Genomic DNA, 57,671 nt, shown 5'->3' with positions numbered 1-57,671 from the left:
GAACCAACCATACCGCGCCAACCGACCAGACCTACACGTTTCATCGCAACTACACCTTAACTAAAAGTGGGGCCCCCTTCGGAGCGAATCGAGTGTGCTTGTTTGCCGCTGCCTCGACTCGAACTCGTGGTAGTGGGCCCGAGATATTACAGATTGCGCAGCGCGGCGACTACGGCGTCGCCCATTTCCTGCGTACCGACCTTCGCATTGCCCGCCGACCAGATGTCGCCGGTGCGCAAACCCTGGTCCAGCACCAGGCTGACGGCTTTCTCGATGGCGTCGGCTGCAGTGTGCTGATTGAAGCTGTAGCGCAGCATCATCGACACCGACAGAATCGTCGCCAACGGGTTAGCCACGCCTTTGCCAGCAATGTCCGGCGCCGAGCCGTGACAGGGCTCATACATGCCCTTGTTGTTCGAATCCAGAGACGCCGACGGCAGCATGCCAATGGAGCCCGTCAGCATTGATGCTTCGTCCGACAGAATGTCCCCGAACATGTTATCGGTCACCATTACATCGAACTGCTTGGGTGCGCGTACCAGTTGCATGGCGGCGTTGTCGACATACATGTGGCTGAGTTCGACGTCCGGGTAATCCTTGGCCACTTGCTCGACCACTTCACGCCACAGTTGGCTGGAAGCCAGCACGTTGGCTTTGTCGACCGAGCACAGCTTCTTGCCACGAACCATCGCCATGTCGAAGCCGACGCGGGCGATGCGGCGGATTTCGCTTTCACTGTACGGCAGCGTGTCATAGGCCTGACGCTCACCGTTTTCCAGCTCACGGGTGCCGCGCGGTGCGCCGAAATAGATGCCGCCGGTCAGCTCACGGACGATGAGGATGTCCAGCCCGGCAACGATCTCAGGCTTGAGGCTCGAAGCATCGGCCAACTGCGGATAGAGGATCGCCGGACGCAGATTGGCGAACAGACCCAGTTGCGAGCGAATCTTCAGCAGGCCGCGCTCGGGACGGATGTCGCGCTCGATGGCGTCCCACTTGGGGCCACCGACTGCGCCCAGCAGTACAGCGTCCGATTGACGGGCGCGATCCAGCGTCTCATCGGCCAACGGTACCCCGTGCTTGTCGATGGCTGCGCCACCGATCACATCGTGGGTCAGCTCGAAATCAAGGTGATACTTGTCATTGGCCAGTTCCAGCACCTTGACCGCTTCGGCCATGATTTCCGGGCCAATACCGTCGCCGGGGAGAATCAGAATCTGCTTGCTCATAATGTCCTCGTTTCAAAATATGCGTCGAGCCGGGGAATGGCGCCAACTCGGAAGCGACAAGCCCCAAGCTATAAGCTGCAAGAAAAAGCAGTCACAGCTCGGTTAGCTTGTAGCTTGTAGCTTGTAGCTGCTTTCAGCGGAACAACCAAGGCTGGCTTGCGCGATGCCTGGCTTCGAACGTCGCGATGGAGTCGCCGTCCATCAGCGTCAGGCCGATGTCATCCAGACCGTTCAAAAGGCAGTGCTTGCGAAACGCGTCGATCTCAAAGCTCAGCACCTTGCCGTCGGGACGGGTCACCGTTTGCGAGGCCAGGTCGACATTCAGTTGGTAGCCTGGGTTCGCTTCCACCTGCTTGAACAGCTCGTCAACGTCAGCTTCGTCGAGAATGATCGGCAGCAAGCCGTTTTTGAAGCTGTTGTTGAAAAATATGTCGGCATAGCTCGGCGCGATGATCGCCCGAAAACCATACTCCTCCAGCGCCCAAGGGGCGTGTTCGCGGCTCGAACCACAGCCGAAGTTCTCACGGGCCAGCAATACGCTGGCGCCTTGATAGCGGGCGTTGTTGAGAACGAAGTCAGGATTCAGCGGACGCTTGGAGTTGTCCTGGTAGGGTTGGCCCACGTCCAGATAACGCCACTCATCGAACAGGTTCGGGCCGAAACCCGTGCGCTTGATCGACTTGAGAAACTGCTTGGGAATGATCTGGTCGGTGTCGACGTTGGCACGATCCAGGGGAGCAACCATGCCGGTGTGTTCAGTAAAGGCTTTCATGCAGGGCTCCTTATTGCTGGGTCATGGTGCGAACATCGACGAAACGACCGTTGATCGCAGCAGCCGCTGCCATCGCCGGGCTCACCAGGTGCGTACGGCCTCCCGCGCCCTGACGGCCTTCGAAGTTCCGATTGGAGGTCGACGCGCAGTGCTCGCCGCTCTCAAGGCGGTCAGGGTTCATCGCCAGGCACATCGAGCAACCCGGCTCACGCCATTCAAAACCCGCCTCGATGAAAATCTTGTCCAGCCCTTCACGCTCGGCCTGCTCTTTGACCAGACCCGAGCCCGGCACCACGATGGCCTGCTTGATGGTCGAGGCCACCTTGTTGCCTTTGGCGATGTCGGCCGCGGCGCGCAGGTCTTCGATGCGCGAGTTGGTGCAAGAACCGATAAAAACACGATCAAGCTGGATATCGGTGATCGCCTGATTGGCCTTGAGGCCCATGTATTTCAGCGCGCGCTCAATCGAGCCACGCTTGACCAGATCCGTCTCCTGCGCAGGATCAGGCACATTCTGATCGACGGCCAGGACCATTTCCGGGGAAGTACCCCAGCTGACTTGCGGCTTGATCTGGGTAGCGTCGAGTTCAACCACCGTATCGAACACAGCATCGTCATCGGAGACCAGGTCTTTCCAGTTCTCTACCGCCATGTCCCACTGCTCGCCTTTTGGCGCGAACGGACGGCCTTTGACGTAGGCGATGGTCTTTTCGTCGGTCGCAACCAGCCCGACACGGGCGCCGCCTTCGATGGACATGTTGCAGATGGTCATGCGGCCCTCAACCGACAAGTCACGAATCGCGCTGCCCGCGAACTCGATGGCGTGGCCATTGCCGCCCGCCGTGCCGATCTTGCCGATGATCGCCAGCACGATGTCTTTGGCAGTGACGCCAAACGGCAATTTGCCTTCAACGCGCACCAGCATGTTTTTCATCTTTTTAGCCACCAGGCATTGCGTGGCGAGCACATGCTCGACTTCGGACGTGCCGATGCCATGCGCCAGTGCGCCAAATGCGCCGTGGGTCGAGGTGTGGGAGTCGCCGCAGACCACCGTCATGCCCGGCAACGTGGCGCCCTGCTCAGGGCCGATGACGTGAACGATGCCCTGACGCACGTCGTTCATCTTGAATTCGGTGATGCCATATTCGTCGCAGTTGTCATCCAGGGTTTTGACTTGCAGGCGTGACACGAGGTCGACAATCGCTTCTACGCCGCCTTTGCGCTCAGGCGTGGTCGGCACGTTATGGTCCGCAGTAGCGATGTTGGCATCGATGCGCCAAGGCTTGCGACCTGCCAGGCGCAGGCCCTCGAAGGCTTGCGGCGACGTCACTTCATGGATGATGTGACGATCGATATAAAGAAGCGCGGACCCATCGTCGCGCTGCTTGACCAGATGCGAATCCCAGAGCTTGTCGTAGAGCGTTTTGCCGGCCATCAGACGTTTTCCTCATTAGCTGTTTCTATGCCCTGGTCGTTGCTAAACGTGTCGCTGAACAATAACCCTCGGCTTGTGAGGGAGATGCTAAGGAATATGCTTAAATAACTCAAATTCATATTTTTTATGCTTTGCATAACCAACTGGAATTCGAAGATGGACCTGGCCAATCTCAACGCTTTTATCGCCATTGCCGAGACCGGCAGCTTTTCAGCCGCGGGCGAACGTTTGCACGTCACACAGCCCGCCGTCAGCAAACGGATTGCAGGACTCGAACAGCAATTGAATGTCAGGTTGTTCGACCGCCTGGGCCGCGAAGTCGGCTTGACCGAGGCAGGACGGGCCCTGTTGCCGCGCGCTTACCAGATTCTCAACGTGCTGGACGACACGCGCCGGGCACTGACCAACCTGACGGGCGAAGTCAGCGGACGCCTGACGCTGGCGACCAGTCATCACATTGGCCTGCACCGGCTTCCACCGGTTTTACGGACGTTTACCCGACGTTTCCCCAATGTGGCGCTGGACATTCAGTTCCTTGATTCGGAAGTGGCCTACGAAGAAATCCTCCACGGCCGTGCGGAACTGGCGGTGATCACGCTCGCCCCAGAGCCCCACGCCTTGATCAAGGCAGTGCCGGTGTGGGACGACCCGCTGGATTTTGTCGCGGCCCCCGAACACCCGCTGGCCAACAGCGGTGAGGTCACGCTGGCCGATGTGGCCGCCTGGCCTGCGGTCTTTCCGGGCGCCAACACCTTCACTCACCATATCGTCAGTGGGCTGTGCGAGACGCAAGGGATCAAACCCAATATCGCGATGAGCACCAACTATATGGAGACGATAAAAATGATGGTGTCGATCGGCCTTGCGTGGAGCGTGCTGCCCAGAACCATGCTCGATGAGCAGGTGGCGCGCATCCCGTTACCGGGCATACAGCTCAATCGCCAGCTAGGCTACATTCTCCACACCGAACGTACGCTGTCGAATGCGGCGCGAGCGTTCATGGCATTGCTCGATGGACAGGTAAACGGCACACCACCGTACACCGACGCTGACTGACTGGCGTTACTCTGACAAGGCTCGTTATCGCATGACAGTGACCGCAGACAGTCCGTTCGACAACCTCCCCGAGCAACTGCGCGCCGAGCTTGCGCTCAAGGAAAGCCAGGAACGGCTGGATCTTGCGCTGGATTCCGCGCAGATGGGCACATGGGACTGGCACATTCCCAGCGGACTGCTCTACGGCTCCGCCCGCGCCTCCCAACTGCACGGGCTGCAACCGACTCCATTTCACGGGCCGTCAGAACTGTTCTTCAGCAACGTCTCGCCGGAAGAGCGCGACCTCATGCGACAGACTTTTCAGGAGCTCTGCGAAGGCACCGACAGCCGCTACCATCTGACGTACTGCATTCAACTGCCCAACAAAGCGTCGCGCTTCCTCGAAAGCCGTGCCCGCCTTTACCGCGACCTGCACAACCAGCCGTTGCGCATGGCGGGTACATTGCTGGACATCACTGAACGGGTCGAACGTGAGAATCGCCTGATCAGCTCAGAGCAGAAATTCGTCGGACTCTTCCACGCCAGCCCCAATCCGGTATGCGTCACGCTACTGGAGACCAGCGATTTCATCGAGATCAACCCCGCGTTCACGCAGGTATTCGGCTGGCGCGCCGAGGAGATCATCGGTCTCAACGTCGGGCAGATAGGCTTTTGGGTCAATCCTCAGGAGCGCCACCGACGCAACAAGGAATTGCTTGAGCGCAACGGCGTCGACAACTTCGAAATCCTGCTGCGCAGCAAAGCGGGCAATACGTTGACGTGCCTGATTTCCAGCCGCCCGATCATGCTCGACGGCAAGACCTGCGTCGTCACCACACTGCGCGACATCACCCAGGAGCGCCGCGCCGAAGCCGCCCTCAAAGCCAGCGAGGAGAAGTTTGCCAAGGCGTTCCATCACAGCCCGGACGCCATCATCATTACCGAGAAGGCTTCGGGGCGTTATGTCGAAGTCAACGACGGCTTTTGCCGATTGACCGGCTACACCAGCGAAGAAGTGATCGGCCGTACGATTCACGAGTTCAGCATCCTGGCCGATGCCACTCAGCGCATCCGCCTGATTCAAGAGCTGGAGGAGCAGGGCCGCGTGCGGCACCGCGAGCTGCTTGGGCGAAGTAAAAAAGGCGACATTCTTACGGTCGAGGTGTCCATCGATCCAATTGTGATCAACGAAACCGCCTGCCTGCTGATGACAGCCCGCGATATTGGCGAATTGAAAAGCGCCCAAGCGCAGATCCAGCACCTGGCTTACCACGATCCCCTGACTAACCTGCCTAATCGGGCACTGCTGATGGACCGTCTCAGCCAGCAAATCGCGCTGCTGACGCGTCACGAACTGCGCGGAGCCCTGCTGTTTCTCGACCTCGATCATTTCAAACATATCAACGACTCTCTCGGGCACCCGGTTGGGGACAACGTGCTGAAAATCGTCACTGCGCGGCTCGAAGCAAGTGTGCGGCTGGAGGACACCGTGGCGCGCCTCGGTGGCGATGAGTTTGTGGTGTTGATCAGCGGGCTTGAAGGTTCACGCAGCGAGGTCACCGCTCAAGTCCACGTGCTGGCTGAGACGCTGCGTGAGTTGCTCGCCGAGCCTATGTTCCTCGACGGACAGCGTTTGCAGGTGACGCCCAGCATTGGCGTGGCGTTGATCCCCGATGACGGCTTGACGCCTGCTGATCTGCTCAAGCGAGCGGACATTGCCCTGTACCGCGCCAAGGATTCGGGGCGCAACGTGACGCAGATGTTTCACGCCACCATGCAGACGGCCGCCAGTGACCGGTTGCAGATGGAGAGCGACTTGAGGATGGCGCTGTCCCGGGGTGAATTCAGCCTCAATTACCAGCCCCAGGTCGACGCCCGCGGTAACAGAATCGTCGGTGCTGAGGCGCTGTTGCGCTGGCAGCATCCCTCGATCGGCACTGTGCCGCCGGGCCAGTTCATTCAGGTCATGGAAGAAAGCGGCATGATCATTGAAGTCGGCAACTGGATTCTGGAAGAGGCCTGCCGGGTGGCGGGCGACTTCCTGCGTCGGGGCCTCATCGACAGCGCCAGTTTCAGCCTGTGCGTCAATATCAGTCCGAGGCAGTTTCGCCAGGCCGATTTTTTCGAGCGCGTCGAACGCTACCTGCACGCCCACGGGGTTCCCTTCGCCGTCCTCAAACTTGAGGTCACCGAAGGCATCGTGATTCAAAACCTCGATGACACCATCGACAAAATGCGGCGCCTCAAGCAGCTAGGCGTCAGCTTTGCGATGGACGACTTCGGCACCGGCTATTCGTCATTGACTTACCTCAAGCGCCTGCCGGTGGACGCCTTGAAAATAGACCAGTCATTTATCCGCGATGCCACGACCGACCCCAATGACGCAGAAATCATCCGGGCAATCGTGGCAATGGCGCGCAGCCTGAACTTAAAGGTCATCGCTGAAGGGGTCGAGAAGCCGGAACAACTGGCATTTCTGACCGCGCTCGATTGTCATGTGTACCAGGGCTATCTGTTCAGCGAGCCGCTGACACTGGAAGGTTTCGAAGCATTGTTGCAGCGACAGGTGTAACGGCGCAGGCCTTCAAGCGACTGCTCGCCGCTCTGCACCCAGCATCTGACTGATGCGTTCGCAATCGTTTTCGCGGCGCAGTGCATCGAACAGCACGACCGCCTCCGGGTAGCTCTTGGTCAACAGCACCACCCACTGTTTGAGACGCCCGGGCGCCTGCACGCGGGTCATTTTGTCCAGCGCTTGCAGCCAGAATTCGCGCACCAGCGGTTGCAGCTCGGCCCAGGTCATTTCGACCACGTCTCTGCCGGCCTCGGCGGCTGCGATCTGTCGCGCCAGATCCGGGCGCGCGACCAGTCCGCGCCCGATCATGATGTCGCGTGCGCCGCAGATCTCACGGCATCGGCGCCAGTCGTCGACGGTCCAGATCTCGCCATTGGCGATGATCGGAATCTTCACCACGTCCTGAATCTTGCCGATCCATTCCCAGTGCGCCGGTGGCTTGTAGCCGTCGACCTTGGTCCGGGCATGCACCACAATATGCTCAGCGCCGCCCGCCTCCAGCGCACGAGCGCAGTCGAGAGCGGGATCGGTGTTTTCGAAACCCAGACGCATCTTGGCGGTAACCGGAATGTGCGCAGGCACGGCACGGCGCACCTGACTGATGATGTCATGCAGCAGGTCAGGCTCCTTGAGAAGCACGGCACCGCCCCGCGAGCGGTTGACGGTTTTGGCAGGGCAGCCGAAGTTAAGGTCGATCACCGGCGCACCCAACTCCGCTGCGAACGCTGCGTTTTCTGCCAGACACCCCGGATCGGACCCCAGCAGTTGCACACGCAACGGCACACCGGCGCGGGTTTTCGCGTCAGTCAGCAATTCGGAGGCAAACTTGTGGAAATAGTGAGCCGGCAGCAAGCGCTCGGTCACCCGGATGAATTCGGTCACGCACCAGTCGATGCCGCCAACCTGGGTCAGCACATCACGCAGGATATCGTCGACCAAGCCTTCCATGGGCGCCAGGGCAATTTGCATGGGTCACTCTCGAAAAAAAGTCCGGCAGTTTAAGGGGCCACCGCGCGATTGGAAACGGCAATGGCGAGCCGGGTATCAGGATTTGCTCATCTGCAGCGCGGGTGCGTAGCCCTCGATGAACTCGGTCGGCATACGCTTTGGCTTGCCGCTCGACAACTCGATGCAAACGAACGTGGTGGACGCTCTCAACAGGGTTAGGCTGTCTCGCGGACGCTTGAGTTGAAACCGACGCGTCATTTTCAACCGCTGATCCCAGTCGACAATCCACGTCGCCATCTGCAGCTCGTCATCCTGATAGGCGCTGGCAAGGTAATCAATCTCGTGCCTGAGGACGGCCATGGCCCTGTCAAGCCTACGATACTCGGTGAGGTCCAGCCCCAACTGCTGTGAGTGGCGCCACGCACAGCGTTCCAGCCATGTGACGTACACCGCGTTGTTGGCGTGGCCCAACCCATCGATATCGTCTTCGGTCACGCTCAAATCAATGACGAATGGCGTTGCCAGATCCCAGACCATGCTATCCCTGCCCTCACGCGTTCATTTGCGGTGCAGTGTAACCAAAAGCGAAGACGGAAGATCAGCGGGCGGACGGCAACGACGAGAGGACAAGCGACAGGGTTTTCAAAACCCGAAAAAACAAAAGGGCCATTCAATAACCGAATGACCCTTGGTCTCGCAGAGCGAGAAATCGTGGCGTCCCCTAGGGGACTCGAACCCCTGTTACCGCCGTGAAAGGGCGGTGTCCTAGGCCACTAGACGAAGGGGACGCAAAACCTTCGAGCAAGTTCGTCGATGTAGCTGACGAACCCTGGCAAAATTTGGTGGAGCTTAGCGGGATCGAACCGCTGACCTCCTGCATGCCATGCAGGCGCTCTCCCAGCTGAGCTAAAGCCCCGACTTTACGCCTCTCGGCGGAGCGCAACCTCTCGGCATTGCCCGGTAAAACTGGCGTCCCCTAGGGGACTCGAACCCCTGTTACCGCCGTGAAAGGGCGGTGTCCTAGGCCACTAGACGAAGGGGACATAACCCTTGCGTATCAAATCGGTGCTGGTTCCGATCTTGCGATACAAACTTCGAGACAGCAAAAAACGTCTTGAAGCTTCTAATTTGGTGGAGCTTAGCGGGATCGAACCGCTGACCTCCTGCATGCCATGCAGGCGCTCTCCCAGCTGAGCTAAAGCCCCACATTACACTTACACATCACACTGCGTTACCGTCGTGTTTCTGTGTTGCCGTGTGGACGGGGCGCATATTAAGTGCGACCCAGATAAGTGTCAAATTCTTTTTAAACTAACTCCAAAAGAATTTTCCGGGATAACAATCACTTACCGCCCTCCCCGGAATATCGAGGGACCAGCCGTCACCGCGCATTCCGATGCCTGAATGCGCGGTGACCGCCGCCGACTCAGGCAATGGCGCCCAGCAGCTTTTCCCATTCTTTGTTTTCTTTCTTCGACACGCCACCCAGCAAATCAAGTGCCTGGCGCAGACGGAAGCGGGTCAGGTCCGGACCGAGGATTTCCATTGCGTCGGTCACGGAGACCGAATTGGCCTGCCCTGTGATCGCCGCGAACATCAACGGCATCGCGTCCCGCAGTTTGAGCTCCAGATGCTCGACCACGGCCTGGATACAACCGGTAATTCTGTCCTTTTCCCACTGACGCAAGGATTCGAGTTTCCACAGGATCAGTTGCATTACCTGACGCACCTGGTCCGAAGACAGCTTCTTGTGTTCGAACAGCTTGATGTCCGGCGTCACGCCGCCTGCGAAGAAGAAGCCGCCCAGCGGCACGACCTGGCTGAAGGTCTCGACCCGGCCCTGCACATGCGGGGCAATCTTCATCATGTAGTCGCTGTTGAAGGCCCACTTCTGCAGGCGGCTTGCAAACTCTTCCACCGGCAGCTCACGCAGCCACTGGCCGTTCAGCCATGACAACTTCTCGATGTCGAAGATCGGTCCGCCCAGGGACACACGGCTCAGGTCGAAATGCTCGACCATCTCATCCAGGGAAAACTTCTCGCGCTCGTCAGGCATCGACCAGCCCATGCGACCCAGGTAGTTGAGCATGGCTTCCGGCATGAACCCCATGCGCTCGTAGAAGGTCACCGAGGTCGGATTCTTGCGTTTGGAGAGCTTGCTCTTGTCCGGATTACGCAGCAGCGGCATGTAGCACAGGGTTGGTTTTTCCCAGCCGAAGTACTCATAAAGCAGGATCAGCTTAGGCGCCGACGGCAGCCATTCTTCACCGCGCAGCACGTGGGTGATGCCCATCAGGTGATCGTCGACGACGTTGGCCAAAAAGTATGTCGGCAAGCCGTCGGTCTTCATCAAGACCTGCATGTCCATGCGGTCCCACGGGATTTCGACTTCGCCGCGCAGCATGTCCGGCACTACGCAAACACCTTCGCTTGGCACCTTCATGCGGATCACATGAGGTTCGCCAGCAGCCAGACGCTGGGCCACTTCTTCTTTGGAAAGCAGCAACGCACGACCATCGTAACGCGGCGTTTCACCGCGAGCTGTCTGCTCGGCGCGCATCTGGTCAAGCTCTTCGCTGGTGCAGAAGCACGCAAACGCATGCCCCGCGTCTACCAGCTGCTGGGTGTACTGTTTGTAGATATCGCCCCGCTCGCTCTGGCGATACGGACCATGCGGGCCTCCGACATCCGGGCCTTCGCTCCATTCGATCCCCAACCAGCGCAGCGCGTCGAAGATCTGCTGTTCGGATTCGCGGGTAGAACGCAGTTGATCGGTGTCTTCAATGCGCAGGATGAACTCACCGCCGTGTTGCTTGGCAAAGCAATAGTTGAAGAGTGCTATGTAAGCCGTGCCAACGTGAGGGTCGCCGGTGGGCGATGGCGCGATGCGGGTGCGAACGGTGGTCATGGAGAATTCCGAATAGGTCGAACAAGCCGCGAATCTTAACAGGCGCAACACTCGACGCTCCAGCGCCGGGCATCATGCACCGCTGCAAATCCGGTCCGGCCCGCGTCGGGCCTCGCCATCGACAATGAATACCCGCGCATCACGTGCACCCATTATTCGTGAGATGGCTAGGTGCCAGACACGAAACGCGATAAATTTGCTTACATTCTCAGCTCCCAGAACGCTCATGCCTGCCCAACTCAAGCGCCGCCTGCTCATCTTTGTCGCGGTGGTCCTGCTGATCGCCCTCGCCTTCTTCGCCCAGTGGTACTTCAAGGGGCGCTTTTACGAGATCACCGACAACGCCTACGTACAGGGCGAAATCACCCGACTCTCCAGCCAGTTGGGCGCCCGGGTGGATGAAGTACTGGTGCAGGACAACCAGCACGTCGAGAAAGGTCAGTTACTGGTGCGCCTTGAGCCGGACGACTTCCGCCTGGCGGTGGAGCGTGCGCAGGCCACGCTGGCAACGCGCGAGGCAGAGCGCTTGCAGGCCCAGAGCAAGCTGACGCAGCAATCGAGCCTGATCGCCTCCAGCGACGCGCAGGTACAAGCCAATCAGGCGACCCTGGGCCGCACGCAACTGGACCTTTCGCGCTTGCAGGCGTTGCGCAAGCCCGGATTCGTGTCCGAAGCGCAAGTCATCACCATGACCGCTGACAATCACATCGCCCGCTCGCAGGTAACCAAGGCGCAGGCGGATGCCCAGGGCCAGCGCCAGCAGGTCAACGCGTTGTCGGCCGAACTCAAGCGCCTGGATGCGCAGATTGCCACGGCGCGGGCCGATCTGGCGCAGGCGCAAATCAACGAGCAGCGCACGCAAATCCGCTCGCCCATCAGCGGATTGATCGGCCAGCGTGCCGCACGCAATGGGCAATACGTTCAGGCCGGGGCATATTTACTGTCGATAGTCCCCGACGAAGACATTTGGGTGCAGGCCAATTTCAAGGAAACCCAGATCGGCCGCATGCACATCGGCCAGCCCGCCGAACTGAAGTTCGACAGCTTCCCGGATACGCCGATCCAGGGCCGCATCGACAGCCTGTTCGCTGCCTCTGGCGCTCAGTTCAGCTTGTTGCCACCGGACAATGCCACCGGCAACTTCACCAAAGTCGTACAGCGGATTCCGGTGAAACTGACGATTCCGGCGGACAATCCCCTAAGAGGGAAAATACGTCCGGGCATGTCGGTCACGGTCTCGGTGAACATCAAGTCCGAACGTGACGACCGTGGCCAGTGACGCGCTGATCCGCCCCGTCGGCGAACCTAGCCGGCGTGACTGGATTGCAGTGATGAGCGTGATGCTGGGCGCGTTCATGGCGGTGCTGGACATCCAGATCACCAACTCTTCGCTCAAGGACATCCAGGGCGCGTTGTCGGCCACTCTTGAAGAAGGGTCGTGGATCTCTACCTCGTATCTGGTCGCGGAAATCATCATGATCCCGCTCACCGCCTGGCTTGTGCAGTTGTTGTCGGCACGCAGACTGGCGGTCTGGGTGTCGCTGGGCTTTCTTGCTTCGTCGCTGCTGTGCTCGATGGCCTGGAGCCTGGAGAGCATGATTGTCTTTCGCGCGATGCAGGGTTTTACCGGCGGCGCGTTGATCCCGCTGGCATTCACCCTGACGCTGATCAAGCTGCCCGAGCACCATCGTGCCAAAGGCATGGCGCTGTTTGCCCTGACCGCCACCTTCGCGCCCTCCATCGGCCCTACGCTGGGCGGCTGGCTGACTGAAAATTTCGGCTGGGAGTACATCTTTTATATAAACGTGCCGCCCGGTTTGCTGATGATCGCAGGGCTTTTGTACGGCCTCGAAAAAAAGGCGCCCCACTGGGAGCTGCTCAAGCGTACCGATTACGCCGGCATCGTAACCTTAGGCACTGGTCTTGGCTGTTTGCAGGTGTTTCTCGAAGAAGGCCATCGCAAGGACTGGCTGGAGTCGAATCTGATCGTCAGCCTGGGTAGCATTGCGCTGGTGAGCCTGATTTCGTTCGTGATCATTCAGGTGTCTAAACCGGAACCGCTGATCAACCTCGGCATACTGCGTAACCGCAATTTTGGTTTGTCGAGCATCTCAAGTGTTGGCATGGGCGTCGGGCTGTACGGGTCGATTTATCTGCTGCCGCTGTATCTGGCGCAGATTCAGGGCTACAACGCGCAGCAGATCGGCGAGGTGATCATGTGGATGGGCGTGCCGCAGCTGTTTTTGATCCCGTTGGTGCCGCAGTTGATGAAGATCATCTCGCCCAAACTGCTGTGCACGCTGGGCTTCGGGCTGTTCGGGCTTTCCAGCTTTGCCTCGGGCGTGCTCAATCCCGATTTTGCCGGGCCGCAGTTCAATCAGATTCAGATTGTCCGGGCGTTGGGCCAGCCGCTGATCATGGTCACCATTTCATTGATCGCCACCGCGTTCATTCAGCCACAGGACGCAGGCTCCGCATCGAGCCTGTTCAACATCCTGCGCAACCTCGGCGGCGCCATCGGCATTGCCTTGCTGGCGACGCTGCTGGATGCGCGAACCAAGACCTATTTTGATTACCTGCGTGAATCCATCGTGCCCGGCAATCCACAGGTGGCCGAACGCATGGCATTGCTGACGGACCGCCTGGGCAATGAAACCGCAGCGCTGGGCAAGCTCAGTGAAATTGCCCATCAGCAAGCCGCGATCATGGCCTACAACGATGCGTTTCACTTTGTCGGGATAGCCTTGGGCGTGAGCATGCTGGCGGTGATGCTGACGCGCACGCTGCCGTCAGGGATCAAAGGGGGTGCAGCGCACTGATGGGAATTGGTAGGACGTTTCCCGCACTGAGATCAGGCATTTGCGCGCTGCTTTGTAGGCCTTGTCCGAAACTTCCGTAGCCCCGAACTATTGTGTTTCAGGGTTCGGACGGCAGCGATCGAGCGTCTTACATTGCGCCGCTTTCCCAGCGCGAATCTCCCGACATGCCTGATGCTCCTTCGTATCGAATCAACGAGTGCCGATTCAACCTGCCCCACGCCGACGTGCAAGACGCGTCGATCAACATCCTCAAATTCGCCGAACTGGGCACATCACTGATCGTCAGCCGCAGCGTGCTGGGCGAAAGCGAGACCTTACGCAGCAACTTCGACGCGCAACTCGAACGCCTTCAGCAGCAGGTTCAAGCGCTACGGTTTGAGCCTGTGCAGACTTTGTCCGTTGGCACCCAAAACAACATCGAAGCGCTGGAGCTGCGCAGCGAGTTCAACAAGGGCGATGCCAGGGTTTTCCAGTATCAACTGACCTTTCTAGTACCGGGTACTCGCCAGATGCAGGCCTTGAGTTACGTCAAGGCCGAGCCGTTGGGCGACGAAGAATCGATGCACTGGGAGACGATCAAGGCATCACTGCAATTTGAGGCCACGCGGTGAAACCATCGCAGAGGGTTGCGAGTGCTGCAGATATCTGATGCTCGCTGGGCCGCCCGCGAGGGTGATGCGCTTTCCCACACTTCAGTCATGGCCGACGTCCTCGGCGCCGTACTGGAAGTGGCGGCCTTCGCGGCAATTGGTGCGCTTGCGACGGCTGCCGTCGTCGCTGCCACTGGTCTGACCGTCGTCACCGGCGGACTGGGCGCTTGCGTGCTCGGCGCCGTGGTAGGAGTGGCAGTGGGCGTCGCGATGCGCGCAACCGGCCTGGACACAGGCCTGAGCAACCTGTGCGAAGGCATCGGCAATGCGCTGTTTCCGCCGACGCCTGCGGCCACGATTCTCACCGGCTCGTCAGACACCTTCTTCAACGGCTTGCCAGCCTCGCGGGCAGCGGGCGCGCCGCCCGACACCTCACCTACCGAATACGACAACGACGAGGCTGAACCCAGCTATCTCGACATGGCGGCCGGGTTCTTTTCCGAACTGTGGCGCCCGACCCTGGCCACGCCTGGGTCCGGCGTGGTGCCCAAACCGCTCGACCAGATCGCCTGCACGCGGCATCCGGGCATGCCCATGCCGTTACTGGCCGAGGGCTCGGCCACTTTCTACATCAACGGCCAACCCGCCGTGCGCAGCGGCGACCGCAGCAGTTGTGGCGCCACGGTGGTGTCGTCCGGGCTGATCTCGCCCAACGTAGTCATCGGCGGCCCCAAGGTGGTGGTGCGCAAGGTTCGTAGCGGCAAGACGCCCGGCGTCGGCATGGCGGTGTCGGCACTGATGCTGCTGCGCGGTCGCCACGGTACATTCACCAGCAACCTGCCGTGCATGGCGCTCAGTGGCGCGAGCGGGTTTGCCACCAGTCAGACCATCGGTGCGCTGACCCGCGCTGTGACTGGCTCGCCCAACCCGGTGCATGCCGCTACCGGCGCCAAGGTGCTGGGCGATGTCGAGGACCTGGATTTCTCCATCGCCGGCATTCTTCCGGTGGATTGGCAGCGCTTCTACAACAGCCGCGACACCCGTGACGACAGCCTGTTTGGCGCAGGCTGGAGCGTGGCTTTTGAAGTCAGCGTGCGCATCGAGCTGCATCCCGAAGGCGGCGAACGACTGATCTACACCGATGAACAGGCCCGCGTCATCGACATGGGCAGCATCCCTTTTGGCGGCGCGGTGTACAGCTCTGGTGAAGGGCTGACAGTGCGTCGGCATGGCAACGGCCAGGTGCTGATAGAGAGCGAGGACGGGCGTTATCGCTTGTTCGAGTCGGCGCCGACGGACCTTAACGCCCTGCGCCTGACCGAGCTAGGTGATCGTAACGATAACCGGATCTTCCTCGATTACGACGAGATTGGGCGTCTGATCCATGTGCGCGACACCTACAACATCGTGCGCCTGTTGCTGAGGTATTCGCTGCGCTGGCCGCGGAGGATCGACCAGGTAAAACGGGTTTACGTCGATGAAACCCGTGAGGTGCTGGCCAGTTACGCGTATGACGCGCAGGGTGATCTGGCCCAGGTGCAGGATGCGCTGGGCCAGACGCAGCGGCGGTTTGTTTACCACGAGCAGCGCATGGTCGAGCACCGGTTGCCAAGCGGTCTGCGTTGCTTTTACCAGTGGGCGCTGATCGACGAGCGTGAGTGGCGCGTGGTTCAGCACTGGACCGATGACGGCGATACCTACCACTTCGACTACGACCTGAACGCCGGGACCACCGTCGTCACCGACGGGCTGGGCCGCGTCAGCACCCGGCACTGGAACGCGCAACACCAGATCATCCAGTACAGCGACAACCTTGACCACACTTGGCGGTTCACCTGGAACGACGAGCGCCAGTTGCTGGGCGCGGTCGATCCCCAAGGCGGGCAATGGCAGTACGTCTACGACGACGCCGGCAACCTGTGCTCGACCCAGGATCCGCTCGGGCGCCGCGATGCCACGGTGTTTCTCGAACACTGGGCGCTGCCGCTGGCGCAGACCGACACTGCCGGCCAGAGCTGGCATTACCGCTACGACAAACGCGGCAACTGTACCCACGTCACCGATCCGCTTGGGCACGTCACCCGCTATTGCCATGACGCGTACGGTCAACTGATCGAGATCATCGACGCCACCGGCAAAAGCAAAAAGCTGCGCTGGAACGAGCTGGGTTATCTGGTTGAACAAACCGATTGCTCGGGTTATGCCACGTCGTTCAAGTACGACCATCGCGGCTATCTGAGCACCGTGACCGATGCCATGAGCGCGAGCACGCTGTATGAACACGATGCCTGCGGCAACCTGTTGAAACGTGAGCTGGCCGATGGGCGTATCGAGCACTTTCAGCATGATCGCCGTGGTGTGCTCACCCGCTACATCGACGCGACCGGCAGCCCGACCGTCTACCGCTACGACCGGCGCGGCCAGCTGCAGCAGCGTATCGATGCCCATGAACGACAGGTGCGATTGAGCTACGACGCCTATGGCCGGCTGCAGGCCCTGACCAATGAAAATGGCGAGCGCTATGCGTTTGGCTGGGATACCGGGGATCAACTGCTCACCCAGCGCGATCTGGACGGCAGCGGTCGCGGTTACCGCTATGACGCACTGGGCAACGTGAGCCAAGTGCTGCATGTACCGGCCCCGCGCGATCCGGCAGATGACTCGCCGGTGACGCGTCGTCTTGCGCATGAATTCGAACGTGATGCGCTGGGACGATTGACAGCCAAAGTCACCGACGACGGTCGCACCGAATACCAGTACGACAACGCCGACCGCCTCACCGGCGTCTTTTTTACCGACAGCGCTGGCGCCGAACAGACGCTGGGCTTTGCCTATGACGCTGCTGGGCAACTGCTTGAAGAAACATCCTCGGCGTGCGTGCTTCAGCATCGGTATGACGAACTCGGCAACCGCCACCAGACCCGACTCCCGGACGGGCGTTGGCTCAATCGCCTGCATTACGGCAGCGGGCACCTGCACCAGATCAACCTCGACGGGCGGGTCATCTGCGATTTCGAGCGCGACCGCCTGCACCGCGAAGTGCTGCGCAGCCAGGGCCAGCTTACGACCGCCAGCCAGTACGACCGCAGCGGACGCCTGCAAAGCCGCCAGCATCAGATGAGCGATCCGCTGCGACAACAACCGGCGCTCGCAACCATCGAGTACGAATACGACCCGACGGACAATCTGATCGAGCGCCGGGATCGCCAGTCCGGCCTGCGCCAGTTGCTCAGCTACGACTCCAGCCAGCGGATTCTCGGCGCTCAGAACTCGCGCATCGGGGTCCTCGAAACCCTCGCCTACGATCCCGCCGCCAACCTGCTCGACGGCCCGAAAAGCAGCACCCCTGCGGTGGTCCACAACCAGTTGCTGAGGTATCAGGACAGGTCGTACCGCTACGACGGCTTCGGGCGAATGATCGAAAAGCACAGCCGCCAACGCGGGCGGCAAACCTTCGCCTACGACGCCGAACACCGGCTGATCGAAGTGAAGGCCCAGAACGGCAACGTCGTGCGCATGACTTACGACCCGCTCGGCCGGCGCATCGGCAAAACCGAGTACGCCCCGGAAGGCTACGAACTCGAAAATACCGTCTTCACATGGGATGGCCTGCGCCTGCTGCAAGACCACCGCTACGGCCGCACTACGCTTTACGTGTACGCCGACGACGGCTACGAGCCACTGGCGCGGGTCGAAAGCCAAGGCCCCCACTCGATCACGCACTACTACCATAACGACCTCAACGGCCTGCCCGAACGACTGACTGACAGCGACGGCGAAACCGTCTGGAGCGCGACCTTTCAGATCTGGGGCAATACCCCCCAGGAAACCAGTGACCTGGGCTACGGCGTGCATCAGAACCTACGCTTCCAGGGCCAATACCTGGACCGCGAAACCGGGCTGCACTACAACACCTTCCGTTACTACGACCCCGACATCGGCCGCTTCACCACCCCCGATCCGATCGGGTTGGCGGGCGGGATCAATCTGTACCAATATGCGCCTAACCCGCTGGGATGGATTGATCCTTGGGGGTGGAGTTGTACTGCTATTACAGCGAGGAGTCGTTCACATGCCTATTTGTTGGCCAAAAAGCATGCGCAGGTCCCGAGGGTTTCCAGAGGAGGTATTGAAATAAGCATCGATTCAGTGAAAGAAACAAGCAGAGGTAGGAACTGGAGTGAGATGAAGTCCCGAGGAGCAAAAGTAACAGGGCGGAAATATCTTCCGGACGGACGCTCGTATTCTGAGCATCCAGACGCTCATCCCGATGCGGGTCAACCTGGCATACCGAAGCATCATGACTCGGGGCACATTCACGCGATCAACTCTAAAGGCGAAGAATTAGCATTTACTTGGTAGGAGAAAAACATGGAACGGTTGATAGAATTCCCGCTAGCGTCAGAGTACATAACCAGTACGCAGTTGACATCGCCAGTTTTAGCTCAAGGGTACTGTGTGTGCTACCAGCATGACGTAAATGAGTATGGATATGGCCCATATGGCTTTCGTTCTGAGGCAGCGAAAAATTTAATCAGTAACGTCTTCGAGCAAATGGAGTTTTGGTGCGAACACCGTGGGAAGATGTTTAACTCAAGAATACCGAATGGAGCAGGGGTTTATTTTTACCAAGATCAATTATATGTAACGAAGCTAGAAAACGACTTAGCCAAGCATCAAAGAAAAGTGGCGCTCCATGCGTTGCGAGATCGTTACGGGAGATCCTCTCCGAACGAGTCCGCCTGCGAAAAACCACTTCTTCTGAGCGTTTATGAAAATGGAAAAATTCGAGTTGATGCGATCTCAGTACTGATCAAAGAAGATTGTGCCTTTTTCCTTATTTATCACGATCTAAATTTAGGAGGGGACGTATTTATTTTTTTTGATCCTTCCATAAGAGATAAAATCAAAAATTATTCAAAGCATAACCATATCAACTACGCCGTAGTTGACTCTATCGATATGCTGAACGATTGGTAGTAACCGTCCATACCCTATCAGTGATTGTAAATGAGAAGCCTCACATCACTTTAACTCTCACTCGACACTGGAAGTGTCTTAGCCGCTTCGCTCGCCAAACCAAGCGGCAGAATCCTTATCCGGGTTGAAAAAATGGGACGGACACATTCCATCACAAACGGCCATCCTGATGCAGGCAAACCTAATGTGCCGAAACACCATGACTCTGCCCACATCCACGCCACAAACCCGAAAGGTGAAGCAGTTGTATTTGTTTGGTAGGAAAACATGGAAAGAATCATAGAATATCCGTTCGAGCAAAATTATGGAGTCGAGGTCTCTTCGACGGAGCCAGCATTACCGGAGGGATATTGCGTTTGTTACCAGTACGATGTGAATTCAGACGGGTATGGGCCTTATGGGTTTGAAACGGACACAGCTAAAACCTTACTAAGCAAGATTTTTGAACCACTTGTTTATTGGAATAACATCCGTGAAAAGCTCATTGACGCAACAATACCGCAAGGGAGCGGTCTTTTTTTTAACAAAGACCAACTATATGTAAAAGAACTAGAGCATGAGCTGTCTAGCTACCAGCAAGCTGAAGCGATCAGAAACCTTAGACAAAAATACGGGAAAGATGCTGACGAAAAACGGACACACGCAATGCCACTGTTACAATCTATATCTAAAGACGGAAAAGCACCAAGATCGTTAATATCCAACTTAATTGCAAACAAGTGTGCCTTTTTTTTAGGAGATTTAGAAATCAATACTGGAGGGCTCCAGCTGACGTTTTTTGACATAGCAGCCAAGGAGAGGATCAAACATCATGCAAAGTCCATGAGAATTGATTACTGCGTACTCAAATCCAAACAGGAACTAAAAGTCTGGTGAGTGATGTGGAATTTATAATAAACAGAGCATCACCCCGCCGATAAATAAAATAGGAAACAAGGGGATGAACACCTTTAGTACCAAGAGCGCTGCACGTACCTCCCCGGCGCTTGATGCAACGCCAGAAAACAGCTCCCGCGCAGCGCTAGCCACGCAGGATCACCCGCCGACTCAAACCGCCAATAACCGCTCCCTCAACTTCCCGATTTCATCGCGCATCTGCGCCGCCGCCTCAAACTCAAGATCCCTAGCCAGTTGATACATCTTCTCTTCCAACTGGCGAATACGTTTGGTGATCTCGCTCGGCGAGCGCAATTCGGCTTCGTACTTGGCGCTTTCTTCGGCGGCTTTGGCCATGCCTTTGCGCTTCTTGCTGCGCGACCCCGGGACGGTGGCCCCTTCCATGATGTCCGCGACGTCTTTGAACACGCCTTTGGGCGTGATGCCGTGTTCGAGGTTGTAGGCGATCTGCTTGTCACGACGGCGGTCCGTTTCGCCAATGGCCCTCTCCATGGACCCCGTGATCCGGTCGGCATACAGAATGGCGCGGCCATTGAGGTTACGCGCCGCACGACCGATGGTCTGGATCAGCGAGCGCTCGGAGCGCAGGAAGCCTTCTTTGTCGGCGTCGAGAATCGCCACAAGTGACACTTCGGGCATGTCCAGGCCTTCACGCAGCAGGTTGATGCCTACCAGTACGTCGAAGGTGCCCAGGCGCAGGTCACGGATTATTTCAACCCGCTCGACGGTGTCGATGTCCGAATGCAGATACCGCACGCGCACCCCGTGGTCGGCCAGGTAATCGGTCAAATCCTCGGACATGCGCTTGGTCAACGTGGTCACCAGAACCCGCTCTTCCAGCGCCACCCGCTTGGCGATTTCCGACAGCAGATCGTCGACCTGCGTCAGAGCCGGGCGCACCTCGATCTGCGGATCGACCAGTCCGGTCGGCCGCACTACCTGCTCAATGATCCGTCCCGCATGCTCGGCCTCGTAGTTGCCCGGCGTCGCCGACACGAAAATAGTCTGTGGGCTGATGCTCTCCCACTCGTCAAAACGCATCGGCCGGTTATCCAGCGCCGAGGGCAGACGGAAACCGTATTCCACCAGGGTTTCCTTGCGTGAACGGTCGCCCTTATACATCGCGCCCACTTGCGGCACGCTGACGTGGGACTCGTCGATGATCAGCAGCGCATCGGCTGGCAGATAGTCATACAACGTTGGCGGCGGCGCGCCGGAAGGACGCCCGGACAGGTAGCGCGAATAGTTTTCGATACCGTTGCAGTAACCCAGCTCCAGAATCATTTCCAGGTCAAAACGCGTGCGCTGTTCGAGCCGTTGCGCTTCGACCAGTTTGTTGGCGCCGCGCAGGTATTCCAGCCGTTCTTGCAGCTCGACCTTGATGCCCTCCATCGCGTCCAGCAGTGTCTCGCGCGGCGTCACGTAGTGGCTCTTGGGGTAGAAGGTGAAACGCGGCAGTTTGCGGATGACTTCGCCGGTCAACGGATCGAATGCCGAGATGTTCTCCACTTCGTCGTCGAACAGCTCGATACGGATCGCTTCGAGGTCCGATTCTGCTGGGAAGATATCGATTACGTCGCCTCGCACGCGAAATGTCGCGCGGGCAAAATCCATGTCGTTGCGGGTGTATTGCAGATCCGCAAGGCGCCGCAGCAAAGCGCGCTGGTCAAGCTTGTCGCCGCGATCAACGTGCAACACCATGCGCAGGTATGTTTCCGGGCTGCCCAGACCATAAATACACGAGACCGTGGTGACGATGATGGCGTCCTTGCGCTCCAGCAACGCCTTGGTCGCCGACAGTCGCATTTGCTCGATGTGGTCGTTGATCGATGCGTCCTTCTCGATGAAGGTGTCGGACGACGGCACGTACGCTTCAGGCTGGTAGTAGTCGTAGTAGGAAACGAAATACTCAACCGCGTTGTTGGGGAAAAACGCCTTGAACTCGCCATACAGCTGAGCGGCGAGGGTTTTGTTAGGCGCCAGCACCAACGTCGGGCGCTGCACCTGGGCGATGACGTTGGCGATGCTGAATGTCTTGCCCGAACCGGTCACCCCCAGCAACGTCTGGTGTGAAAGACCGGCCTCAATGCCTTCGACCATCTGCCGGATAGCCTCCGGCTGATCACCGGCCGGCTCAAAACGGGTTACGAGCTGAAACTCGGACATAGATAACCTCTTGGTTCGCGGTGGACGCCGCAAGGCGGCCGCTGCGATATGAGCGCGGACGACTGATCCCGCCGAGGGAAAAGACGCACATGAAAGTAGTTGATGGGACTACAGATGGAGTCGCCTACCTGAGCTTTCAAGCCGTCACCGACAGTTTGCAGATCGCCACATGACTAATGGTCGAAAATAACCCGAAATATCTTGAAAAAAACGGCCCACGGCTGTCGCCCCCAGATGCGATGCTCTTTATACTGACTCCCCGTTTGCGCACCGCTCTAGTGCATACGGCCGGAGCGATGTCCCCCTCCAACTTCCATTCAGAGCTGCCGCAAAAATGAGCCTGTTCTCCGCTGTCGAAATGGCACCACGCGATCCAATCCTGGGCCTCAACGAAGCATTCAACGCCGATACCCGTACGACCAAGGTCAATCTGGGCGTAGGCGTCTACAGCAACGAAGAAGGGAAAATTCCTCTTCTGCGTGCCGTTGCCGAAGCCGAGGCCATCCGCGTTGCTCAACACGTCCCACGTGGCTACTTGCCAATCGACGGTATCGCCGTTTACGACAAAGCCGTGCAAACCCTGCTTTTCGGCGCTGAATCGCCGTTGCTGGCGTCGGGCCGCGTGCTCACTGTGCAGGCCGTCGGCGGAACGGGCGCCCTGAAAGTCGGCGCCGACTTCCTCAAGCAGCTGTCGCCGGACGCCGTGGTTGCCATCAGCGACCCAAGCTGGGAAAACCACCGCGCCCTGTTTGAGACGGCCGGTTTCCCGGTGCAGAACTACCGCTACTACGACGCTGCTACCCATGACGTAAACCGTACCGGCATGCTCGAAGACCTGCAAAACCTGCCAGCGGGCTCCATCGTCGTGCTGCACGCGTGCTGCCATAACCCGACAGGTGTCGATCTGACCCTCGAAGACTGGAAGAAAGTCCTCGAAGTATTGAAAGCCAAAGGTCACGTGCCGTTCCTCGACATGGCCTATCAGGGTTTTGGCGACGGCATCGATGAAGACGCCGCTGCGGTGCGCTTGTTCGCAGATTCGGGTTTGACCTTCTTCGCTTCCAGCTCGTTCTCTAAATCGTTCTCGCTGTATGGCGAACGTGTTGGCGCGCTGTCCATCGTCACCGACTCGAAGGAAGAAACCGCGCGCGTCCTGTCCCAGGTCAAGCGCGTGATTCGCACCAACTACTCCAACCCACCGACCCATGGTGCGACGATTGTCGCCGCAGTGCTGACCAATCCTGAACTGCGTCAGCAGTGGGAACAAGAACTGGCCGAAATGCGCCTGCGCATTCGCGGCATGCGTGAAGAGATGACCCAGCGTCTGGCTGGGAATGCAAAGGGGCAGGATTTCAGCTTCGTCGCACGTCAGCGCGGTATGTTTTCGTACTCGGGTCTCACCGTTGAACAGTGCCAGCGTTTGCGCAACGAGTTCGGTATTTACGCGCTCGACACCGGCCGGATCTGCGTGGCTGCGTTGAACAAAGGCAACATCGACGCAGTGACCAAGGCGATTCTGGCGGTCATCTAACGCATCGTTGTATGTCCCAGCTTGTCGGCGAGCCAATCTGACGGTGTGAACCCGTTCCAACGCCTCGCGAATGAATTCGCTCCTACAGATTGAAGCCATACGCAGCTTCCTGTAGGAGCGAATTTGTTGGAGAGACGGCCTGGCGGGTTGAACCAATTTCTACGCCGCGCGAATGAATTCGCGCCTACAGAGTGCGCAGCGCCTACTGCGCGTTCTTTCTGTACGCCATCGAATCATCCATGCGCTTGAGGATGTAATCTCCCGCCGCCACTGCCGGATACAAACTTGCTCCCGCATCAATGCCCAGGTCGCACGGGTCGACCATGGCGCTGTAGGTCGGGCCGTAAGACGTTGCGATGGAGTAACGCTCGTGCCCGGATTTGTTGATCACTCGATGCAACGTCGAGCGGAAACGGTCATTGGACCAGCGCGCCAGTAAATCCCCGACATTCACCACCAGGATGCCTTCGATGGGCGTCGCGTCGATCCAGCTATTGGTCGCCAGTTCGCGCACCTGCAAGCCACCGCTGTTGTCCTGATACAGCAACGTGATGCAGCCGTAATCGGTATGCGGCGCCACCCCGAACTGGTCGGTCTCGGCCATGGGAGGATGCGGCGGGTACTACACCATCTGCGTGCGTTGCAGCGGCTTCCCGTATTTAGGGGTGAAAAAACCCTGATCGAGCCCAAACCGACCGCAACCGCTTTCAATAAATCTGCCCCGGCAAGGCCAATCGCTGCGTAGTAGTTATCCAGTGCGACACGTAACTCAGGCATGAACGCCGGCCATTGATTGGGGCCACGCAACGCTTCACCCGCCAACACGCAAGGGTCGTCTTCGGGCAACCCCAGGCCCATGCTGAAAAACTCTTTGAAGTCCGGCTTGGTCGCCTCGTACATCAACGCCCCGCCCAAGGCGTGCCAGCCACGGTGACGCTTGTTGACCGCGACCTGGCGCTTGACCTCGGCAGGATGCGCGAAGAACGTCTTTGCGGCCGCCACGGCAGCATCGATCACCGGCTGCGGCACGCCGTGATTGATGATGTAGAAAACCCGGTTTCGCCGCACGCCTGGCGAATTGCATCGCCGACACGCCGGATGCTCACGGGGTCGCCCTCGCGCACACCGGCCATGTCGATCAGGAGAAGGTTGGCATCGACGCTCATCGTGGTCTGCTGTCGGGTGAATCAATCGGGTGAATCAAAATGAGTGATCCGCAACGCTGTATAGACAGGTGAAGCATTTACTGTGCCGTGGTGATAGAGCGTGCAGGCGGACGCACGCTTGGCAACCCCACACGTGCGCCGCGTGAGTTGCGCCACGTGAAAGTCTTCTCGCTGATAAGCGCCCTCCCAAAGATGTTCTCGCTGCCGGGTATCGGCATGGTGCACCCCTCCCCGCGTTATCGGCTTGGGAGTCGGATGCCGTTGAACGGTGCGCACAGGTCGGGCTGAGCCAGGCGGTTGGGTGAGGTGACGCGTAACCGGTCAGCGGATTTATCGAACGCGTGTCGTGCATTGCCCTCGATATCTGTAAGTCCTGTGAATGGCACATGACAGAAGAGGTGCTTATGGATACCCCAGACAACCAGCAAACCACCGAACGTAACGACCCGGCGATTGACCCTGATACTCCGGACAACAACATGGGCCAGGATAAACAGCCTTCGCAGGATCAGTCTCAGGGCGGCAGTGCTCAGAGTCAGACGCCTAAGGAGGACAACCCTGCGCAGGGGAATCAGTCCCAGGACAATAAAGGGGCGACGTCCACTGACAACAGCTTCACCCCGGACTTCGAACCTGAAGAGGCTGAACCCGTGGACGAAACCAGCGAGCAGAAGCAAACCGGCGAGATCGACGCCGACATCGACACCCAAGGCGGTTGATCCATCCAGCGCAACCCATCTGTAGGAGCAAACTTGTTGGCGAGGCGTCGTCTTGGTCATACGCATACCTACGCCACGCGAATGAATTCGCCCCTACAGGCCGTCTTATTAACGATTGCATAGCACCCTAATTAACCGGCACGATCAGGCCTGCCTCTGCGCTTGCAGACCTTGAATAGCTCAGTCCTCCCGGAGCGTCGTCGGTAATGGTTCAAACCACTCCTCAGCAGGCCCCTCGCGTCAGCACCAAGCTCACCCCCCTGGAATTTCGCGGGATGGTCGCAATTCTGCTGTCTATCGCGCTCGCCACGCTCGACACCGCCATCGCCAACACCGCGTTGCCCGCCATCGCCGCTGACCTGAATGCCTCCCCCGCTGCCTCGGTATGGATCATCAACGCCTATCAACTGGCGGCCGTCGCGACGCTGCTGCCCCTCGCGGCGCTGGGTGGCGTCATTGGTCATCGCAAGGTCTACCTCGGCGGTCTGATCCTGTTCGTCGTCGCCTCGGCGCTGTGTACGTTTTCCTGGTCACTGCCGACGTTGACCATCGCCCGCGTTCTTCAGGGCCTGGGCGCCGCCGCCATCATGAGCGTCAACGCCGCGCTGATCAGCTCTATCTTTTCCTACGAACGCCTGGGCCGAGGGCTGGGGATGAACGCCCTGGTGGTGGGCACCTCGTTCGCTGCCGGGCCGACCATCGCCTCGCTGGTGCTGTCGGTCGCCAACTGGCCGTGGCTGTTCGCGATCAACATTCCCATCGGGATTTTCGCCTTGGTGTTCGCCTGGAACTCGCTGCCGGCGAGCAAAGCCGGGACGCTGACCTTCGACCGGATCACCGCACTGCTGAACGTCATCACCTTTGGCGCGTTGATCTTTGCCCTCAGCGAGGCGACGCAACTGGGCTCCATGACCACAGTGATGATTGCGCTGGGCTTTTTTGTGGTCGGCGGCGCGCTGATGCTCAAACGCGAGGCCGGACATCCGGCGCCCATGTTTCCGCTGGATCTGCTCAAGCGGCCGATGTTCGCGTTGTCGGCACTGACCGCGTTTTGCTCGTTCGCCACCCAAGGCTTGGCGTTTGTTTCATTGCCGTTTTTCTTCGAAACCACCTTGGGCCGCGATCCGGTGCAGACCGGTTTTCTGATGACGCCGTGGTCGGTGATTGTCGCGATGATCGCGCCTTTCGCCGGACGCCTGTCTGATCGCTACGCGCCAGGGCTGCTGGGCGGTATCGGTCTGGCGATTCTGTGTGCGGGTATGATCTCGCTGGCGTTGATGCCGGCCGATGCGAGCGCCTGGGAAATCGGCGCACGCATGGTCCTTTGCGGCCTGGGCTTCGGCTTTTTCCAGGCGCCCAATCAAAAGGCCTTGATGACGAGCGCGCCGAAAAACCGGGCCAGTGGTGCCAGCGGCACCATCGCCACCGCCCGCCTGATCGGTCAGGCCACCGGCGCCGCGTTGGTGGCGCTGAGTTTTGGAATCTCCAGCGAACACGGGCCAGTGCTGGCGCTGAGCATCGGTGCGTGTTTCGCGGCGGTGGGCAGCATTGCCAGCGGTTTGCGGTTGGTGACCAAGCATGAAACCGCCAACGGTTAAGCAGTCCTCGTCGGCAGCAATTCAAACTGCAGGCGCGAATTCATTCGCGCGGCGTCAGGACGGGTTGTCATCGTCAAGATCGCCTCGCAAACAAGTTCGCGCCTACAGAACATCATTTGTTTCATCAACAAAAGGACACACCATGAAGCTTCTGCGTTACGGCGAAAAAGGCCAGGAACTCCCGGCGATGCTCGACAGCAACGGTGGCATTCGTGATCTGTCCGAATACATCATCGATATTTCCGGCGTGTCCCTGAGCCCGGACAACCTCGAAAAACTGAGAGCCCTAGTTCCGGAATCGCTGCCGTTGATCGAAGATAATCCGCGCCTTGGCCCCTGCGTGGGCAATATCGGCAAGTTCATCTGTATCGGGCTCAACTACGCCGACCATGCTGAAGAAACCGGCGCCGACATCCCCAAAGAGCCGATCGTTTTCAACAAGTGGACCAGCGCCATTGCTGGCCCGAATGACAACGTCGAAATCCCGAGAAACTCGAAAAAGACCGACTGGGAAGTCGAGCTGGGCGTGGTCATCGGCCAGGGCGGACGTTATATCGATGAGAAGGACGCCATGGACCACGTGGCGGGCTATTGCGTAATCAACGATGTGTCGGAGCGCGAATTCCAGATGGAACGCGCAGGCACCTGGGACAAGGGCAAGGGCTGCGACACCTTCGGCCCTCTCGGTCCGTGGCTGGTGACCAAGGATGAGATTGCCGATCCGCATCAGCTCAACCTGTGGCTGGAGGTCGACGGCAAGCGCTACCAGAACGGCAACACGCGCACGATGATTTTCCAGATCCCGAAACTGGTGAGCTACCTCAGTCAGTTCATGAGCCTGCAACCGGGCGACGTGATTTCCACCGGCACCCCGCCCGGCGTCGGTATGGGCGTCAAGCCGGAGCCAGTGTTCCTGCGTGCGGGCCAACGCATGCGCCTGGGCATCGACGGTTTGGGTGAACAGGAGCAACTCACCGTCGACGCCTGATTGCGCCGACGCTTCCCTGTCTGCTGCCGTAGCTGTAAGCCGCTGGTTGGCGAGACGGCTTCATTGATTCGACCGGAGGATGTCTCGGCGGCAATAGCCGCAACCGCCTCAGTCGCTGGTCAGTTTGGCCAGCGGGCAATTCCCGCAGTACGCCAGCCCGCCGACCCGGTAACGCACACAGCACACGCGGCGCTGGCGTTTCATATCGCTCTGGCCTTGCACCTGAACGTAGCGCACAGGTTGGAACAGCGGATTGCGACGCCCGTCCGGGGTGTTTTTCGCCGCAAGCAATGCGTGGCCGTCAGCAAGGTTGGCATCGGGCATGGCCGCAGCCAGAACACCCAGCAGCCACTCGAGGTAGTTGCCGGCGTTGCTCCACAGCACCTTGGGCGAGATGCGAACGTGGCTGGCGACGGTTTCGATAAAGGGCCGTAAATGGCCCTCAACCAGATCATCGAATCGAGCGAACGGGTCGGCATAAGCGGTTTGATAGGAATGTCCGGCATGGGGCAGCCTGAACGCCAGAGGCTTGGCCTGTTCATCCAGCACCACGGCAACCCGATCCAGGGTCACCGGGACCTGCCAGTCGAGAATCAGCGACGCCGCCACCACGGGCGGGATCAAACGGACGAAGTAGTGCTTGGTCCACATCGACGCCAGCCCGCGACGATCGCCCGCGCCGTACTGCATCGCGAAGCGCGCCAGTTGCTGATCCAGACAGTCCGGTTTCAGCAACTCACTCATGGGCAGGCAAGGCGTCGAATCGTCCTTCAGGATCAGGGCCTCGCGGTACCCGGCAAACTCGCCGATGAACAACGGTTCAAGCGCAGGAATCAACCGACTGCTCCCCAACGCCAGAACCGCGTCTTAATGCACACCCCGCCGCGCCAGCACCAGCAATCCCTGCTCAAGTGCGGGAAACAGGCTGTTGTTGAAGTTATTCCAGCGCATCTCGAGGATGGTATCGGTGGGCGCGATGCGCGTGTCGAGCACGTCGAAGATCACTTCGCCGGAATCGATGCCGTTATCGACGTAATGAAACGATGCCCCCGTCATGTCCACCACCGGAATGTCGATGGATTCACGGGTTTGCCAGTTCACCACTTTCTTGCCCTGCGCACCGTACAGCGCATCCAGCGTGGCGCAGGCGCCACGGCGCTCATAAGGCGATTCGATCCGGGTAATGCCGGGATGAATATTGACGATCTTGCGATGGAAATCCGCGCCCTCGCGCACCAGTTCATCCAGGATCACCAACAGCCCGTCGAGCACCACCACGTCGGCGCCCAACGCGTGCAGCTTTTCCCCCAGGCGGCGTTCGAAATCCGATTTACCGGCCGCACGAGCGCTATCACCCAGCGGCAGATTGCGATACGTCGAGGGCACGTTATCCAGCAGTTCATTGACCAGACGCCCCTGCACGCGCAGGTCGGCCGGGTAGAACCAGTGCTTGCCCTGCCCCGGCGCGAAGCCGTAGTCCTTTATGTTCTCGCAGTCGCGGGCTGAGTCCGGGTTGTCGTCGCAGATCACCCCTTCCAGCGAATAGATATCACCCAGCGGTGTGTCATTGAGCGCCTGCACCAAGTGCTCCAGCGGCGACTTCATGTAGCGTTTTTCGTCTTGATAATCAACGTACTGACCGGCCTTGTCCGCCGCGCCATTGCGCAACGACCAGACGTACACAAGCTTGGTTTTTGCCATGTTGTTCAGACTCACAAATGAACGGGAAGCGTGCGCCCGTCGACGCCTTCGGCCATCGCCACCACAACTTTGCGCTCGCCGCTGAACGGTTTGCGCGAGTGGGCGGTGAGCATGTTGTCGAGCATCAGCACGTCGCCGGTCTGCCACGGGAACACCACTTCGCACTCGTCGAGCACGCTGCGGATTTCACCCAGCGCATCCTCTTCCAGCGGGCTGCCGTCGCCGTAGTACACGTTGCGCGGCAGACCTTCTTCGCCGACGGTGTCGAGCAGGATTTCCTGCATCTCAAGGTCCAGATTGGACAGGTGAAACAGGTGCGCCTGATTGAACCAGACCCAGTCGCGGGTACGGGGATGCTGCGCCACGCCCTGACAGATCTGTCGGGTACGTAAGTCGCCGTCCTCGTTCCAGTCGCAGCTGATGCCACGCGGACGGCAGTAGGCTTGGACGTCGCTGGGCTGGTCGGTGTTGAACACTTGTTGCCAGGTCAGGTCCAGGCCGTTGCCGTAGTTGCGCACATACATCAGGCGCTTTTCTTCGAAGCGTTTGCGCAGCGCGGGGTTGATGCGGCGGAACACATCGCGGCTGTCGGCAATCGGCGTTTCGCCTCCGACCGCTGCCGCTTTGGCGCAGTAGAACCAGATGCGCATCGGCCATTCCTGGGTGTAGGCCTGTTCGTTGTGCAGTGGTATCGAGCGGTTGGCCGGGTATTCGGTGGAGGTGTAGACGCCCTTGCCGGTGACGCGACTGCGGGGAGTGGAGCCGAATTCATAGTTGAGCAACGGATGGCCGAAGGCGGCGGCAAAACGCTGGAAGCCTTCGGCGCCGTCGGTGGCAAAGCCGCTGAGCAGCACGGCCCCGTCTTGCTCCAGGCGCTGGTCGACGATCGCGCGCAACGCGGCAAATTCGGTCTCGATGCTGGCACCGGGCTGCGCGGGGTATACACGCAGCGGGAAGCCTTCTTCAAGGTGCAGCAGGTTTGGGGTGAGCATGCTCATGTTCATAAGCAAGGTGCTCCAATGGCAGGAAGGTGGGGGCGATTCAGGCCATGGCCTTGCGCAGGCTCAGCGGGCGCATGTCGGTCCAGGTGGTCTCGATGTAGTTGAGGCAGGTTTGTTTGTCGCCTTCGATGCCGACGCTTTTCCAGCCTTCGGGGATGGCTTTGTAGTCGGGCCAGATTGAGTATTGTTCTTCGTGGTTGATGACGACCCGGAATTGGGTGTTTTCGCTGTCGATGCTCATGTTTAGCCCTCGGTGTGTTGATGTGCCGCAAATGATGCGGGCTTATCTACAAGACGATTGAGGGAGCGGGATGGTTAGTGGTTTGTCTGAAAAAACGAGTTGCCGTGGGTGGATGCAAAACCTGTAGGAGCGAATTCATTCGCGAGAGGCCGGTGTGGTCGTTGCTGTTTCTGAGCGCTAGCCAATGCGGCTCGACTTTCTGACTCGCTGCTTATCGCGTGTATATCCGTTATCTCAGGTGATGCTGATATTGGTTTCGCTTTTACAGCGAGTCACTTTTGAAAAGCGACAAAAGTAACCAAAACGCTTTTGCTCCCGGTTTGGCCCTCCTTCGTCGGGTTCCCTCACTCCGGCGATGCTCCGTGGGCGCGCGCCGAACGGACATCCATGTCCTGACGGCGCTTGCCGCGCATCCATGCCCGGCAGCCCACTGCGCATCGCCTGCGTTCGGCCTGCACCCAGGTCGCGATTTGTGGTGTTTGGGCTGGCGTGGGTGAAGATCAAGGGCATTCGCTTTTCTGCTTTGGGCGCTGGGTCGGGCTTTGTTACAACCACACCGACCTCTCGCGAATAAATTCGCTCCTACAGGTTTTGCGCCATGCCGGGCTTTTGAGTGATAGACAAAAATGCGTATAGGTTTTGTGTCGTGCCGAGCTTTTGGATACGCCGCAAAGTGCGACTTTGGGAGGCCGAACGCAGGCGTTGCGTACGGGACAGCGCGGCATGGATGCCGCGCTAGCCGCCCCCGGCCATGGATGGCAGATGGCCGATGGCGGCGTGTCCCCGGAGCAATGCCGGAGTGAGGGAACCCGACGAAGTCGGGCCGGACACGGGAGCAAGACCTTTTGGTTACTTTTGCGGAGTTTGGCAAAAGTGACTCGCTGTAAGAGCGAAACCGATCTAAGCATCACCCCCGGTGTCAGGATAGTTGTCGCCTCTCCGGTTTTTCCTAAAAAAGTATATCGGGGGCGGAAAGAGACTGGTCGTGCCGTACTATTCACCTGAACGCAGAGCCGCATTACTCAAGATGCTGCTTCACCCGCTGAACCTGTCGATGGCCGAGGTTTCCCGGCGCGAAGGGGTCAGCGAAATGTCTTTGTCCAACTGGCGCAAACAGCTCAGTTCTGAAGGAAGTGCAGTGTCCGAAAACAAGTCGCTGACCGAGAACTGGTCAGCCGAAACCAAGTTTGCTGTCGTGCTTGAAGCCGCCGGTTTGTCCGAGATCGACCTGGGTGAATACTGCCGCCGCAAAGGCCTTTATCCCGAGCAAATCACGGCTTGGCGACAAGCTTTTATCACCGGCCAGAAATCGACCAAAGTCCAGCAGAAAGAAGACCGCGAGCAAGCTCGTAAAGACAAGAAACGCATCCAGGAACTTGAGCGCGAACTGCGCCGCAAAGACAAGGCGCTCGCTGAAACAGCCGCGTTATTGGTGCTGCGAAAAAAGCTCAACGACTACTGGGGAACGACCGACGACGAGGCCAACTAACGTCTCTGCCAGAGCGGCAGTTACTCGTGGCCTGGCTGGGCGAAGCGGTCGCGGCGGGAGCCAGAAAAATCAGGGCCTGTCGGGAAGTTGGTCTGTCGCTGCGCACCTTGCAACGGTGGACTCAAACAGACGCTATCCAGACCGACGCCCGTACGACGGTCACACGGCCAACGCCACGAAATGCGCTGACCGAGGCAGAGCGACAGGCCATTGTGACGCTGTGTAACAGCCCGCAGTATGCCCACTTGCCGCCAAGCCAGATCGTGCCGCGACTGGCCGACCAAGCCTGTTATCTGGCGTCGGAGTCGACGTTTTATCGCGTCTTGCGCGCAGCGGGCCAGCAGCAACATCGAGGCCGTAGCCTGCGGCCCAGAAGACACGCAGCACCGACAACACACGCAGCCAACGCACCCAATCAGGTGTGGTCGTGGGACATCACGTATCTGCCGTCGCCGGTACGCGGCAAGTATTACTACCTCTATCTGATCGAGGATATTTACAGCCGCAAGGCCGTGGGCTGGGAGGTCTACGACGTGGAGAGCGGCGAGAAAGCCGCCGCACTGCTGCAACGCAGCGTGATAGGCGAGCAGTGTTTACGCGAACCGCTGGTGCTGCACTCGGACAACGGTGCACCGATGAAGTCGGTGACATTGCTGAGCAAAATGTATGAACTGGGCATTACGCCTTCGCGGGGACGACCGCGTGTCAGCAACGACAATCCCTACTCGGAGTCGCTGTTTAGAACCCTGAAATACTGCCCGCAATGGCCGCAGGATGGTTTTGCCAGTTTGGATGCTGCTCGGGCTTGGGTGAGGGGTTTTATGCGCTGGTACAACAACGAGCACCGACATAGCCGCATCCGGTTCGTCACACCGGCTGAGCGGCATCGAGGACTGGATCATCAGGTCTTGGCCCAGCGACATGAGCTGTACGAACGAGCGAAGGAAAACAAACCGGAGCGTTGGTCAGGTCGGACGCGTAACTGGAAGCCGATTGGCACCGTGCTGCTGAATCCGGATCGAGAGCAACAGGTCGAGAAAAGAGCGGCATAGTTAGACGGTGACGCGACAACTACCTTGAAAAACGCCGATCACCCGAGGTAACGGATATACACCCAATAACCAAATCGTCAGATAGCCCAGATGCATTGGCTAGCGCATAAAAAAAACGCCAGCCACACCAGCCTCTCGCGAATGAATTCGCTCCTACAGGTTTTGCGCCATGCCGAGCTTTTGAGTGATACACAAAGCGCGTACAGGCTTTGTGTGTCACCGCAATCAGATGGGCATCACCCCTTCCCCATTACCAGCGAAACGCCACAGTCCCAAGCACCGTGCGCTCTTCACCCCAATAGCAACGACCCGCGTTGTTGCAACCCGACACATACTCCTTGTCGAACAGGTTTTTCGCGTTCACGTCCACCGACCAATGCTTGTTGAAATCGTAGCCCACCAACGCATCCACCAACGTCACATCGCCGGTTTTCAACGTGCCGTACAACGACGGGGCCGTGTACGCGAACGTATTGTCGAAATAACGAACCCCGCCACCCACACGCAAACCGTTCAACGCACCGTCATAGAAGCGATAAGTCGCCCAGGTCGACGCCTGATTGCGCGGTACACCCGTCAACTGATGATCTTCAAACAACGAACCAGGACTGTCCTTGACCAACCGTGCATCGGTGTACGTATAAGACGCCGTGAGGCTCAGGTTTTTGGTGACATCGCTGTTGGCCTCAAGCTCCACACCCTGGGACTGGCTCTTGCCCACCTGACGGCTGAAACCATTGCTGCCGGAGATCACGTCCTTGGTTTTGGTCAGGTCGAACACAGCAGCACTGAACGTGGTGTTCCAGCCCTTCGGCTCATATTTCAGACCGACTTCGTACTGCTCACTGAGAATCGGGTCCAGCAACCCGCCGTTAGGCTGCGACGACTGCTGCACCGGCGTGAAGGCCGTCGAGTAGCTCACGTACGGAGAAATGCCGTTTTCAAACTGGTACATGACGCCGGTCTGCCAGCTGAAACGGTTGTCCCAGCCGTCCAGGTCCGTTGCGGCGACGGCGGCGCTGCCGGCACGGGCCGCGCTGGCGCGGTTGCGGTACTCGCTCTGCACCCAGTCCTGCCGCCCGCCCAACAGGAAAATCCAGTTGTCGTACTTGCTCTGCAACTGCGCGTACGTGCCGTACATATGCTGATCGAGCTGGGAGTTCTGCACGTATTGGCTGGTGTTGGGCTGGACCGGCGAATACACCGGGTTGAACACGTTGATCGTGCCGCCAAGGCCTGCGTTCCAGTCCTGGTTGAACGAGGTGCGGTCGTAACTGGCGCCCAGCAACAAGGTGTGGTCGATTGCACCGGTGTTGAAGTGGCCTTCGAACTGGTTGTCCACCGAATACGTCACGGACTTGTTGTCACGGTCGTACGCGGTGCTGCTCAGCGTGCTGCCAAAACCGGCGTTGTTCAGATTGTTCGGCCAAGTCTCATGACGATCAATGCGCGACTGCATGTAGCGCGAGTTCTGGCGGAACTGCCAGGTGTCGTTGATCTGGTGGCTGAACTCGTAACCCAACGTCCAGGATTCGCGCTCGAAGTCGTCCCAGTTCGGGTTGCCGTTGAACTGGTCCTTGCCGATCTTGCCATTGACGTTGTTCAGCAGCGTGCCGGCGGCGGGATAGCCCAGCAGCAGTTTGGTGCGATCACGCTGGTAGCTGGAGAGCAGGGTCAACGCGGTGTCGTCGTTGAAGTTGAAGGTCATCGACGGCGCGATGTAGAGACGGTCGTCAGGCACGCTGTCGACCTGGGTGTCGGCGTTGCGACCGACCATCACCACGCGACCGAGAACGCTATTGTCATCGGTCAGCGGGCCAGAGACGTCCAGCGACAATTGCCGACGGTTGTTGCTGCCGTAGGAGAGTTTGGCCTCCCCCTGAGCCGTCTCGGTCGGGCGCTTGGTCACGAGGTTGACCAGGCCGCCCGGGGCGTTTTCACCGTACAGAATGGAGCTTGGGCCGCGGAACACTTCCGTGCGCTCAAGGCCGTAAGGTTCAGTGGTGGTGTCGTAGCGGTTGCCCTGCACCCGCAAGCCATCCTTGAGCAGTCCATAGCCGTAATCAGTGGCGTTATAACCGCGGATGTAAAACAGGTCACCGGCCAGGCCATCGCCGACCGCGAACGGTGGCGCGAAGATGCCGGGGACGTAACCCAGAATCTCGGTCAGCGTCTGCGACTGCTGATCTTGCATGCGCTGGCGGGTTACCACCGACACCGAGCGCGGGGTTTCAGACAGCGGCGTGCTGGTCTTGGTGCCAGCGGTACTGTTCTGTACCTGATAACCCACGGTCTGTTGGCCCTCCAGCGCTTCACCGGTAACCACCGAGTTTTGCAACTGCAACGCCGTGCCCTTCGTCGCGGGCTTTGCCGGTGCATCTTCCGCAGCCGCCATGCCGTGCCAGCTCACTGTGGCGATCAGCAGCGCCAGGGTTTTCACCTTGAAATCCATCTTGTTATTGCGAGCCATCTACCTTCCCCCTCCCTTTAACTCATCGCGGGGCCCCAGCCCCTTTTGTACCGTTGTATGTCAAAAAGCGAGAAAATGTAACAGAGAACCATTCCTATTACCATTGTGATTACGCTTAATATCAAATCGCCTTCCCTGGCGTTCGATCCGCGCATCAACGCAGGTTTACCGCTGCCGCCACGGAGGCGGCGAAGATGTCAGCCACCTGATCAATTTGTGCTGCAGTGATAATCAGTGGCGGCAGGAAACGAATGACGCTGGAGTGCCGCCCGCCTACCTCGATGATCAACCCACGCTGCAAGCATTGGCGCTGCACGGCCGACGCCAATGCGCCGTCCTGCGGCGGACGACCCAGCGCGTCCGCGCGGCCATCGGGATTGACCATTTCGACGCCCAGCATCAGCCCCATGCCGCGCACGTCGCCCAGTTGCGGGTAGTCTTTTTGCAGCCCGCGCAGGTGGCCGGTCAGACGCTCGCCCATGGCAGCGGCATGCAGATCCAGCCGCTGCTCGCGAACGATGCGCAGCGTGGTCGAACCGGCGACCATTGCCAGTTGATTGCCGCGGAATGTGCCGGCGTGGGAGCCCGGTTTCCAGACGTCCAGCGACTTGTGATACACAACCACCGCCATCGGCTGACTGCCGCCAATGGCCTTGGAAAGCACCAGCACATCCGGCGTGATGCCGGCGTGTTCGAAGGCGAAATTCTTTCCGGTGCGACCGACACCGCACTGGATCTCATCAAGAATCAGCGGCACCTTGGCCGCTTGCGTGATGCGCCGCACTTCGCGCAACCAGTTCGCCGAGGTCGGCACCACGCCGCCCTCGCCTTGCAGCGGTTCGAGGATCATGCCCGCCGGCAGTAACACGCCGCTTTCCGGGTCGGTGAGCTGGGTCTCGATGTAATGCAGACCGATGCGCTCACCCTGCTCGCCCCCCACCCCAAACGGGCAACGGTAGTCATAAGGAAACGGCAAAAACTGCGCGCCCGACGCCAGCCCGCCCAAGTAAGCCTTTGGCCCCAGATTGCCCATCAGGCCCAGCGCGCCCTGGGTCATGCCGTGATAGGCGCCGTGAAACGCCATCAGGTTGCTGCGACCGGTGGCGGTGCGCACCAGCTTCAGCGCAGCCTCCACCGCATCGGTCCCGGCCGGCCCGCAAAACTGGATGCGCGCGTCTTTTGCAAAATCCTGAGGCAACAGGGCAAACAGCTCGCTGATGAAATCGTCCTTGGCTTCAGTCATCAGGTCCAGCGTGTGCAGCGGGCGCTGACCATCGAGCGTATTGCGCATCGCCTGCACCACTTGCGGGTGGTTATGCCCCAAAGCCAGAGTGCCGGCCCCGGCCAGGCAATCGATGAACCAGCGCCCTTCGCTGTCCTGAACATGAATGCCTTGAGCGCGCTTGAGTTCCAGCGGGATGCGGCGCGGGTAGCTGCGCGCGTTGGATTCCACCGAGGCCTGGCGTTCGAGGCGTGGAGTGGGCGCAAACCGGTAATCGGCGTGGGCCAGCATCGCGTCCGGGCTGAGGTCGGAGATGGGCGTCACGTTGGTGTGGCTATGCATATTCCTGCTCCTGGAAATCCTGCGAATGAGGTCGTTCAGAAACCTGCCCGAGGGACTCGGCCAGTTGATGGATAAACAGCTGATCACGGACGATCGAGAGGTGGTCGGCGTCGATCCAGACCGAAGCCTGCAACGGGCCACCCATGCCCGACTCCAGAAGGGCCGGTGCGTTGTCGTTGTTTTCCGGCGAGCGCGTGGCCCACCAGGCATGAACCGGTGCGCTGGACGGATGAACCGTCTGGCATTGATTGGCCAACTGGCGCATGTGCCGCTCCACCGCCAGCAACTGTTGCCAGTGCTCGTCGCCCTCGACATCGCCATCGCTAATGGCGGGTTCAGGCATCGCGGGACGAGGCTGCCCGGCGCCCGGCACGTAGCCGTCGATCAGGCCCACGAATTCCACACGTTTGCCCAGCCGCGCCAGCAGCCGCGCCATTTCCAGCACCATCGTGCCGCCCATCGACCAGCCGATCAGGCGGTACGTCCCGCTCGGTTGCTGCTCAAGCATGGCCTTGACGTAATCCCGGGCCATTTGCTCGATGGAGGTGTCGCGCCAGCTGGCATTCAGGACCTGACGGTTCTGCAATCCCCATACGTCCCACTGCGCCGACAATCGACGCGCCAGGGCGTAATAACCCACCACGGTGCCGCTGACCGGGTGCACACAGAACACCGGCGGATGGGCGTTGGCGCCGCTGCTCAGACGGATCAGCGGGTTGAGCCCGTTAGCGGACACCACGCTCGTCGCCACCGGGGTTTGCACCGACGGCACGCTGTCCAGCAGCTCCACCAGCGCATCGCGATAGGCCGTGAGCAAACGCTCAATGGTCTGGCGACGGTAGCGCTGACCGCTGAAGCGGAAGGTCAGCCCCAGTTGCCCGGCGTACACCTGACCGTTGATTTCCAGCTCGCGGTTCAAAGGTGTTGCGGGATCAATCAGCGCCCCGGCCGAGGTCTTGGCCGGCGCGAATCGCCCATCGCCCAAGTCCTGGTCGAACTGGCCGAGGTAGTTGAACACCACCTTGGGCTCGGGCAGATCAGCAAGTTGCCGACGCGTCGCCTCGGTGCCCAGATACCGCAACAGCCCGAAGCCGACGCCCTTGTCGGGCAGGCCGCGAAGCGTGTCACGCACGCTGTGCAAGGTCTGCCGGATGCTGCCCACCGAACGCAGCCGCACCGGGAACAGGCTGGTGAACCACCCAATGGTGCGCCCTACATCCAGCGATTCGGACAACGCCTCGCGGCCGTGGCCTTCCAGGGCAATCAGGCTCTGGTCAAGACCGCCCCAGCGTTCAAGCGCCTGCACCAGCGCCGCGAGGAGGATTTCATCCACTCGGGCGTCGAGTGCCGCCGGGGCTTCGCGCAACAAGCGACGGGTCTGCGCCTGATCAAACAGCAGTTCGCACTGCTCAAGGTCCGCCTGTGTGGCGCTGCCCTGCGGCATCTCCACCGGCCAGGCCTGATCGGCGCTGCCCACCTGTTCAAGCCACTGCGCCGCTTCATGTTCCCGCGCCGGGCTTTGAGCAACCGACACCAGTTGTTGCGCCCAACGCTGATAGCTCACGCCTTTAGGCCCAAGCGACACCGGGGTGCCTGCCGCCAGTTGCGAATAGGCACGCGCCAGGTCTTCCAGCAACACTCGCCACGACACGCCGTCCACCACCAGGTGATGCGCCACCAGCAACAGGCGCTGACCGTGGGGCATCTGCGCCAGCACAACCCTCAACAGCGGGCCGTTTTGCAGATCCAGACTGCGTTGCGCCTGCTCGCACAGCTCAAGCAATTGCGCGTCATCAGCCACTTCGCAGACCCACAGTTGCGCAAGGTCGTCGTCCGGCGTCGGCAACTGGCGGTATGCCTGCTGCCAGCTCAGGTCGTCGCGCTGGGTGAAGCTCAGATTCAGGGCGTCGTGATGACGCAACACCGCATTCACTGCACGCGCCAGCAACGGCGCCTCCACCGGACGTTTGACTTCCAGCAGCAATGACTGGTTGAAGTGCCCACGATTGACCATCGACTGCTCGAAGAAATACGCCTGAATCGGGGTCAGCGGCAACTCGCCGCTGGGCGTTTCATCCTGCAAGGCGGACGGCAGAACCGGTTCGACGGTGGTCAGCCGCAGCGCCAGGTCTTGCAGGCGCGGATGGCTGAACACGTCCCTGGGCACCAGCTTCAGACCTACATGTCGCAAGCGGGTAATGACCGCCAACGACTGAATCGAATCGCCGCCCAGCTCAAAGAAACTGTCCTGGCGACTGACCTGTTCAATACCCAGCAGCGTTTGCCACACCGCCGCCAGTTGCAGCTCGCGCTCGCCTTGCGGCGCCTGATAGTCGTTGTTGCTCAGTTGCGGTTCAGGCAAGGCATTGCGGTCCAGTTTGCCGTTGGGCAACTGCGGCAACCGCGCCATGATCACGATGTGCGCCGGCACCATGTACTCCGGCAACTGGCCTTTGAGCTGTTGTTTGAGACTGTCCTCACTCAGATCATTGCCGCCCACGTAGCCGAGCAGGCGTTTGCCGCCTACGCCGTCACGCACCATAACCAACGCCTCGCGCACGCCATCACAGCCTTTCAGCGCGGCTTCGATTTCTCCGGCCTCGATGCGGAAGCCCCGCAGCTTGATCTGGTGATCGATACGGCCCAGGTATTCCAGCTGTCCGTGTGCGTTGAGGCGCACGCGGTCACCGCTGCGGTACAAGCGCTCGCCCGCCTTGAACGGATGCGGCACGAACTTCTCGGCGGTCGCGGCCGGACGGTCCAGATAACCCCGGGCCACGGCACCGCCCAGGTACAACTCGCCGGCGATCCCTTGGGGCAGCGGGTTCAGATCGGCGTCCATCACGTAGCCCTGACGATCCCCCACCAGATCACCAATTGGCGCATAAGCGGTGGTGAAGTCAGCGGTGGCCGCAGGCGCGAGCCACAGCGTCGGCGTGACCACGGTTTCGGTCGGACCGTAGCCGTTGATGATCACCTCGGGCTGCAAATTGCGAATCACGTCGTGCAGCATTTCGCGGCTGAAGGCTTCTCCGGCGAAGCAGTAGGTTTTGACCCCCGGCCCTTTGCCCTGAACACCCGCCCAGTCGGACAACTGACGCAGGTAGCTGGGCGGGAATGAGGCCACGGTGATGCCTTCGCGAATCAGCGTGTCGTAAGTCTGCTCGACGCTCCACAGCTCCTGGTCGCGCAGCACGACTCGGGCGCCGTAACACAGCGGCATCATCCAGCCTTCGTGGGCGCCGTCGAAGCTGATCGACAGGAAGTGGAATTTACGGTCTTGCGGCGTAAAGCGGTAACGTTCGCCGATGGTCTGGATGTGCATCGAGATATCGCCGTGGGCGATGGCCGCGCCCTTGGGTTTGCCAGTCGAACCGGAGGTGTAGATCAGGTACGCCAGTTGCTGCGGATGGATGACGGTGTCTGGTGCAGTGGTTGGCTGCGAAGCAACATCCAGCTGGTCCAGATTGAGCAACGCAACGTCGCCCACCGGCACCCGGTCCAGCGCCGCGTCGTGGCTGATCAGCAGCTTCACGCCGCCGTCTTCGAGCATGTAGCGCAGGCGCTCGGTCGGGTAATCCGGGTCCAGCGGAATGTAAGCACCGCCAGCCTTGAGCACGGCGAAGAACGCCAGCCACAGATCTATCCCGCGCTCCATGGCAATCGCCACGCGCACTTCGGTGGTCACGCCCAGACCGCGCAAGGCATGGGCCAACTGATTGGCCTGCTGATCGAACCGGGCGAACGTCAGCGATTGCTCGCCGTGGACCAACGCAATGGCCTCGGGACGCAGGCGTGCGTGGTCGGCGATCAACTCGTGAACAGGCCGCTGCGAGTAAGGAGAAAACGCTGGCGTGTTCCACGCCTCCAGGTCGGCCAGATCGCTGGCAGTCAGCAGCGGCAGGTCGCCAATGGCCGTGTCCGGACGCTCACAGACCGCGCTCAGTACTGTCAGCAGTTGCCCGAACAGGCGCTCGACCGTTGAGGCGTCGAACAGATCAGTGGCGTAATCCAGATAGCCGCTGATGCGCCCGTCCTGATGTTCGAACGTCCCAAGCACCAGATCGAACTGGGTGCCATCGATGGCCCACGGTTGCGGCTCGCAGCTCAGGCCGTCGAACTGCAACAGCGACAGATCAGGTTGCAGCTGGTGGTTATAGCTGACCTGAAACAGCGGATTGACGCTCAGGCTGCGCGCCGGTTGCAGCGCTTCCACCAGTTGCTCGAACGGCAGATCCTGATGCGCGTGGGCGCCGAGCAGGTTCTCTTTGACGTGCGCCAGCAATCGGCTGAACGGCTGGTCGCCGCTGACTTCGGCGCGCAGCACCAGGGTGTTGACGAAGAAGCCGATCAGGCTTTGCGTCTGCACCTCGGCGCGCCCCGCCACCGGCACACCGATGCGCACATCGCGCTGCCCGGTGAGGCGATACAACAGGCTGTCGAAGGCCGCGAGAAACAGCATGAACAACGTCGCATCCTGGTCCCGCGCAGTCTTGCGCAGTGCGTCCGCCAACGTCTGCGGCAGGATGAACCCGTGGCGCCCGCCCTTGCCGTCACGCTCGGCGGGACGCGAACGATCGGCCGGCAACTCCAGCACCGGTTGCTCATCGCCCAGTGCGTCACGCCACCAGCTCAGTTGCCGCTCACGTTCACGACCGCTCAGGTGCTCACGCTGCCAGGTGGCGTAGTCGGCGTATTGCACGGTCAGCTCCGGCAATTGCGGGTCGATGCCGGTGGAGTGCGCGCGGTACAGCGCCGCAAAATCCTCGAGCATCACTTGCACCGACCATCCATCGGAGATGATGTGGTGCATGCACATCAGCAGGCCCCACTGATCATCCGCCAGCCGCACCAGCGCCACACGCCACGGCGCCTGCTGGGCGTCCAGATCGAACGGTTCAGCCATGAAGGCCTGGGCCAGTGCCGCGAACTGCGCTTGAGGGTCGATCAGCGACTGATCCCCTGTCGCAGCGAGGCTTGCACGCGAAGCTGTCAGCCCAACCGAAACGTCGTGCTGCTCAATCGTCACGCTGGCAACGGGCAGAATCCGTTGCAGCGGCACGCCCTCCTCGCCGGGGCAGAAACAGGTGCGCAACGTTTCGTGACGTCGGGCCAGCGCATCGAAGCTGCGCTGCAACGCCTCGACCTGCAGATCGCCGGTCAGGCGCAGCACGCACGGCAAGTTGTAGGCCGCGCTTTGCGGCTCCAGTTGCGCAAGGAACCACAAGCGCTGTTGCGCAAACGACTGCGGCGCGAAATCGCTTTCGACACGTGGCAGCAACGGCGGCATGGCAGCGGCCACGGCCTGCGTGACGAGGTACTGCGCCAGATCCGCCAACCGCGGCGACTCGAACACGGCGCGCAACGGCAACTCCAGGCGCAGGTCACGACGCACCTGCGCCACCAGTTGAATGCCCAGCAGCGAATGACCACCCAGCTCGAAGAAGTTGTCCTGTCGACCGACTTTCGCCACGCCCAGCAAGTCTTGCCACAGCGCGGCCAGTTGGGTTTCAACGCCAGCATGCGGTGCCTCGAACGCACGCTGTTGCAACTGCGGTTCGGGCAACGCCTTGCGGTCCAGTTTGCCGTTGGCGCTGAGCGGAAAGCGTTCCAGCGTCACCAGATGCGCCGGGATCATGTAATCCGGCAGACGCTGTTTCAGTTGATTACGCAGTTGCGCTTCGTCGAACAGTTCAGTGCCCACTTCGGCAACCAGATAGCCCACCAGTTGCATGCCGCTCGCCAATTGCCGCGCCACCACCACCGCTTCCCTGACATGCGGATGATCCAGCAGCGCTGACTCAATCTCACCGATCTCGATGCGCAGGCCGCGCAGTTTGATCTGATGATCAAGACGGCCCAGATATTCCACCGCACCGTCTTGCCGCCAGCGCGCCAGATCGCCGGTTCTGTAGAGCCGCTCGCCGTTGCCAAACGGGCTGGCGACGAAGCGTTCAGCCGTCATTGCCGGACGCTGGTGATAACCCCGGGCCAGGCCCGCGCCGCCGATGTACAGCTCGCCGGGCACCCCAATCGGTTGCGGGTTGAGACGGCTGTCGAGAATGTGGATTTGAAGATTGGCAATCGGCTGACCAATCGGCACCGTGGCGCCGGGCTCGTTGCGGCAGGTCCAGTGCGTGACGTCGATGGCGGCCTCGGTCGGGCCGTACAGGTTGTACAAACCTGCGTTCGGCAAGCGCTGCAAGGTCTCGCGTTGCAAGTCGGCGGGCAACGCTTCGCCGCTGCAGATGATGCGCTTGAGCAAGTCGCAGCCCGATAGGTCTTCTTGAGCCATGAACGCGGCCAGCATCGACGGCACGAAGTGCAGCGTGGTGATGGCGTGATCGCTGATCAGTTTGCTCAACAGCAGCGGATCCCGATGATCCCCCGGCTGCGCCAGCACCAGACGCGCGCCGGCCATCAGCGGCCAGAAAAACTCCCACACCGACACGTCGAAGCTGAACGGAGTTTTCTGCAACACAGCGTCGGTTGCATCAAGCGAATACGCGTCCTGCATCCACGCCAGGCGGTTGAACAGCGCCGCGTGTGTATTACCTGCGCCTTTGGGTTTGCCGGTCGAGCCCGAGGTGTAAATCATGTACGCCAGTTGCTCGGGATGGATCTCGACGTTTGGCGCGGTTTTGGGGTGCTGGCTCAGGTCCAGCTGTTCGAGATTCAAAACCTGCACGCCTTCGACCTGTGGCAGGTTTTCCAGAGCCGCGTTGTGGGTCAGTAGCCACTTAACGCCCGCGTCTTCCAGCATGTAGCGCAGTCGGTCAGCGGGGTATTCCGGGTCCAGCGGCACGTAGGCCGCACCCGCCTTGACCACCGCATACAGCGCAACCACCATCTCCACCGAACGCAACGCAGCCACGCCGACCAGCGATTCACGGCCAACGCCCGAAGCGCGTAAGTGATGAGCCAGCTGATTGGCGCGCTGATCAAGTTCGCCGTAACTCAATACCTGGTCGCCAAAGCGCAAGGCTTGGCGCTCGGGGTGCAAAGCCGCCAGACGCTCAAACTGGCGCTGCACAATCGGCTCGTCGCTTGCCCAGTCGCGAGTCGTGTCGTTGACCAACGCCAGCTGCTGGCGGTCTTGCTGATCAAGCAATTGGAAGTCGCCGATGGCCCTTTCAGCCGCGCCCAGCAACTGTTCGAAAAGCGTCACAAAACGCTGATGCAAACGCTCCACCGTGGCGTGGTCGAACAGGTCCGAAGCGTAGGTCCACGACCCGCTGAACGCCCCATTGGCGTCTTCTTCGGTGTTGAGCATCAGGTCGAACTGGCTGCTGCCATCGTTGAGCGGCAACACCTGCGCCTGCACACCCGGCAGACCGGACAGCGGCTGATAATCGCGCTGCTGATGGTCGTACGCCACCTGGAACAACGGGTTATGGCTCAGGCTGCGCTGGGGTTGCAGCGCTTCGACCAACTGCTCGAACGGCAAATCCTGATGGGCTTGCGCGCCCAGCGTGGCGGCCTTGGCGTGGTTCAGTGCCTGGCTAAAACAGTGTTCGGCGGTCAGCTCGGCACGCAACACCTGGGTGCCGACGAAGAAGCCGATCAGGCCTTCCACTTCGAGCCGCGAACGGCCAGCAATCGGTACGCCGATGCGCAGGTCGTTCTGCCCGCTCAAGCGCTGCAACAGCACCTGATAAGCCGACAGAATCGCCATGAACGGCGTGACGCCCCGAGCCCTGGCAAACCTGCGCAGGCGCTGGCTGAAGTCGGCGTCGAAATCGAACATCACGCGCTCGCCGCGGTAACTTTGCTGCGCCGGACGTGGGCGGTCAGTCGGCAGCTCCAGCACCGGGTGCTCATCACCCAACTGATCACGCCAATACTGCAACTGCCGCGCACCCTCGCCCGCCGCCAGCCATTCACGCTGCCACACGGCAAAGTCGGCGTACTGCACCGGCAAATCGGCCAGTTGCGCATCACGTTGCTCCACTGCGGCGCTGTACAGTTCGCTGAACTCGTGCAACAGCACGCGCACCGACCAGCCGTCCGAGATCATGTGGTGCAGGCACAGCAACAGCCGCTGTTCGTTGTCGTTGATGCGCACCAGCGCCACGCGCCAGACCGGGCTGTGGGACAAGTCGAAGGGGCGCTGGACGAAGGCTTGCGCCAACTCGTCGAACGCGGCCTCGACGTTTGCGTCCTGGCTTAGCTCCAGTCGTTCGATCAGCACTTCGCTGACCGCTTCAATGCGCTGCAACGGCAACGGCGAACCCGCTGTAAAACCTGTCCGCAGCACTTCATGACGCGCCACCAGCCCGTTGAACGCCGCCTGCAACGCCGCTTCGTCCAAAGCGCCCAGCAGCCGGATGGCACCCGGCAGGTTGTAGGCGTGGCCGCCCGGTTGCAGCTGGTCGAGGAACCACAAACGTTGCTGCGAGAACGACTGCGCAGCGCTGCTGGCGTGGCGCGCCTTCAGCTCAAGTTGCGCCGTCGGCTGCACGGCCTGCCCAATCAACAGGGCGAAATCGCTCAGGCGCGGCGCCTCGAACAGCGCTCGTAACGGCACGCTCAACCCATGCTCATGACGCAGCCGAGAAATCAGTTGCATGGCCAGCAACGAATGCCCGCCCAGCTCAAAAAAGTGATCGTTGCGGCCCACGGCTTCGATGCCCAGCAACGGCTGCCACAGGCGCGCCAGTTGTTGTTCGAGCGGGGTCTGCGGCGCCTGGTAGTCGCCGGAACTGACCTGTGGATCGGGCAGCGAATTGCGGTCCAGTTTGCCGTTGGGCAACTGTGGCAGTCGCGCCATGATCACGATGTGCGCCGGCACCATGTACTCCGGCAACTGGCCTTTGAGCTGTTGCTTGAGGCTGTCCTCACTCAGATCATTGCCGCCGACATAACCCAGCAAACGCTTGCCTTGCGGGCCATCGCGCACCACCACCAAGGCTTCGCGCACGCCGTCGCAGGCTTTCAGCGCGGCTTCGATCTCCCCGGCCTCGATGCGGAAGCCTCGCAGCTTGATCTGATGATCCACGCGCCCGAGGTACTCAAGCTGGCCATTGGCGCCGAGTCGCACGCGGTCGCCGCTGCGGTACAAACGCTCGCCCGCTTTGAACGGATGCGGCACGAACTTCTCGGCGGTCGCGGCCGGACGGTCCAGATAACCCCGGGCCACGGCACCGCCCAGGTACAACTCGCCGGCGATCCCTTGGGGCAGCGGGTTCAGATCGGCGTCCATCACGTAGCCCTGACGATCCCCCACCAGATCACCAATTGGCGCATAAGCGGTGGTGAAGTCAGCGGTGGCCGCAGGCGCGAGCCACAGCGTCGGCGTGACCACGGTTTCGGTCGGACCGTAGCCGTTGATGATCACCTCGGGCTGCAAATTGCGAATCACGTCGTGCAGCATTTCGCGGCTGAAGGCTTCTCCGGCGAAGCAGTAGGTTTTGACCCCCGGCCCTTTGCCCTGAACACCCGCCCAGTCGGACAACTGACGCAGATAGCTGGGCGGAAATGAGGCCACGGTGATGCCTTCGCGAATCAGCGTGTCGTAGGTCTGTTCAACGCTCCACAATTCCTGGTCGCGCAGCACGACTCGGGCGCCGTAACACAGCGGCATCATCCAGCCTTCGTGGGCGCCGTCGAAGCTGATCGACAGGAAGTGGAATTTACGGTCTTGCGGCGTAAAGCGGTAACGTTCGCCGATGGTCTGGATGTGCATCGAGATATCGCCGTGGGCGATGGCCGCGCCTTTGGGTTTGCCAGTCGAACCGGAGGTGTAGATCAGGTACGCCAGTTGCTGCGGATGGATGACGGTGTCTGGTGCAGTGGTTGGCTGCGAAGCAACATCCAGGTGGTCCAGATTGAGCAACGCAACGTCGCCCACCGGCACCCGGTCCAGCGCCGCGTCGTGGCTGATCAGCAGTTTCACGCCACCGTCTTCGAGCATGTAACGCAGGCGCTCGGTCGGGTAATCGGGGTCCAGCGGAATGTAGGCACCGCCAGCCTTGAGCACGGCGAAGAACGCCAGCCACAGATCAATCCCGCGCTCCATGGCAATCGCCACCCGCACTTCGGTGGTCACGCCCAGACCGCGCAGGGCGTGGGCCAGTTGGTTGGCCCGTTGATCGAGCCGGGCGAACGTCAGCGATTGCTCGCCGTGGACCAGTGCAATGGCCTCGGGACGCAGGCGTGCGTGATCGGCGATCAGCTCGTGAATCGGGCGTGTGCTGTACGAGGAAAACGGCGGGTTGTTCCAGGATTCCAGCGCGTCTCGATCCAGCGCCGTGAGCATCTGCAGCTCGCCGATGCGTGCCTCGGGGAAGCGGCAAATTCCGTCCAGCAGTTGCTGGAAATGCCCGCACAGGCGTTCGATCTGCTCGGCGCTGAACACGTTGCTGTGGTAGTTGACGTGGACATGGGCCTGCACGCCCGCCACCACCGCCAGACTCAGCGGGTAGTGCGTCTTGTCGCTGAGTTCAACGGCCCCCAGCTTCACGCCACCCGCGCGTTTTTCACGCAGCACGGCGTCCACCGGGAAGTTCTCGAACACCAGCAGGCTGTCGAACAGATCACGCCCGGCTTGCCCCGCGTGACGCTGCGCCTCGAACAACGGCGTGTGTTCGTGCTCGCGCAATTCAAGATTGTGCGCCTGCAACTCATTGAGCCAGTCGCCCACCACCTGCTGCGACTCGGGCGCCTGCACCAGCGGCAAGGTGTTGATGAACAGGCCCAGCATGCGTTCGATGCCCGGCACTTGCGCCGAGCGTCCCGACACCGTTGCCCCGAATGCCACCCGACGCTGGCCGGTGTAGCGCTGCAACAGCAACACCCACACCGCCTGAATCAACGTGTTGGCGGTGACGTGCTGACGGCGTGCCGCCTGATTGAGCAGTGCGCCGTCCAGGTCCATCGACTTGACCAGCACCTGATTGGACAGCGGCGTGCCCTCGGCAGACAGCGGCGACACCAGCGCGGCGGCCATCATTGTCGGCTGATCGAAACCGGCCAGGTGCTTCTGCCAGAACGCGTCGCTCAGGCGCTGATCGCGACCTTGCAGCCAGTCCACGTAATCGCCGTAATGCCCGGCCGGCGTCGGCGCGGTGTCGGACAACGCCGCCTGAATCACCTCACCCAGTACCGCCGCACTGCTCCAGCCATCGAGCAGAATATGGTGGAAGGTCCAGACCAGTTTCCAGTCGCTGTCGCTGACGCGCACCAGCAGCACGCGCATCAAGGGCGCTTCCCGCAGGTCGAAAGGTGTCTCGCGTTCGGTGGCAAGTACCTCGGCCACAGCGCCCTGAAGGTCGGGCAGGTCTAGGTCGCGGGGCTCTAAGCCACGCAGCTCTAGCCCACGCAGATCGAGCTCGCGCACCGTCAGCACTGCATCACGGCGCACCAGTTGCACCGGTTGCTGACTGACCGGCACCCGCAGGAACGATGCGCGCAAGATCGGATGGCGCTGCACGGCAGACGCCCACGCCGCTTTGAAACGTGCGACGGGCAGGTGTTCGATGTCCATCGCCACCTGATTGATGTACAGGTCCCGCGCAGCGCCCTCGCCCTCGCCCGCGCTTTCGCCCTGGCCCAGCTCACTGTGGAACAGCAGGCCCTGCTGCATGGGCGTCAGCGGGTACAGTTGTTCGATGTGGCGCGCGGCAACGGGCAACGCGTCAAGCTGGGCCTGGTCGATGACCACGGTGGGAAAATCGGACGGTGTGACCGCCGATTGCGTGCGGCAGTGCTCGATCACCTCGTTCAGTGCCACTGCGTAGGCGTCGAGCAGTGATTGAATTGACTCGGCGGCGTGGCGTTCGCCGCTGTAGGTGCAGGTGAGGCTGAAGCAGCCGTCGCGCACCTGAGCATCCAGGGCCAGTTCGCACGCCAACGGCGCGTCGGCCCCACGCTGTGTGCCGCTGCCTTCTTCGGCCAGGGTAAACAGGCCGCTGCTTCGCTGCACACGGCCCATGTAGTTGAACAGCACGCAGCCTTCCAGCGACGGCAGGGATTCGCCACGCAGATGGCGCAGCAGCCCATATCCCAGGCCGCCGTTGGGCACATCGCGCAAGACCTCTTTGCAGTGTTTGAGCGCCAGATCAAGGCTGGCGTGGGCGTGCAGGCTGACCGGGTACAGGCTGGTGAACCAGCCCACGGTGCGGCTTGGATCGATGCCCTCAAACAACGCTTCACGGCCATGACCTTCCAGCGCAATCAACGCCTGCGCGTGACCGCTCCAGGCATGCAGCGCCCGGCTCAATGCGGTCAGCAGCAGGTCGTTGATCTTCGTGCGATAGGCCGATGGCGCTTCGCTGAGCAATGCGTGAGTGCGTTGCGCATCCAGCTGCAAGTGCGCTGTTTGCGCCACGCTTTGCTGATTGCTGCCCTGTGCATTGGCCATCGGCAACGGCGGTGCCGGTGGCAAGGCGCGCCAGTAGTCAGCCTCTTTGAGCAGCGTATCGCTGTAGGCGTGATGCACCAGCGCATCGGACCAGCGCTGAAATGAAACGCCCTTTTCGCCCAGATCGATGGTCAAGCCTGCCTGGGCCTGCACGTAGGCGCTGTTCAGGTCTTCGAGCAACAAGCGCCACGACACCCCGTCCACCACCAGGTGATGCACGACCAGCAACAGGCGCTGGCTGCCATCCGCCCGTTCATACAGCACGGCGCGCAGCAGCGGCCCGTGTTGCAGATCGAGGCTGGCCTGAGCTGAATCGCAGACCTGAGTGAGTTCGTCAGCGGCGACCGAGCGCTGCCACAGCACAGCGTCGGCGCTTTCTTCGGCGCGGTAGCGTTGGTGCCATTGACCGTCGCTGCCCTGGGTAAAGCTCATGCGTAGCGCATCGTGATGATCGAGCAACGCTTGCACTGCCTGTTGCAGCGAGGCGCTATCGAGGGTTTCGGCGCACGACAGCAGCAGCGACTGGTTCCAGTGCGCGCGGCGTCGCATCGGTTGCTCGAAAAACCATTGTTGAATCGGTGTCAGCGGCAGGTCACGGTTGGTTTCGATGCGTGCCACGGCCCGCGATTGATCGGGGTTGATGACCTCGGCAACCTGCGCCAGCTCGGCGATGGTCTGGCGTTCAAACATCTGCCGGGGGTTGAGGACAATGCCCAGCTTGCGCGCGCGGCTGATGATTTGCAGGCTGAGGATCGAGTCGCCGCCCAGCTCGAAGAAGTTGTCCTGTCGACCGACTTGCGCCACGCCCAGCAGGTCTTGCCACAGCGCGGCCAGTTGGGTTTCAACGCCAGCATGCGGTGCTTCGAAAGCACGTTGTGCGAGTTGCGGTTCGGGCAATGCCTTGCGATCCAGTTTGCCGTTGGCGCTCAGGGGGAAGCGTTCCAGCGTGACCAGATGCGCCGGGACCATGTAGTCCGGCAGACGCTGTTTCAGTTGATTACGCAGTTGCTCGTCGTCGACCGCGTCGGCAACCAGATAGCCCACCAGTTGCATGCCGGTCGCCAGTTGCCGCGCCACCACCACCGCTTCGCTTATCCCAGGATGATCCAGCAGCGCTGACTCAATCTCACCGATCTCGATGCGCAGGCCGCGCAGTTTGATCTGATGATCGAGACGGCCCAGATATTCCACCGCACCGTCCTGACGCCAGCGCGCCAGATCACCTGTCCTGTAGAGCCGCTCGCCGTTGCCAAACGGGCTGGCGACGAAGCGTTCAGCGGTTAGCGCCGGACGCTGGTGATAACCCCGGGCCAGGCCCGCGCCGCCGATGTACAGCTCGCCGGGCACGCCAATCGGTTGCGGGTTGAGACGGCTGTCGAGGATGTGGATTTGAAGATTGGCAATCGGTTGACCAATCGGCACCGTGGCGCCGGGCTCGTTGCGGCAGGTCCAGTGCGTGACGTCGATGGCGGCCTCGGTCGGGCCGTACAGGTTGTACAAACCTGCGTTCGGCAAGCGCTGCAAGGTCTCGCGTTGCAAGTCGGCGGGCAACGCTTCGCCGCTGCAGATGATGCGCTTGAGCAAGTCGCAGCCCGATAGGTCTTCTTGAGCCATGAACGCGGCCAGCATCGACGGCACGAAGTGCAGCGTGGTGATGGCGTGATCGCTGATCAGTTTGCTCAACAGCAGCGGATCCCGATGATCCCCCGGCTGCGCCAGCACCAGACGCGCGCCGGTCATCAGCGGCCAGAAAAACTCCCACACCGACACGTCGAAGCTGAACGGAGTTTTCTGCAACACAGCGTCGGTTGTGTCCAGCGAGTACGCGTCCTGCATCCACGCCAGCCGGTTGAACAGCGCCGCGTGTGTATTACCTGCGCCTTTGGGTTTGCCGGTCGAGCCCGAGGTGTAAATCATGTACGCCAGTTGCTCGGGATGGATCTCGACGTTTGGCGCGGATTTGGGGTGCTGGCTCAGGTCCAGCTGTTCGAGATTCAAAACCTGCACGCCTTCAACCTGCGGCAGGTTTTCCAGAGCCGCGTTGTGGGTCAGCAGCCACTTAACACCCGCGTCTTCGAGCATGTAGCGCAGTCGGTCAGCGGGGTATTCCGGGTCCAGCGGCACGTAGGCGGCGCCTGCTTTCAGCACCGCATACAGCGCAACCACCATCTCCACCGAACGCAGCGCCGCCACGCCGACCAGCGATTCACGGCCAACACCCAAAGCGCGCAAGTGATGAGCCAACTGGTTGGCGCGCTGATCAAGTTCGCCATAATTCAACACCTGGTCGCCAAAGCGCAAGGCTTCGCGCTCGGGGTGCAACGCTGCCAGGCGCTCGAATTGACGCTGAACAATCGGCTCGTCGCTCGCCCAGTCGCGAGTCGTGTCGTTGACCAACGCCAGCTGCTGGCGGTCTTGCTGGTCGAGCAATTGGAAGTCGCCAATGGCCGCGTCAGGCTGCTCCAGCAACTGCTCGAACAGGCCGAGGAAACGCTGGTGCAGGCGCTCGATGCTGCGGTCATCGAACAGGTCGGTGGCGTAATTCCAGTTGCCCGCCAGCTCGCCCGCAGCGTTTTCCCAAGTGTGCAGCGCCAGGTCGAATTGCGCGCTGCCGCTGTCCAGCGGCATCAGCCTGGCATCCAGCCCCGGCATCCGTTGCAGGGCTTCGTCCTGGCGCTGCTGATGGTTGTAGAGCACCTGAAACAGCGGGTTGTGGCTGAGGCTGCGTTCCGGCGCCAGCACCTCGACCAATTGCTCGAACGGCAGGTCTTGGTTGGCCTGCGCGCCTTGGGAGGCCAGACGCACCTGCTCGATCAGTTGCGTGAAGGTCGATGCGGCAGACACCTCGCCGCGCAAAATCTGCGTGTTGACGAAGAACCCGATCAGCCCCTCGGTTTCCGCCCTTCCGCGGCCGGCAATCGGTACGCCGATGCGCAGGTCGTTCTGCCCGCTCAGGCGTTGCAACAACACTTGGTACGCCGCAAGCAGAACGGTGAACAGCGTCACCCCGCGTTGCCGCGCCAGCGCTTTCATCCTTGCGGTCAGCGGCTCGGCAAGGGTGAAGCTGAGCCGCGCACCGCGATAACTCTGGCGCGCTGGCCGTGGGCGGTCCGTCGGCAGCTCCAGAACGGGCGGCTCGTCCCCCAGTTGTTGGGTCCAGTACGCCAGTTGACGGTCGGTTTCGCCCGCGTCCAGGCATGCTCGCTGCCATAGGGCAACGTCTGCGTAGCTGACCGGCAACGGCGCCAGGTCGATGTCTTCGCCCTGCAAACCCGCGCGATACGCCTGAACAAAATCCAGCAACAGCACTTGAATCGACCAGCCGTCCGCGATGATGTGATGCAGACACACCAGCAGCGCGTGTTGCGCCACGCCGTGGTCGTCGGCCGGCAACTGCACCAGCGCCACGCGACACAAAGGGCCTTGGGCAAGATCGAACGGGCGGCGGGCGAAATCAACGGACAAGGCCTGAAGCGCACCTTCATCCTCGGCGTTGAGTCGCTCGATCAACACCGGCACCGGCGCCACAATCACCTGCTCGGGGGTACCGTCTTCGGTCGTGGCAAACACCGTGCGCAGGCTGGCATGGCGCACCGACAGACAGTCGAACGCGGCCTGCACCGCGTCAACGTTAAGCTCACCGCTCAGGCGCAGCGCGCCCGGCAAATGGTAGGTGCTGTTGCCCGGCTCCAGTTGCTCCAGAAACCACAGGCGTTGTTGCGAAAACGACGCCGGACTGCGATCACCCGCCACACCGGTCGGGATCGGCAACGTCGATGCGTCCAGACCCTGCTCGCGCAGCCTGGCGAGGAACAACCGTCGCTGCGCGCTGCCGAGACTGAGAAAACGTGTGGCCAACGCCAGCAGCTTGTGGTGTGGAGACTGTTGCGAAGTCACGCTCGGTTGCGACATCAGTTGCTTTCCTCCAGCTCATTCATTAACTCGTCCAGGGCATCGAGCCGGTCGAGGGTCAGGGCCTGGCCCTGCAAGGTATTGATCAGCGCCGATTGCGTAGCAATCGTGGTGGCCTCGAAGGCCTGCGCCAGGGGAATGCTCACGCCAAGCCGCTCGCGGATGCGTGATAGCAAACGCGTCGCCAGCAAGGAGTGACCGCCCAGTTCAAAGAAGTTGTCGTGACGGCCCACGCGCTCGACTTTCAGCAGGGCTTGCCAGAGTTCGGCCAGCACCTGCTCGCGCTCATCGCACGGCGCTTGATAGTCGCGCTGCTGCCAGCCCGGCACCGGCAAGGCCTTGCGGTCCAGCTTGCCGTTGGCGTTGCGCGGCAACTGCTCCAGCAGCATCACGTGGGCCGGGACCATGTAGGCCGGCAGGTGTTGCCCGAGCGCTGTTTTGAGGGCGTCGGAGTCCAGCGGGGTCAAGCTGTCAGCAACCACATACGCCACCAGTTGCGGGCCATGCGGCGTCGGCTGCGCGCTGACCACCGCATCGCGCACTGAGGCCTGCGCCAGCAACACGCTTTCGATTTCGCCCAGCTCGATGCGCTGGCCGCGAATCTTCACCTGGAAGTCAGCACGGCCGACGTACTCCAGCTCACCGTCGGCGTTCCAGCGCGCCAGATCGCCGCTGCGGTAAAGCCGTGCGCCGACATCGCCAAAGGGGTCCGGCAAGAAGCGTTCAGCGGTCAAACCGGCTCGTCCGGCGTAGCCGCGGCCCACACCCACGCCGCCGATGTACAGCTCGCCCACCACGCCGTGTGCCGCCAGCGCCAGGCTGGAATCGAGCACGTACAGACGGTTGTTGTCGGTCGGGCGACCAATCGGCAGTGACGCTTTGGTCGCGGGTGCGCCGGTCAGGGTGTGCAGCGCGACGTCATCGGCGCACTCGGCCGGGCCGTAGGCATTGACCAGCGGCACGTTGGGGTAGCGGGCAAACCAGCGTGTTGCCAGATCGACCGTCAGCGCCTCACCGGTCGGCAACAGCCAGCGCAAACCGCTGAGGTTGTGCCGTGCGACCGCCAGCATGCCGTCGATCACCGCGGGCACGCATTCGAGCACGCTGACCTGATTAGCCACGACTTCTTCGAGCAATCGCTGGGGATCGTGCACCACGCTGTCCGGCAGGATTTCAACACGCCCGCCAAACAGCGGCGCCGTGAGGAATTGCCACACCGAAATATCAAACCCGGTGGCGGCGGTCTGGGCGATCACATCGCCCTCGCCCAGCCGCAGGTAAGGCAGCTTGGACATCTGGTTGTTGAGCATGCCGCGCTGGTTGACCATCACCCCTTTTGGCTCGCCGGTGGAGCCTGAGGTGTAGATCACGTACGCCAGTTGCTCGGCGCTCGCATAGCGGCCGGGATTGTGGTCGCTGCCCTGTGCGAGCAGGTCCTCAAGAATGAGCAGCCGGGGCGCGACATCCGCCTCGACCAGAATCGCCTGCACCTGGGCCAGACAATCGCGCGGCGTCAGCAACACCGGCGCCGCGCTGCTGCCGAGCATGCGCGCACTGCGGCCGGCCGGGTGACGATCATCCAGCGCCAGGTACGCCGCGCCGGCCTTGAAGGCGCCGATCATCATGCTCAGCAACGGCAGGCCTCGCGGGGCATACAGCGCCACCACGTCATCGCCCTGCACACCCGCCGCGATCAAGCCGTGGCCGATGCAGTTGGCGTCACGATTGAGTTCGCCATACGTCAGGCTCTGGCCCTGACAGCGCGCCACTTCCAGCAATGGATGCGCCTGCACCCGAGCCTCGAAACGCTCCAGATAACTGATGCCGAACCAGTGCGGCTGCGCGTCGCCCTGCCCGAGCAGCTGCAAACCGTCACACTCATCGCCGGTCAGCAGTTGCAGGTCGGCAAGCGGTTGCTCGGGGTTGTCGATCAGTTGCACCAGCACGCGGCGGAACTGCGTGACCAGACTGTGCATGTCCGCGTGGGTGAAATGCCGGGTGTCGTAGGTCAACTGCAATTGCAACGATGGCCCCGGCAGCAACACCACGGTCAGCGGGTAGTTGGTGTGGGTGCGGTTGGCCAGCGGCGTGATCCGGTAATCGCTCACGGCCTGCTGCACGTCAGCGCCCAACGGTACGTTTTCAAACACGAACAGGCTGTCGAACAGCGGTTGACCCCGTGGCGTGTCGGCCAGCAGTTGAATGTCGGCCAGTGACAGGTGTTCGTGCTGACGCATGTCAGCGTTCTGTGCTTGCAGGGCGTTCAGCAAGTCCAGCGCAGGCGCCCCGGCGGCCGGCTTTTTGAGGCGCAACGGCAAGGTGTTGATGAACAGCCCCAGCGCGCCTTCGATGCCTTCCAGCTCGGTAGGACGCCCAGCCACCGTGACGCCGAACAGCACGTCGTCACGGTCGGCATGACGCATCAGCAGTAAGGCCCAGGCGGCCTGCACAAACGTGTTGGTCGTCAGCCGGTGCTGCCGCGCGGTGTCGGCCAGCCGTGCAGTGTGAGCGTCGCCCAGCGCCAGCGTGACGTCGAGCATCTGCGGCTCGCCCTGCGGGCTGTGGCGATACGGCAACGGCGTGACGTCGGTAAAGCTGGCCAGCGCGTTGCGCCAATAGTCGCGACTCACCGCTTCGTCCTGTTCGGCCAGCCATCCGATGAAGTCCCGGTAAGGCCGCGCAGGTGGCAGGCTCAGGCTGCGACCTCCAAGGAAGGCGCGGTAATGACCGAAAAACTCGGTCAGCATCAGCCCACGGCACCAGGCGTCGATCAACGCATGGTGGTGGCTCTGGACGATGCGGAAATCCGCGTCGCCAAACTTCACCAGGCGCAGCCGCAACAGCGGCGCCCGAGCGAAATCGAAACCTTGCTCACGCTCGGCGCTGAGCAGCGTGTCCAGTTCGGCCTCGCCAGCGGCGCGGGACAAATGGCTGAGGTCGATCAGTTGCGCCACCGACGGCACGCGGCGCATTACGATCTGGCGCTGCACGCCGCTTTCCAGTCCATGGAAGGCCGTGCGCAGGGCCGGGTGGCGCTGCACCACCTGCTGCCAGGCGAACTTGAAGCCCTCGAAATCGACCTCGCTGGCCACCGCGTACTGGTCCTGCATGAGGTAGATGCCATTGCCGCGCTCCAGCAGGCTGTGCAGCAAAATGCCTTGCTGCATGGGCGCCAGCGGCAGGATGTCCTCGATCTCCCGCGCAGGGACCGGCAAGTCGTCCAGTTGAGCCTGCGTCAGCCCGGCCAGCGGGAAATCCGACGGCGTGATGCCAGCATGCTGCTCCTGGGCGCAGTGTTCGATCAGCGCGCACAAGCTCTCGCGATACAGGGCCACCAGCCGCTCAATGCTGTTGCGGTCGAAACGCCGGGAGCTGAACGTCCACTCCAGGCTCAACTGCCCGCCGCGTACCCGACCGTCGATGGCCAGGGCATTGGCCAGCGGCCCTTGCGGATCGCGCAGGGCCGTCGGGGTCTCGCCAGACAAGGCAAACAACGCGCCCTTGGCATCATCAAACCGCCCGAG

General features: G+C 60.8%; 29 protein-coding genes, 4 tRNA genes and 2 pseudogenes (2 of these 35 only partly in view). 13 read left to right on the top strand and 22 right to left on the bottom strand.

Annotation, left to right across the window (positions count from 1 at the left end):
• The 4 genes from asd to leuC form a co-directional block, all read right to left on the bottom strand.
• A protein-coding gene (asd, locus tag OYW20_RS11000; protein ID WP_268800699.1) for an aspartate-semialdehyde dehydrogenase crosses the window boundary here: on the bottom strand, window positions 1–44 show its 5' portion. It extends 1,069 nt beyond the left edge of the window; 44 of the gene's 1,113 nt are visible here — the first part of the coding sequence; the start codon lies at window positions 42–44; its stop codon lies beyond the left edge, outside the window.
• A gap of 102 nt (window positions 45–146) precedes the next feature.
• Window positions 147–1,229 carry a 3-isopropylmalate dehydrogenase gene (gene leuB, locus OYW20_RS10995; RefSeq protein ID WP_268800698.1) on the bottom strand — a complete coding sequence of 361 codons (1,083 nt, stop codon included), beginning with the start codon at window positions 1,227–1,229 and terminating at the stop codon, window positions 147–149.
• Window positions 1,230–1,362: 133 nt separating this feature from the next.
• Window positions 1,363–2,001, bottom strand: coding sequence for a 3-isopropylmalate dehydratase small subunit (gene leuD / locus OYW20_RS10990; protein ID WP_268800697.1), 639 nt, complete (start codon window positions 1,999–2,001; stop codon window positions 1,363–1,365).
• A gap of 10 nt (window positions 2,002–2,011) precedes the next feature.
• The gene (gene leuC, locus OYW20_RS10985; RefSeq protein ID WP_268800696.1) at window positions 2,012–3,436 is read right to left on the bottom strand and encodes a 3-isopropylmalate dehydratase large subunit; all 1,425 of its coding nucleotides are present in this window, start codon (window positions 3,434–3,436) and stop codon (window positions 2,012–2,014) included.
• A gap of 156 nt (window positions 3,437–3,592) precedes the next feature.
• Here leuC and OYW20_RS10980 point away from each other — a divergent pair, with 156 nt between their 5' ends.
• Window positions 3,593–4,492, top strand: a complete 900-nt coding sequence (locus OYW20_RS10980) for a LysR family transcriptional regulator (RefSeq protein ID WP_268800695.1) — start codon at window positions 3,593–3,595, stop codon at window positions 4,490–4,492.
• 49 nt (window positions 4,493–4,541) lie between these two features.
• Window positions 4,542–7,043, top strand: a pseudogene (locus OYW20_RS10975) (sensor domain-containing protein); the annotation flags it as partial.
• Between the two features lie 12 nt (window positions 7,044–7,055).
• On the opposite strand, the gene OYW20_RS10970 reads toward OYW20_RS10975, so the two are convergent.
• The 7 genes from OYW20_RS10970 to gltX all read right to left on the bottom strand — a co-directional run bounded on the left by OYW20_RS10970 (window position 7,056) and on the right by gltX (window position 10,902).
• Window positions 7,056–8,015 carry a tRNA dihydrouridine synthase gene (locus OYW20_RS10970; RefSeq protein WP_268800694.1) on the bottom strand — a complete coding sequence of 320 codons (960 nt, stop codon included), beginning with the start codon at window positions 8,013–8,015 and terminating at the stop codon, window positions 7,056–7,058.
• Window positions 8,016–8,090: 75 nt separating this feature from the next.
• On the bottom strand, window positions 8,091–8,531 hold the full coding sequence (locus OYW20_RS10965) for an acyl-CoA thioesterase (RefSeq protein ID WP_268800693.1): 441 nt from the start codon (window positions 8,529–8,531) through the stop codon (window positions 8,091–8,093).
• A gap of 175 nt (window positions 8,532–8,706) precedes the next feature.
• Window positions 8,707–8,782 (bottom strand) — tRNA-Glu (locus OYW20_RS10960).
• Window positions 8,783–8,834: 52 nt separating this feature from the next.
• Window positions 8,835–8,910, bottom strand: a tRNA-Ala gene (locus OYW20_RS10955).
• A gap of 51 nt (window positions 8,911–8,961) precedes the next feature.
• Window positions 8,962–9,037: transfer RNA gene (locus OYW20_RS10950), tRNA-Glu, on the bottom strand.
• A gap of 86 nt (window positions 9,038–9,123) precedes the next feature.
• Window positions 9,124–9,199: transfer RNA gene (locus OYW20_RS10945), tRNA-Ala, on the bottom strand.
• Window positions 9,200–9,420: 221 nt separating this feature from the next.
• Window positions 9,421–10,902: a glutamate--tRNA ligase gene (gene gltX / locus OYW20_RS10940; RefSeq protein WP_268800692.1), complete on the bottom strand. Its 1,482-nt coding sequence runs from the start codon at window positions 10,900–10,902 to the stop codon at window positions 9,421–9,423.
• Between the two features lie 226 nt (window positions 10,903–11,128).
• On the opposite strand from gltX, the gene OYW20_RS10935 reads away from it, so the two are divergent.
• The 6 genes from OYW20_RS10935 to OYW20_RS10910 all read left to right on the top strand — a co-directional run bounded on the left by OYW20_RS10935 (window position 11,129) and on the right by OYW20_RS10910 (window position 20,167).
• A complete protein-coding gene (locus OYW20_RS10935) occupies window positions 11,129–12,181 on the top strand; it encodes an HlyD family secretion protein (protein WP_268800691.1) in 1,053 nt (350 codons plus the stop codon).
• A 49-nt stretch (window positions 12,182–12,230) separates the two neighbouring features.
• Complete coding sequence (locus tag OYW20_RS10930; protein WP_268801099.1) at window positions 12,231–13,721, top strand: MDR family MFS transporter; 1,491 nt, start codon at window positions 12,231–12,233, stop codon at window positions 13,719–13,721.
• 164 nt (window positions 13,722–13,885) lie between these two features.
• On the top strand, window positions 13,886–14,332 hold the full coding sequence (locus OYW20_RS10925; RefSeq protein ID WP_268800690.1) for a DcrB-related protein: 447 nt from the start codon (window positions 13,886–13,888) through the stop codon (window positions 14,330–14,332).
• Window positions 14,333–14,362: 30 nt separating this feature from the next.
• Window positions 14,363–18,673, top strand: coding sequence for an RHS repeat-associated core domain-containing protein (locus OYW20_RS10920; protein ID WP_268801098.1), 4,311 nt, complete (start codon window positions 14,363–14,365; stop codon window positions 18,671–18,673).
• 9 nt (window positions 18,674–18,682) lie between these two features.
• On the top strand, window positions 18,683–19,291 hold the full coding sequence (locus tag OYW20_RS10915; protein WP_268800689.1) for a hypothetical protein: 609 nt from the start codon (window positions 18,683–18,685) through the stop codon (window positions 19,289–19,291).
• Window positions 19,292–19,558: 267 nt separating this feature from the next.
• Window positions 19,559–20,167, top strand: coding sequence for a hypothetical protein (locus OYW20_RS10910; RefSeq protein WP_268800688.1), 609 nt, complete (start codon window positions 19,559–19,561; stop codon window positions 20,165–20,167).
• 171 nt (window positions 20,168–20,338) lie between these two features.
• Here the strand turns inward: OYW20_RS10910 and uvrB are convergent, their stop codons facing one another.
• Entirely contained in the window at window positions 20,339–22,354 is a 2,016-nt protein-coding gene (uvrB, locus tag OYW20_RS10905; protein WP_268800687.1) for an excinuclease ABC subunit UvrB, read from the bottom strand.
• 334 nt (window positions 22,355–22,688) lie between these two features.
• On the opposite strand from uvrB, the gene OYW20_RS10900 reads away from it, so the two are divergent.
• The gene (locus OYW20_RS10900; protein WP_268800686.1) at window positions 22,689–23,885 is read left to right on the top strand and encodes an amino acid aminotransferase; all 1,197 of its coding nucleotides are present in this window, start codon (window positions 22,689–22,691) and stop codon (window positions 23,883–23,885) included.
• A 202-nt stretch (window positions 23,886–24,087) separates the two neighbouring features.
• Here OYW20_RS10900 and OYW20_RS10895 read toward each other — a convergent pair whose 3' ends face one another.
• Both OYW20_RS10895 and OYW20_RS10890 read right to left on the bottom strand, forming a co-directional pair.
• Window positions 24,088–24,489 carry a 2OG-Fe(II) oxygenase family protein gene (locus tag OYW20_RS10895; RefSeq protein WP_268800685.1) on the bottom strand — a complete coding sequence of 134 codons (402 nt, stop codon included), beginning with the start codon at window positions 24,487–24,489 and terminating at the stop codon, window positions 24,088–24,090.
• Window positions 24,490–24,725: 236 nt separating this feature from the next.
• Window positions 24,726–24,887: pseudogene (locus OYW20_RS10890) on the bottom strand (2-oxoglutarate and iron-dependent oxygenase domain-containing protein); the annotation flags it as partial.
• A gap of 568 nt (window positions 24,888–25,455) precedes the next feature.
• On the opposite strand from OYW20_RS10890, the gene OYW20_RS10885 reads away from it, so the two are divergent.
• The 3 genes from OYW20_RS10885 (at window position 25,456) to OYW20_RS10875 (ending at window position 28,356) form a co-directional block, all read left to right on the top strand.
• Window positions 25,456–25,770: a hypothetical protein gene (locus OYW20_RS10885; protein WP_268800684.1), complete on the top strand. Its 315-nt coding sequence runs from the start codon at window positions 25,456–25,458 to the stop codon at window positions 25,768–25,770.
• A 275-nt stretch (window positions 25,771–26,045) separates the two neighbouring features.
• On the top strand, window positions 26,046–27,368 hold the full coding sequence (locus OYW20_RS10880; protein ID WP_268801097.1) for an MFS transporter: 1,323 nt from the start codon (window positions 26,046–26,048) through the stop codon (window positions 27,366–27,368).
• 142 nt (window positions 27,369–27,510) lie between these two features.
• Window positions 27,511–28,356, top strand: a complete 846-nt coding sequence (locus OYW20_RS10875; protein ID WP_268800683.1) for a fumarylacetoacetate hydrolase family protein — start codon at window positions 27,511–27,513, stop codon at window positions 28,354–28,356.
• 108 nt (window positions 28,357–28,464) lie between these two features.
• On the opposite strand, the gene fhuF is transcribed toward OYW20_RS10875, so the two are convergent.
• The 4 genes from fhuF to OYW20_RS10855 are packed head-to-tail and all read right to left on the bottom strand — an operon-like array spanning window position 28,465 to window position 31,299.
• Window positions 28,465–29,193, bottom strand: coding sequence for a siderophore-iron reductase FhuF (gene fhuF, locus OYW20_RS10870; protein ID WP_268800682.1), 729 nt, complete (start codon window positions 29,191–29,193; stop codon window positions 28,465–28,467).
• A 30-nt stretch (window positions 29,194–29,223) separates the two neighbouring features.
• Entirely contained in the window at window positions 29,224–30,057 is an 834-nt protein-coding gene (locus OYW20_RS10865; protein WP_268800681.1) for a formyltransferase family protein, read from the bottom strand.
• A gap of 11 nt (window positions 30,058–30,068) precedes the next feature.
• Window positions 30,069–31,049: a TauD/TfdA family dioxygenase gene (locus OYW20_RS10860; protein WP_408005488.1), complete on the bottom strand. Its 981-nt coding sequence runs from the start codon at window positions 31,047–31,049 to the stop codon at window positions 30,069–30,071.
• Between the two features lie 49 nt (window positions 31,050–31,098).
• Window positions 31,099–31,299 (bottom strand): MbtH family protein, encoded by a 201-nt coding sequence (locus tag OYW20_RS10855; RefSeq protein ID WP_268800679.1) that lies wholly within the window; start codon window positions 31,297–31,299, stop codon window positions 31,099–31,101.
• Between the two features lie 985 nt (window positions 31,300–32,284).
• Here OYW20_RS10855 and OYW20_RS10850 point away from each other — a divergent pair.
• A protein-coding gene (locus tag OYW20_RS10850; protein ID WP_268800678.1) for an IS3 family transposase occupies window positions 32,285–33,840 on the top strand; the annotation gives its coding sequence in 2 pieces (ribosomal slippage) (window positions 32,285–32,747 and window positions 32,747–33,840; 1,557 coding nt in all).
• Between the two features lie 250 nt (window positions 33,841–34,090).
• Here the strand turns inward: OYW20_RS10850 and OYW20_RS10845 are convergent.
• The 4 genes from OYW20_RS10845 to OYW20_RS10830 all read right to left on the bottom strand — a co-directional run.
• Window positions 34,091–36,235 (bottom strand): TonB-dependent siderophore receptor, encoded by a 2,145-nt coding sequence (locus OYW20_RS10845; RefSeq protein ID WP_408005509.1) that lies wholly within the window; start codon window positions 36,233–36,235, stop codon window positions 34,091–34,093.
• 229 nt (window positions 36,236–36,464) lie between these two features.
• Window positions 36,465–37,874: an aspartate aminotransferase family protein gene (locus tag OYW20_RS10840; protein WP_408005487.1), complete on the bottom strand. Its 1,410-nt coding sequence runs from the start codon at window positions 37,872–37,874 to the stop codon at window positions 36,465–36,467.
• Window positions 37,867–54,147 carry a non-ribosomal peptide synthase/polyketide synthase gene (locus OYW20_RS10835; RefSeq protein WP_268800676.1) on the bottom strand — a complete coding sequence of 5,427 codons (16,281 nt, stop codon included), beginning with the start codon at window positions 54,145–54,147 and terminating at the stop codon, window positions 37,867–37,869. The genes OYW20_RS10840 and OYW20_RS10835 overlap by 8 nt, the downstream gene beginning before the upstream one ends.
• Window positions 54,147–57,671 carry the 3' portion of a non-ribosomal peptide synthetase gene (locus tag OYW20_RS10830; protein ID WP_268800675.1) on the bottom strand. 6,234 nt of this gene lie beyond the right edge of the window, so only the last 3,525 of its 9,759 coding nucleotides appear in the window; the start codon falls outside the window, past its right edge; the stop codon is at window positions 54,147–54,149. Before OYW20_RS10830 ends, OYW20_RS10835 begins: the two co-directional genes overlap by 1 nt.

This window comes from Pseudomonas sp. BSw22131 (assembly GCF_026810445.1).
GTDB classification, from domain to species: domain Bacteria; phylum Pseudomonadota; class Gammaproteobacteria; order Pseudomonadales; family Pseudomonadaceae; genus Aquipseudomonas; species Aquipseudomonas huanghezhanensis.
This window is presented reverse-complemented; position numbering and strand designations above follow the sequence as displayed.

What these genes read in the sequence shown, in the direction of transcription:
- OYW20_RS10875 (WP_268800683.1), top strand. Translation starts at nt 27,511, where the DNA reads ATGAAGCTTCTGCGTTACGGCGAAAAAGGCCAGGAACTCCCGGCGATG.
- OYW20_RS10925 (WP_268800690.1), top strand. Translation starts at nt 13,886, where the DNA reads ATGCCTGATGCTCCTTCGTATCGAATCAACGAGTGCCGATTCAACCTG.
- OYW20_RS10895 (WP_268800685.1), bottom strand. Translation starts at nt 24,489, where the DNA reads ATGGCCGAGACCGACCAGTTCGGGGTGGCGCCGCATACCGATTACGGC.
- OYW20_RS10935 (WP_268800691.1), top strand. Translation starts at nt 11,129, where the DNA reads ATGCCTGCCCAACTCAAGCGCCGCCTGCTCATCTTTGTCGCGGTGGTC.
- OYW20_RS10910 (WP_268800688.1), top strand. Translation starts at nt 19,559, where the DNA reads ATGGAAAGAATCATAGAATATCCGTTCGAGCAAAATTATGGAGTCGAG.
- OYW20_RS10915 (WP_268800689.1), top strand. Translation starts at nt 18,683, where the DNA reads ATGGAACGGTTGATAGAATTCCCGCTAGCGTCAGAGTACATAACCAGT.
- OYW20_RS10860 (WP_408005488.1), bottom strand. Translation starts at nt 31,049, where the DNA reads ATGCTCACCCCAAACCTGCTGCACCTTGAAGAAGGCTTCCCGCTGCGT.
- OYW20_RS10970 (WP_268800694.1), bottom strand. Translation starts at nt 8,015, where the DNA reads ATGCAAATTGCCCTGGCGCCCATGGAAGGCTTGGTCGACGATATCCTG.
- OYW20_RS10885 (WP_268800684.1), top strand. Translation starts at nt 25,456, where the DNA reads ATGGATACCCCAGACAACCAGCAAACCACCGAACGTAACGACCCGGCG.
- gltX (WP_268800692.1), bottom strand. Translation starts at nt 10,902, where the DNA reads ATGACCACCGTTCGCACCCGCATCGCGCCATCGCCCACCGGCGACCCT.
- OYW20_RS10845 (WP_408005509.1), bottom strand. Translation starts at nt 36,235, where the DNA reads ATGGCGGCTGCGGAAGATGCACCGGCAAAGCCCGCGACGAAGGGCACG.
- OYW20_RS10840 (WP_408005487.1), bottom strand. Translation starts at nt 37,874, where the DNA reads ATGCATAGCCACACCAACGTGACGCCCATCTCCGACCTCAGCCCGGAC.
- OYW20_RS10965 (WP_268800693.1), bottom strand. Translation starts at nt 8,531, where the DNA reads ATGGTCTGGGATCTGGCAACGCCATTCGTCATTGATTTGAGCGTGACC.
- leuB (WP_268800698.1), bottom strand. Translation starts at nt 1,229, where the DNA reads ATGAGCAAGCAGATTCTGATTCTCCCCGGCGACGGTATTGGCCCGGAA.
- OYW20_RS10980 (WP_268800695.1), top strand. Translation starts at nt 3,593, where the DNA reads ATGGACCTGGCCAATCTCAACGCTTTTATCGCCATTGCCGAGACCGGC.
- OYW20_RS10835 (WP_268800676.1), bottom strand. Translation starts at nt 54,147, where the DNA reads ATGTCGCAACCGAGCGTGACTTCGCAACAGTCTCCACACCACAAGCTG.
- uvrB (WP_268800687.1), bottom strand. Translation starts at nt 22,354, where the DNA reads ATGTCCGAGTTTCAGCTCGTAACCCGTTTTGAGCCGGCCGGTGATCAG.
- leuD (WP_268800697.1), bottom strand. Translation starts at nt 2,001, where the DNA reads ATGAAAGCCTTTACTGAACACACCGGCATGGTTGCTCCCCTGGATCGT.
- OYW20_RS10865 (WP_268800681.1), bottom strand. Translation starts at nt 30,057, where the DNA reads ATGGCAAAAACCAAGCTTGTGTACGTCTGGTCGTTGCGCAATGGCGCG.
- leuC (WP_268800696.1), bottom strand. Translation starts at nt 3,436, where the DNA reads ATGGCCGGCAAAACGCTCTACGACAAGCTCTGGGATTCGCATCTGGTC.
- OYW20_RS10900 (WP_268800686.1), top strand. Translation starts at nt 22,689, where the DNA reads ATGAGCCTGTTCTCCGCTGTCGAAATGGCACCACGCGATCCAATCCTG.
- OYW20_RS10855 (WP_268800679.1), bottom strand. Translation starts at nt 31,299, where the DNA reads ATGAGCATCGACAGCGAAAACACCCAATTCCGGGTCGTCATCAACCAC.
- OYW20_RS10880 (WP_268801097.1), top strand. Translation starts at nt 26,046, where the DNA reads ATGGTCGCAATTCTGCTGTCTATCGCGCTCGCCACGCTCGACACCGCC.